General features: G+C 41.7%; 51 protein-coding genes, 1 tRNA gene, 2 pseudogenes and 1 riboswitch (1 of these 55 running past the window's edge). Of the genes and pseudogenes, 28 read left to right on the forward strand and 26 right to left on the reverse strand.

Translation table 11 applies throughout. The annotated features are described in order from the left end of the window. Positions 1–261: pseudogene (locus LIR34_RS13195) on the forward strand (relaxase/mobilization nuclease domain-containing protein); the annotation flags it as partial. Here LIR34_RS13195 and LIR34_RS13200 read toward each other — a convergent pair. The 12 genes and pseudogenes from LIR34_RS13200 to LIR34_RS13255 all read right to left on the reverse strand — a co-directional run. After that, positions 258–2057, reverse strand: a pseudogene (locus LIR34_RS13200) (SpaA isopeptide-forming pilin-related protein); the annotation flags it as partial. The pseudogenes LIR34_RS13195 and LIR34_RS13200 overlap by 4 nt on opposite strands. A gap of 189 nt (positions 2058–2246) precedes the next feature. Next, positions 2247–3194, reverse strand: coding sequence for a ParB/RepB/Spo0J family partition protein (locus LIR34_RS13205; RefSeq protein ID WP_173902988.1), 948 nt, complete (start codon positions 3192–3194; stop codon positions 2247–2249). Continuing rightward, positions 3148–3975, reverse strand: coding sequence for a ParA family protein (locus tag LIR34_RS13210; protein WP_173902989.1), 828 nt, complete (start codon positions 3973–3975; stop codon positions 3148–3150). The genes LIR34_RS13205 and LIR34_RS13210 overlap by 47 nt, the downstream gene beginning before the upstream one ends. A 125-nt stretch (positions 3976–4100) precedes the next feature. Next, positions 4101–4280: a hypothetical protein gene (locus LIR34_RS13215; RefSeq protein WP_117961104.1), complete on the reverse strand. Its 180-nt coding sequence runs from the start codon at positions 4278–4280 to the stop codon at positions 4101–4103. 376 nt (positions 4281–4656) lie between these two features. Beyond that, positions 4657–4733: transfer RNA gene (locus tag LIR34_RS13220), tRNA-Arg, on the reverse strand. Positions 4734–5748: 1015 nt separating this feature from the next. Further along, complete coding sequence (locus LIR34_RS13225) at positions 5749–6618, reverse strand: DUF3881 family protein (RefSeq protein ID WP_161285513.1); 870 nt, start codon at positions 6616–6618, stop codon at positions 5749–5751. Positions 6619–6636: 18 nt separating this feature from the next. Continuing rightward, positions 6637–7932 carry a serine--tRNA ligase gene (gene serS / locus LIR34_RS13230; RefSeq protein WP_161285512.1) on the reverse strand — a complete coding sequence of 432 codons (1296 nt, stop codon included), beginning with the start codon at positions 7930–7932 and terminating at the stop codon, positions 6637–6639. 63 nt (positions 7933–7995) lie between these two features. Then, a complete protein-coding gene (locus LIR34_RS13235) occupies positions 7996–8529 on the reverse strand; it encodes a DUF4446 family protein (protein ID WP_161285511.1) in 534 nt (177 codons plus the stop codon). Positions 8530–8541: 12 nt separating this feature from the next. Next, positions 8542–9480 carry a ParB/RepB/Spo0J family partition protein gene (locus LIR34_RS13240; RefSeq protein ID WP_161285510.1) on the reverse strand — a complete coding sequence of 313 codons (939 nt, stop codon included), beginning with the start codon at positions 9478–9480 and terminating at the stop codon, positions 8542–8544. After that, positions 9480–10247: a ParA family protein gene (locus tag LIR34_RS13245; RefSeq protein ID WP_161285509.1), complete on the reverse strand. Its 768-nt coding sequence runs from the start codon at positions 10245–10247 to the stop codon at positions 9480–9482. Before LIR34_RS13245 ends, LIR34_RS13240 begins: the two co-directional genes overlap by 1 nt. A 411-nt stretch (positions 10248–10658) precedes the next feature. Then, entirely contained in the window at positions 10659–11279 is a 621-nt protein-coding gene (locus LIR34_RS13250) for a response regulator (RefSeq protein ID WP_161285508.1), read from the reverse strand. A 27-nt stretch (positions 11280–11306) separates the two neighbouring features. Further along, on the reverse strand, positions 11307–12293 hold the full coding sequence (locus LIR34_RS13255) for a sensor histidine kinase (RefSeq protein WP_244092325.1): 987 nt from the start codon (positions 12291–12293) through the stop codon (positions 11307–11309). A 296-nt stretch (positions 12294–12589) separates the two neighbouring features. Between LIR34_RS13255 and LIR34_RS13260 the strand changes: the two genes are divergently transcribed. Genes LIR34_RS13260 through LIR34_RS13270 form a run of 3 tightly spaced genes read left to right on the forward strand, consistent with a single transcriptional unit; the run spans position 12590 to position 15824 of the window. Further along, the gene (locus tag LIR34_RS13260; protein ID WP_161285506.1) at positions 12590–13519 is read left to right on the forward strand and encodes an ABC transporter ATP-binding protein; all 930 of its coding nucleotides are present in this window, start codon (positions 12590–12592) and stop codon (positions 13517–13519) included. 48 nt (positions 13520–13567) lie between these two features. Beyond that, positions 13568–14689, forward strand: a complete 1122-nt coding sequence (locus tag LIR34_RS13265) for an ABC transporter permease (protein ID WP_161285505.1) — start codon at positions 13568–13570, stop codon at positions 14687–14689. Further along, the gene (locus LIR34_RS13270; protein ID WP_161285504.1) at positions 14676–15824 is read left to right on the forward strand and encodes an ABC transporter permease; all 1149 of its coding nucleotides are present in this window, start codon (positions 14676–14678) and stop codon (positions 15822–15824) included. Before LIR34_RS13265 ends, LIR34_RS13270 begins: the two co-directional genes overlap by 14 nt. An 82-nt stretch (positions 15825–15906) precedes the next feature. Here LIR34_RS13270 and LIR34_RS13275 read toward each other — a convergent pair whose 3' ends face one another. Further along, positions 15907–16860, reverse strand: a complete 954-nt coding sequence (locus LIR34_RS13275) for an alpha/beta fold hydrolase (protein ID WP_161285503.1) — start codon at positions 16858–16860, stop codon at positions 15907–15909. A gap of 63 nt (positions 16861–16923) precedes the next feature. Then, on the reverse strand, positions 16924–17949 hold the full coding sequence (locus LIR34_RS13280; RefSeq protein WP_161285502.1) for a threonine aldolase family protein: 1026 nt from the start codon (positions 17947–17949) through the stop codon (positions 16924–16926). Positions 17950–18093: 144 nt separating this feature from the next. Here LIR34_RS13280 and LIR34_RS13285 point away from each other — a divergent pair, with 144 nt between their 5' ends. Next, the gene (locus LIR34_RS13285; RefSeq protein ID WP_161285501.1) at positions 18094–18774 is read left to right on the forward strand and encodes a hypothetical protein; all 681 of its coding nucleotides are present in this window, start codon (positions 18094–18096) and stop codon (positions 18772–18774) included. Positions 18775–18855: 81 nt separating this feature from the next. Here the strand turns inward: LIR34_RS13285 and LIR34_RS13290 are convergent, their stop codons facing one another. The 12 genes from LIR34_RS13290 to rpmH form a co-directional block, all read right to left on the reverse strand. Then, a complete protein-coding gene (locus tag LIR34_RS13290; protein ID WP_161285500.1) occupies positions 18856–20406 on the reverse strand; it encodes a DUF4340 domain-containing protein in 1551 nt (516 codons plus the stop codon). Continuing rightward, positions 20406–21902: a GldG family protein gene (locus tag LIR34_RS13295; RefSeq protein ID WP_173902991.1), complete on the reverse strand. Its 1497-nt coding sequence runs from the start codon at positions 21900–21902 to the stop codon at positions 20406–20408. The genes LIR34_RS13290 and LIR34_RS13295 overlap by 1 nt, the downstream gene beginning before the upstream one ends. A gap of 12 nt (positions 21903–21914) precedes the next feature. After that, a complete protein-coding gene (locus LIR34_RS13300; RefSeq protein WP_161285498.1) occupies positions 21915–22778 on the reverse strand; it encodes an ABC transporter permease in 864 nt (287 codons plus the stop codon). Beyond that, a complete protein-coding gene (locus LIR34_RS13305; RefSeq protein ID WP_161285497.1) occupies positions 22775–23749 on the reverse strand; it encodes an ABC transporter ATP-binding protein in 975 nt (324 codons plus the stop codon). The genes LIR34_RS13300 and LIR34_RS13305 overlap by 4 nt, the downstream gene beginning before the upstream one ends. Before the next feature lie 194 nt (positions 23750–23943). Next, positions 23944–24666 carry a 16S rRNA (guanine(527)-N(7))-methyltransferase RsmG gene (rsmG, locus tag LIR34_RS13310; protein ID WP_161285496.1) on the reverse strand — a complete coding sequence of 241 codons (723 nt, stop codon included), beginning with the start codon at positions 24664–24666 and terminating at the stop codon, positions 23944–23946. A gap of 15 nt (positions 24667–24681) precedes the next feature. Then, positions 24682–26571, reverse strand: a complete 1890-nt coding sequence (gene mnmG, locus LIR34_RS13315; RefSeq protein WP_161285495.1) for a tRNA uridine-5-carboxymethylaminomethyl(34) synthesis enzyme MnmG — start codon at positions 26569–26571, stop codon at positions 24682–24684. A gap of 30 nt (positions 26572–26601) precedes the next feature. Next, positions 26602–27975, reverse strand: coding sequence for a tRNA uridine-5-carboxymethylaminomethyl(34) synthesis GTPase MnmE (gene mnmE / locus LIR34_RS13320; RefSeq protein ID WP_161285494.1), 1374 nt, complete (start codon positions 27973–27975; stop codon positions 26602–26604). Between the two features lie 131 nt (positions 27976–28106). Next, entirely contained in the window at positions 28107–29048 is a 942-nt protein-coding gene (gene jag / locus LIR34_RS13325; protein WP_173902992.1) for an RNA-binding cell elongation regulator Jag/EloR, read from the reverse strand. A 24-nt stretch (positions 29049–29072) separates the two neighbouring features. After that, positions 29073–30332, reverse strand: coding sequence for a YidC/Oxa1 family membrane protein insertase (locus tag LIR34_RS13330; RefSeq protein ID WP_173903003.1), 1260 nt, complete (start codon positions 30330–30332; stop codon positions 29073–29075). 66 nt (positions 30333–30398) lie between these two features. Then, positions 30399–30608 (reverse strand): membrane protein insertion efficiency factor YidD, encoded by a 210-nt coding sequence (yidD, locus tag LIR34_RS13335; protein ID WP_161285492.1) that lies wholly within the window; start codon positions 30606–30608, stop codon positions 30399–30401. Beyond that, positions 30589–30954 carry a ribonuclease P protein component gene (gene rnpA / locus LIR34_RS13340; protein WP_161285491.1) on the reverse strand — a complete coding sequence of 122 codons (366 nt, stop codon included), beginning with the start codon at positions 30952–30954 and terminating at the stop codon, positions 30589–30591. The genes yidD and rnpA overlap by 20 nt, the downstream gene beginning before the upstream one ends. A gap of 56 nt (positions 30955–31010) precedes the next feature. Further along, positions 31011–31145: a 50S ribosomal protein L34 gene (rpmH, locus tag LIR34_RS13345; RefSeq protein WP_005423866.1), complete on the reverse strand. Its 135-nt coding sequence runs from the start codon at positions 31143–31145 to the stop codon at positions 31011–31013. A 575-nt stretch (positions 31146–31720) separates the two neighbouring features. On the opposite strand from rpmH, the gene dnaA reads away from it, so the two are divergent. The 23 genes from dnaA to gyrA all read left to right on the forward strand — a co-directional run. After that, positions 31721–33094 (forward strand): chromosomal replication initiator protein DnaA, encoded by a 1374-nt coding sequence (dnaA, locus tag LIR34_RS13350; protein WP_173902993.1) that lies wholly within the window; start codon positions 31721–31723, stop codon positions 33092–33094. A 194-nt stretch (positions 33095–33288) separates the two neighbouring features. Then, positions 33289–34404 carry a DNA polymerase III subunit beta gene (gene dnaN, locus LIR34_RS13355; protein WP_161285489.1) on the forward strand — a complete coding sequence of 372 codons (1116 nt, stop codon included), beginning with the start codon at positions 33289–33291 and terminating at the stop codon, positions 34402–34404. A 32-nt stretch (positions 34405–34436) separates the two neighbouring features. Continuing rightward, positions 34437–34643, forward strand: coding sequence for an RNA-binding S4 domain-containing protein (locus LIR34_RS13360; RefSeq protein ID WP_192926006.1), 207 nt, complete (start codon positions 34437–34439; stop codon positions 34641–34643). Between the two features lie 2 nt (positions 34644–34645). Beyond that, positions 34646–35731 (forward strand): DNA replication/repair protein RecF, encoded by a 1086-nt coding sequence (recF, locus tag LIR34_RS13365; RefSeq protein ID WP_161285488.1) that lies wholly within the window; start codon positions 34646–34648, stop codon positions 35729–35731. A 75-nt stretch (positions 35732–35806) separates the two neighbouring features. Next, entirely contained in the window at positions 35807–38323 is a 2517-nt protein-coding gene (locus LIR34_RS13370) for a hypothetical protein (RefSeq protein WP_330659938.1), read from the forward strand. 14 nt (positions 38324–38337) lie between these two features. Continuing rightward, complete coding sequence (gene rsmA, locus LIR34_RS13375; RefSeq protein ID WP_161285487.1) at positions 38338–39213, forward strand: 16S rRNA (adenine(1518)-N(6)/adenine(1519)-N(6))-dimethyltransferase RsmA; 876 nt, start codon at positions 38338–38340, stop codon at positions 39211–39213. A 340-nt stretch (positions 39214–39553) separates the two neighbouring features. Continuing rightward, complete coding sequence (locus LIR34_RS13380; RefSeq protein WP_161285486.1) at positions 39554–40018, forward strand: DUF1002 domain-containing protein; 465 nt, start codon at positions 39554–39556, stop codon at positions 40016–40018. A gap of 534 nt (positions 40019–40552) precedes the next feature. Then, the gene (locus tag LIR34_RS13385) at positions 40553–41458 is read left to right on the forward strand and encodes a S1 RNA-binding domain-containing protein (protein WP_173902995.1); all 906 of its coding nucleotides are present in this window, start codon (positions 40553–40555) and stop codon (positions 41456–41458) included. Positions 41459–41472: 14 nt separating this feature from the next. Continuing rightward, a complete protein-coding gene (locus LIR34_RS13390; protein ID WP_161285484.1) occupies positions 41473–43140 on the forward strand; it encodes a putative manganese-dependent inorganic diphosphatase in 1668 nt (555 codons plus the stop codon). Between the two features lie 32 nt (positions 43141–43172). Then, a complete protein-coding gene (locus tag LIR34_RS13395) occupies positions 43173–43754 on the forward strand; it encodes a flavin reductase family protein (RefSeq protein ID WP_161285483.1) in 582 nt (193 codons plus the stop codon). A 93-nt stretch (positions 43755–43847) separates the two neighbouring features. Further along, positions 43848–44363 carry a shikimate kinase gene (locus LIR34_RS13400; protein ID WP_161285482.1) on the forward strand — a complete coding sequence of 172 codons (516 nt, stop codon included), beginning with the start codon at positions 43848–43850 and terminating at the stop codon, positions 44361–44363. A 187-nt stretch (positions 44364–44550) separates the two neighbouring features. After that, entirely contained in the window at positions 44551–45843 is a 1293-nt protein-coding gene (locus tag LIR34_RS13405) for a UDP-N-acetylglucosamine 1-carboxyvinyltransferase (protein WP_161285481.1), read from the forward strand. 79 nt (positions 45844–45922) lie between these two features. Further along, positions 45923–46024: riboswitch (SAM riboswitch) on the forward strand. Between the two features lie 96 nt (positions 46025–46120). Next, entirely contained in the window at positions 46121–47299 is a 1179-nt protein-coding gene (metK, locus tag LIR34_RS13410) for a methionine adenosyltransferase (RefSeq protein WP_173902996.1), read from the forward strand. Between the two features lie 148 nt (positions 47300–47447). Beyond that, the gene (locus LIR34_RS13415) at positions 47448–48608 is read left to right on the forward strand and encodes a sensor histidine kinase (protein ID WP_161285479.1); all 1161 of its coding nucleotides are present in this window, start codon (positions 47448–47450) and stop codon (positions 48606–48608) included. Next, on the forward strand, positions 48601–49290 hold the full coding sequence (locus LIR34_RS13420; protein ID WP_161285478.1) for a response regulator transcription factor: 690 nt from the start codon (positions 48601–48603) through the stop codon (positions 49288–49290). The genes LIR34_RS13415 and LIR34_RS13420 overlap by 8 nt, the downstream gene beginning before the upstream one ends. Before the next feature lie 5 nt (positions 49291–49295). Then, positions 49296–50750, forward strand: a complete 1455-nt coding sequence (locus tag LIR34_RS13425; RefSeq protein WP_173902997.1) for an aminotransferase class I/II-fold pyridoxal phosphate-dependent enzyme — start codon at positions 49296–49298, stop codon at positions 50748–50750. Between the two features lie 4 nt (positions 50751–50754). After that, positions 50755–51369 carry a guanylate kinase gene (locus LIR34_RS13430; RefSeq protein ID WP_173902998.1) on the forward strand — a complete coding sequence of 205 codons (615 nt, stop codon included), beginning with the start codon at positions 50755–50757 and terminating at the stop codon, positions 51367–51369. A gap of 72 nt (positions 51370–51441) precedes the next feature. Beyond that, entirely contained in the window at positions 51442–52431 is a 990-nt protein-coding gene (holB, locus tag LIR34_RS13435) for a DNA polymerase III subunit delta' (protein WP_173902999.1), read from the forward strand. 1 nt (position 52432) lies between these two features. Continuing rightward, on the forward strand, positions 52433–53347 hold the full coding sequence (locus LIR34_RS13440) for a PSP1 domain-containing protein (protein WP_161285474.1): 915 nt from the start codon (positions 52433–52435) through the stop codon (positions 53345–53347). Further along, positions 53325–54077 carry a tRNA1(Val) (adenine(37)-N6)-methyltransferase gene (locus LIR34_RS13445; RefSeq protein WP_161285473.1) on the forward strand — a complete coding sequence of 251 codons (753 nt, stop codon included), beginning with the start codon at positions 53325–53327 and terminating at the stop codon, positions 54075–54077. The genes LIR34_RS13440 and LIR34_RS13445 overlap by 23 nt, the downstream gene beginning before the upstream one ends. Before the next feature lie 36 nt (positions 54078–54113). Beyond that, positions 54114–54953: a 16S rRNA (cytidine(1402)-2'-O)-methyltransferase gene (gene rsmI, locus LIR34_RS13450; RefSeq protein WP_161285472.1), complete on the forward strand. Its 840-nt coding sequence runs from the start codon at positions 54114–54116 to the stop codon at positions 54951–54953. Positions 54954–55131: 178 nt separating this feature from the next. Continuing rightward, positions 55132–57057, forward strand: a complete 1926-nt coding sequence (gene gyrB, locus LIR34_RS13455; protein WP_173903000.1) for a DNA topoisomerase (ATP-hydrolyzing) subunit B — start codon at positions 55132–55134, stop codon at positions 57055–57057. 11 nt (positions 57058–57068) lie between these two features. After that, positions 57069–57671, forward strand: the 5' end (the start) of a protein-coding gene (gene gyrA, locus LIR34_RS13460; RefSeq protein WP_173903001.1) for a DNA gyrase subunit A. 1899 nt of this gene lie beyond the right edge of the window; only the first 603 of its 2502 coding nucleotides appear in the window; it begins with the start codon at positions 57069–57071; the stop codon falls past the right edge of the window.

Here is a 57671-nt window from a genome sequence, read left to right on the forward strand (position 1 = left end):
TCTTTTGACAAGGAATGTGAACTGACAAATGCTCATTTTCACAAAAATAAGAAACATGAAGATATCAAAAGTCACCACTACATTATCAGCTACGATCCAGCCGATGTTACAGAAAACGGTCTTACCGGAGAGAGAGCACAGGCAATCAGTTTGGACCTTGCAAAGCAGATGTTTCCCGGATATCAGGCACTGGTGGTTACGCATACTGATGGTCACAATGAATCCGGAAATATCCATACTCATATCGTCATCAACAGTGTATGCTTGATGACAGCGATATTTCCTTTGATGACCTGCTCATTCACATCATTCTTTGCAGAATTATACTCAATCGTATAAAGCTCTGGCTCCGCCCCTACATGGTGGATGGTTTCATCAAGCAGGTAGCCCTCGGACGGGCTGATTTCACGCACAGACCAGTCATTTCCGCATACATAATACTTGGTCGTGAACTGACCGTTTTCATCGGTGGTATAGGTGTCAATCAGTTCCTCGCCTTTGTAGATGCCGTAAATTGCACCTGCAAGGGAAGCATCGCCCTGCGGTGTGCTGCCTGTTTCCACATCGGTTTTAGTCACGGTCACGTTGAACTTTTTAAGGATGTTGGTGAAGCTGCGGTTTGTGACCTTGTTCCATTCAATCGGGGCGGTCTGGGAATCGGGAACGACATAGCGGACTGCCGTATCCACTTCCTCAAGCACATACGGGGTATCGCCGCTGATAAGGACATTCTCAAACTTTGCCACGCCCTTTGCATCGGTCACGGCATACTCATCCACCGCCAGACCGCTTAAAGATGTGCCGTAAAGGTGGAACTTCACGCCCTCCACCAGATTGTCCTCGGATGTTTTCACAACCTCAAGGCTGCCACGCTTCAAGGTGTTGCTGAACGTGACAGTAGAGGTCTTTCCACCGATAATCGTCACGGTCTGGGTCTGCTGCGGCTCATAGCGGTCAATACTCTGCTCTGTGACCGTATAAGTGCCAGGAAATAAGCCCTCCATGGTCAGATTACCATTGGCATCGGTTTTCACGGTCTTATTGAAGTTATCTCCTTTGATAGTGAACTGGATACCCTCAACCACACCGTCCTCGGAAGTCTTTTTAAGGGCAACCGTGCCTGTCGGCGTTTCGATGTTGATATACGCTGCCACGGTGTCGGCATTTTCCACGCCCGTCACAACATCCTGCAGGTTCGGGTCGCCATAGGCAATCATCTTTGCGCTGCTGCTGACTGTCGGCACGTTGTTCCTCGTTGCCGTGATACGGACAGAGCCGCTGACCGCCTTTTCCGATGTGATGGTCAGCTTGTTTCCAGACTTGGATACGGTCACGCTGCTGTCAGAGCTTGTAAAGGAATAGTCGGACAACACGCCGTTTGCATCGGTCAATGTGATGCTGTATTTCCCGTCTTTATAGGCAAGCTCTTTTGTAATTCCGTTCTTACTGCCCGACATAAAACTTGGGATGGTGTTATGCGCTGTCAGCAGGGAAACAATCTGGTCATAAGCCGCCCTTGCGCCGCTGTTCGCATAGTTGGAGCCAAAATGCAGGCTGTAAACCGTCGTACTTGTCTGCTTATAGGAGCCTGTGGCTTCACGGCAGCCTGTGACGAACTCCCATACAAGGGTCTGTGTGGCAAGCCACTTCTCATCGTCCGTGCCAGACAAGCCGCTGCTGTTTCCTTGATACCCATAGAGCAGGGCAAGCCCTACCGCCTTTTTCTGGTTAGAAGAAAGGGCGTTCCATGTGTCGGAAGATGCCTTTGCCAGAGTGTCACCTGTTTTCAAGGGGACACCGGGCTGGATACAGAACGCCGTTTCCCCGTCCACATACATACGGTACTTGTAATTTCCCGTGCCGCCCGAAGTATAACCGTTAATGACAGCACTGGAATTGTACCTCATGGCGTTCCCGTTGCTGTCATAGGTGTGGGTAAAGGAAATCGTACCAATATCTCCTGCTGCAAACGCTGTTGTCGCAGGCATTACGGACAATGCCGTGACCGCCGCCAACGCAAGGGCAGCGGCTTTCTTGAATAATTTACGAATTTTCATCGTTACCTCCTGTTATTGTTTTGTGTTGCTTTGCCTTACTGACCGAAAAAAGCTGCCCCTTACGGACAGCTTAAAGTGTTTCTTTTCTCGGATAGTTACTGGCAGTATCAAGGGGGAGAGGTGTGGAGAGGGGGAAGCCGAAAAAAATGGCTATCCCCCAGAGGACAGACTTCTCCCTCGGTGTGTGGCTTACCTTTCGTGAGCCTTATTCCGCTGTAAATGGCGGTTGTAAAACTCCAACGCCTTTACAACAAAATCCGTTTCCTGTCCTCTGGGGATTGACTTCGGGATGAGCTTGGTTATCCGTTCATCACGGAAAGCAGGCTTTTCCCTCTGGTTAGGCTTTTCCTCCTCCATGATAGAGCTGATAACCTCGTCCGTCAGCTTTCCCTCCTGCATAAACTTCTTCATTTTGATAGCCTGTGCAAGTGATGGTGTAGCATCGTTGTAGCTCATGGCTTCAAGCAGGGTGTATTGCTGTTCCTCGGAGAGATAGGAAATCTCCACCGCAGGACGGAAAGCAATCTGCCTGTCGTCAACCATCTGCAAAATTTCTGGTACAAGCTCGGTTAAGCGGATATAGCGGAAAATCTGGTTTTTACTTTCTCCAACTTTCTCGGCAAGTTCGTCACTTGAAGTCGCAAACTCTAAATTATTTCCCACTGGGGAATAATTATCTTTGACGGGTCTGCCTGCTTGCCTCTTCATAGCTTCAAGCCGCATCTTATACGCATAGGCTTTCTCACTCGGCAGAATAACGGAGCGTTGCAGGTTGCTTTCCACCATGACAATAACCGCTTCGTCACGGGTCAGCTCCTTGACCTCACATTTCAGCGTTTCAAGCCCCGCAAGCTCACACGCCTTTTTCCGCCTGTGACCGCTGATAAGCTCATACCGCCCGTCCTCTTTGAGCCGAACTGTCGCAGGGGTCATTACACCGTTTCTTTTGATACTGTCAACAAGCTGTTCCATATCTTCATCCATTAAAACCTTGAATGGATGGTCTGGAAACTCGTCAATCTCTGAAATGGGAATGTCCCTAAGCTTGCTTAATGCTGCTTCCGCACGGCTTTCGTCCGTTTCAAAGAGGTCATCGTATGCGGTCAGCTCGATTTTGCTTCCTTTGCTTCTCGCCAATCTCTGCCACCTCCTTTGCAAACTGGTCATAAGCTGCGGCTACCTTTCCGCTTTTGTCATAGGCAAAAATGCTCTTGCCCTCTGCGGTTGCTTCCACCGCACGGATGGAATGGGGTATCTCGGCATCAAAGACTTTGATTTTCTGTCCGTATGCACTCTTTACCGTTGCTGTGATTTCCTTAGAAATGTTCGTGCGGGGCATTACCATCGTCATTAAGATACCGTCAATCCGCAGTTTGGGATTGATTTGCCGCTTGACCTTTGATACGGAGCGAAGCAAAAGCTCCAGACCTTTCGCAGAAAGATAATGGGGCTGTGTCGGGATAACCACGCTGTCAGCCACCGCCAATGCGTTAATCGTAATCATACCGAGGGATGGCATACAGTCGATAAGCACATAATCGTAATTCTTTTTGACCTCATTCACATAGGTTTTCAGAACACTCTCACGGCTCATGGCATTGATAAGCCTTACCTCAAGACCCGACAGCTCGATATTGGACGGGAGCAGGTCAACGCCCTCGCTGTGGTGGATAATCCCACCAGAAGCATCAAAGGATTTATCATCCATGATGTCCTGCATCACAGTAGAGATTGTAATGGGTATATCATCTGGTCGGTTATAGCCCAGAGCCATTGTGAGATTTGCCTGTGCATCGGCATCAATCAACAACACCTTAGAGCCTTGCTTTGCCAGACCCACACCGAGATTGACCGCTGTGGTCGTTTTTCCGACACCGCCTTTCTGGTTTGTCAGAGCAATCACTTTGCAATTTGACATAGGTGCGTCCTCCTTTCGCATAGATTTAGCCACTTTGTCAAGGTGGCTATGTAACAGTACCAGAGAACGCAAAAAAGCCGCTTACTCTTAACAATCAATAAGAATAAGCGGCTTCGTAATCTGCCTTAGATATATTCAATTTTCATTCTCTTGGTCGGTGCATTTATGACCTTAAAAATAAGCTCGTCAACACAATCCGTATATCTGCCCTGTTGTATAAGCTGATTTTTCAGCTCCACAAGGCTATGTAATAACAGGTTTCTTTCTTGGCTATCCACATATAGATGATTGGTCTTTTCTCTCATAAACGCCACCTCCTTGTCTTTGGCTCTATTATATAAGGAAGTGGTATGACACTCAAATGTGTAACCAAACAAGATTAAATAATCGCAGAAAAACTCTCTTTGAACGGGTAACTATCGCCTTTTAAATTAGCACGGTTTTTAGCAGGATTTTTCGGAAAATTAGCAGGAAGCCCGTTTTAATTAGCAAAATCCGAAAATTTCTTGCTAATCATTAGCAGGCTAATAGGTGACATCAATTAACAGTCCGATTCTTTTACAGCCAAATCCAATTAGCAGAAATCGGTCTTGCTAATCGCACTTTGCTACGAGTTCAAATCCTCTCGGAAAATAAGAAACGCCGAAAACCTTGAAAAATCAACGTTTTCGGCGGAGTTTTTGGCGTCGCTAAGAGGATTTGAACCTCCGACCTACCGCTTAGGAGGCGGTCGCTCTATCCAGCTGAGCTATAGCGACATCTGAAAAATCTATTAAATTGTACTTGTAATCTGAACTCTTGTCAATCGCCTTTTTTGCTTAGGTGTATGTTATAACACTTTCTTAGGAGGCGAGTGCTCTATCCAGCTGAGCTATGACGACACATGCCGCAAACCCTTGATTTTACTGGGTTTCTGGGATTTTCCCTTCGGCCATATATAAGATTATCAACTCTTTTTCGAGTTGTCAATCTACAGATTTTTTCGAGTTGGTAACATTAGAACGTTCCCCAATTTGGGGAATGCTTTGTTGTCACCATTAGCATTTTTCAGAATAGATTCGAACTGAAAGTTGTTTTTCAGTTTTTCCCTTTGGGGAATGCCTCGGCTTTCTCTTAGGAGGCGAGTGCTCTATCCAGCTGAGCTATGACGACATATGCCGCAAACCCTTGATTTTACTGGGTTTCTGGAATTTTTCCCTTCGGCCATATATAAGATTATCAACTCTTTTTCAAGTTGTCAATCTACAGATTTTTTCGAGTTGGTAACATTAGAACATTCCCCAATTTGGGGAATGCCTCGGCTTTCTCTTAGGAGGCGCTTGTTTTATCCGTTAAACTAACAGAACCAATATCTCATGAATGAAATTGTACTATATCTTTGCTGAAAAAACAAGTCCTTTATTTCAGCAACTTATAAATAAATTCGAAGAGGATTTTCCCTGGAACTCATAAGTTTTAAGAACCATGCTCCGCTTCGTATCAGATATGATCTACTTTTTACAGTTCATATCTGATACCTGTTTACGGAACATTTATGTCTTGTTTCAACTCACAGTCGGTAATTTCACAGAGTCTGACATGTCAGCAAACATGCTGACTGTGATTTGCCTCATGTCAGTGGGGAATACCGATTTCTCTCCGCCCGCCACTGCCGTTCATTTTCTTGTTTGCAATTCATCTCACCACCTATAGAGGTGGGAGAATCCTTGTTATATCTTGTTAAAATAGTAATTGCTTAATATCCTTTTCAGGGTCTGGGATATCTTCCTTTTTCTAGAAATGCAGTTGTCCCTGAAGCCAGATGTTTCCGCGGAAGCGCCTTCCGACAGCCGGTTCACCCAGAAGATCTTTTTTATTCATGCAGATATCAAATTGCATGTTATTGCTCTCTACGGTCATCTGAATCAGTTCCTCATTTGTCATCTCATTGCGAGTATGATGTATTTCCCGGATTTCTCCCAGAATTCCATACTGGTCACACTGAATTCCGTGAGGCATAAAGTATGAATCTACAATTGTAAAAATATCTTCGTTTACAATTCTATGGGAGATCATGGAGTACGTGTCCATATCTTCCATTGTAAGACTTTCCATTGCTTCTTCATCGCCATTTCTGGCTGCCTCGATCAGGGAACTACGATTCTTGCTGGTCTCCTGTTCTACTTTTACTGCTTCTTTATCTTTCAAAACAGGAAGCAGAATTCGTCCCTCATCTGCCAGACCGGATAAGGTCAGTGGTTTATTCAAAACATTATCTTTATGCTTCTCCAGCATATATTTTGCACCGTTCTGTAAGTAAAAAATCAGGGTAATTCCTATTCTCAGATCATCACAGGCACCCGCAAAAGCTTCTTTATCTGCATATCTCTCTACTGTCACCGGTTCATTTGTCGTAATCCCATTTCCTCTGAAGAAGGGATAATAATATTCCACGTGAAACCTGTTATCATCGTCGTACTGACCACAAACAGTAATTCCGCAGTCGTATCCATAGCATTTGGAGAATTCAGCAAAAGTACCATCCGGATGATCTTCTACCAGATTTTTCTCATCGTAGTTGCGTATAACATCCAGAATGATTTCTTTCATCTCGGTACGTTTCTTTATCTTGGAAAAACCGACCGCCTTTAAATAACTGTGCAAAAGTATACCTCCATTCCTTTATGCGCGGGTCTTTTTTTCAATTTTCTTCATACCGCCCATATATGGCTGCAGTGCTTCCGGAATATTTACAGATCCGTCAGCGTTCAGGTTATTTTCCAGGAATGCGATCAGCATTCTCGGAGGAGCTACTACGGTATTGTTCAGTGTATGTGCAAGATATTTCTTCCCATCTTTTCCATTTACACGGATTCTCAGACGACGTGCCTGTGCATCACCAAGGTTGGAGCAGCTTCCTACTTCGAAGTATTTCTTCTGTCTTGGAGACCATGCTTCTACATCAAGGGATTTTACTTTAAGGTCTGCCAGGTCACCGGAGCAGCATTCCAGTGTACGAACCGGAATATCCAGGGAACGGAACAGATCAACTGTATTCTGCCACAGTTTTTCAAACCACATCGGGCTTTCTTCCGGTTTGCAGACAACGATCATTTCCTGTTTTTCAAACTGATGGATACGATAAACGCCTCTTTCTTCCAGTCCGTGTGCACCTTTTTCTTTACGGAAGCATGGAGAGTAGCTTGTCAGTGTCTTTGGAAGTTCTTCTTCCGGAACGATCTGATCGATGAATTTACCAATCATGGAATGCTCACTTGTTCCGATCAGATACAGATCTTCGCCTTCAATCTTGTACATCATTGCATCCATCTCAGCAAAACTCATTACGCCTGTTACAACGTTGCTTCTGATCATGAAAGGAGGTACACAATAAGTAAATCCACGGTTGATCATAAAGTCACGGGCATATGAAATAACTGCGGAATGAAGTCTTGCAATATCTCCCATCAGATAGTAGAAGCCATTACCTGCAACACGTCTTGCGCTGTCCAGATCAATTCCGTCAAAGTTTTCCATAATCTCTGTATGGTATGGGATTTCATAATCCGGAACTACCGGCTCGCCGAATCTCTCGATTTCTACGTTTTCGCTGTCATCTTTTCCAATCGGTACGGACGGATCGATAATGTTTGGAATAACCATCATGTTTTTGAGAAGTTCTTCTTCTACTTCTTTTTCTCTTGCAGAAAGTTCATCAATTCTTGCACCGGATGCAGCAACCTGTTTCTTAACTTCTTCTGCTTCTTCGCGTTTTCCCTGTCCCATCAGAGCACCAATCTGTTTGGAGATTTTATTTCTTTCTGCTCTGAGAGCTTCTACTTCCTGTTTGATTTCTCGATTTTCTTTGTCTAATTCGATAACTTTATCTACCAGCTCCAGTTTGCTATCCTGGAATTTATTTCTGATATTCTGTTTTACTACTTCCGGGTTTTCTCTCACAAATTTAATATCTAACATTTTTCTCCTCCTGAAAATAAATGATTGATTATTTGTAACTGTTCAGTACCCTCACAGTTACGATTATTTTTCTTTTTTCTTTTCATTGACTTCACCAAGTCCAAAGTTTACTGCCTTACGGAGTGCCTCTACTTCTTCCTGACTGAGCATCACATAGGATTCACCTTTTACGATTTCTTTTAAATAAAGGAAGCAGTTATCGCGGCTGTGGACAGCATTGAGGATCACTCCTGTATTTTCTCTGTCCAGTAATGCCAGTGCAAAACTCAGTTTACCTCCAACATCATCAAATGCATCGTATTTTTCGACGCCATATTTACTGTAAAGCAGTTTGAAATGTTTTGCCAGAGTGCGTATTGCCTGTTCATGTTCTTCTTTTGTTTCATACAGATGATCGATCTGTGCGAATTTTCGAACGAAGGTTTTCTCCAATGACTGTGCATCGCTTCCCTTCATAAACATTTTGTATTTTCGCTCCAGTCGGGTTAATCTCATGTTGCTGCTTATAGTTGTTCCGATCAGCACGAGAACTACAATAAGCAACACGATAATAACAATTCCAGGATCAATACCAATACTATCAAAAATTGTACTCATATAATACCCCTTTTATCTGATAGATTCAAATAAATCTATGATTCTGTCCAGGTCATCCCTTGAATAGTATTCAATTTCTATCTTTCCCTTATTGTTCTTCTTTCTGTGAATAAATACTCTCGTTCCTGTGATGTTCTTCATTTTTTCTTCGAGTTTCTCGTAGATTGCATCCTCTGCTGAATTACCTGTCCCGGTTTCTTTTTTCTTTGATGGATTCAGGATGGTTTTTACCAGTTTTTCTGTCTCTCTTACGCTGAGTTTTTCATCAAAGATCCGCATTGCCACAGAATACTGCTTTTCAGCATCTGAAATTCCAAGAAGTGCACGGGCATGTCCTGCTGAAATCATCTCATCTACCATCATCTGCTGTACTCTTGCATCCAGCTTCAAAAGGCGAAGAGAGTTTGTTACAGCGGTTCTGCTCCTGGATACTCTCTCTGCGATCTCATCCTGTTTCAGTTTAAATTCATCGATCAGGCGTCTGTATGCCATTGCCTCTTCAACAGGATTCAGGTCTTCTCTCTGAATGTTCTCTATCAGTGATATTTCTACGATTTCCTGAGCGGAAAATTCTTTGATCACTACTGGAATCTCTTTCAGACCTGCCATCTTCGCTGCCCGCCATCTTCTTTCACCGGCAACGATTTCATAATAATCTTTCTTGTCAGATACGAGCAGGGGCTGCAAAACTCCGTACAGCTTGATTGATTCAGACAGTTCAAGGAGTGCATCTTCGTCAAATTTCTTGCGTGGCTGTTCACGATTTGGCTCTACTTTTGAAATCTTGACAAGTGTTTCACCTTTTACGGTCGGTTCGGTTTCTGTTGTCTTTTCTCTTACGGTATTCGTCTTTGCTCTGGAGTTTCTTACCGTTTTGGGCTTTTCCTGTGAAGTCTTTTCCGGAAAGAAAGCATCCAGACCTCTTCCAAGTCCTGATTTTTTTCCTGCCATTATTTATCCTCCCTGTTGATCACTTCTTCAGCCAGAAGGCGATATGCTTCTGCTCCGGCTGATCTTGAATCGTACAGATTGATAGGTTGTCCGTAACTCGGAGCTTCTGCAAGTCTGACATTTCTTGGAATAATGGTTTTGTAAATATTCTGCTCGAGATTGTCCTTAACGTTTTCAACCACCTGCAATGACAGATTGGTTCTTGCATCGTACATAGTAAATACTACACCTTCCATCACAAGCTTCTTATTTAATCTGTCTTTTACAAGGTCGATTGTATGTATTAACTGTGAGAGTCCCTCCAGTGCATAGTATTCACACTGAATCGGTACAAGAACTGATGTTGCTGCTGTCAGAGCATTGATCGTCAGCATGTTTAATGACGGTGGGCAATCCATGATGATGTAATCGTATTTTCTTCTGAGCTTTTCTGTTATTTTTCTCAGAATATACTCTTTATCATCCATGTTGATCAGTTCAATTTCTGCACCGGATAAATTTATATTGGATGGAATTAAATCCAGGTTTTCTACCACATCTTTTACAATTGTTTTTTTGACATCGGCCTCTCCAAGAAGCAGTTCATACAGAGTATTTTCTACACCATTTTTGTCTACGCCCAATCCGCTGGTTGTATTTCCCTGTGGGTCAATATCAATTGCCAGAACCTTTTTCCCTTTTTCGGCAAGGCATGCAGAAAGATTGATTGCAGTTGTGGACTTTCCAACTCCGCCTTTCTGGTTGGCTACTGCTATAATTCTTCCCAAAGTTCATCCTCCTTTCAAAATCATTCGCGACTAATCAATTATAGCACTTTTATCATTATTGTTCCACACAATGTTTCACGTGAAACATTAAAAATTTAGGAAAATTTTTACAAGCATATATTTCTATAGCAGCTGTTCTGTCTTATAGCACTTATAAAATGTTTCACGTGAAACATAATGTGAAACACATTAATCGTTTTTAGTTTACATAATATATATTTGTCAGGAGATTCTCATTTTTTGTCTTTTCTACAAACACATTTGTTTTTTACTGTTCTTTTCTCTGATACCTGATATTCTCTTTTATCTTTCTATTTTTCCCTCTATCTGCTTCATCGCACTATTTTTTCCCTGTATTCGGACCCTGGCTGGCACTTTTTCCACATAATTGTATATTTTTTTTATAATTATTCACCTGTGTTGATAATAAAATACCGCTACCTGAGTTCTGTCCCTTAATTGCAGTTTATCCAATATGGTACTCAGATAATTTCTGATAGTTCCTTCACTCAAAAACAGCTCTGCCGCAATTTCTCTGTTGCTGTATCCATCTGCGATCAACCGGATAATCTCCTGTTCTCGTTCATTGATTCCATAACTGCTGTAATCGAACTTTTCTTCCTTCCTGATCAGCTCTGGTATCTTAGATACGATTTCTTTCCCAAAAACCGTCTGTCCGGAGTTTACTGCCTGCAGTGCTGGAAGAATACTGGCATAATCCTGCTTCAGAAGATATCCTTTTGCCCCTAATCGAAGTGCTCTTACTATATATTCATCATCCAGAAATGTCGTCAAAAGCAGGATTTTTGCCTCTGGACATTCCTGCAGGATGTGTTCAGAAGCCTCCAATCCATTCATTCCTTTCATCCGAATATCCATCAGCAGTACATCCGGGCAATACTGTCTGTACAGTCTGCACGCATCTTCTCCATCAATTCCAGTTGCAATCACCTCAACATCCCCATTGATCTGCAAGATCGTCTTCAACGCTTCTGTCACCAGACAATCATCATCTACAATTACTATCTTCATCTTAATTTTTCCCTCATTTTTACTGTTCTAGTCCTGTTGTTTTGGAATTGCGGCAAATATTCGAAATCCATTTTCCCCATTGATCTGCAAGGTTCCTCCAAGCGAGGTTACCCGTTCCTGCATGTTTTTTAATCCTATGCCTTCGCTGTCTGCTTCCTTTTCTGAATATCCTTTTCCATTATCTTCGATGCAAAGCTGATACAATGCCGGATGCTCTCTAAGTACTATTTTTACGGCTGTTGCATTACTATGTTTTATAACATTCGACAGTGCTTCTTTTATAATGGCCACAAAGCAGTATTTGATGTTATTGGGTATTATTTCGGACATATCATATTCCACCGTGCAATTTTCAAAGTCCTTTGTAAGTCCCTCTATTATCTCTCTGAGATTTTCAGATGTATCATGAAGATTATGTACGCTTGAGCGTATACTGTTCATAGCAGAATTAAGAGATGTATCCAGTCCTTCCAGCAGACTTTCCATATTTTTGTCCCGATTTACGGTCTTTGCCGCACCGGTTAATAAGATAGTCCTTGAAAGCAAATGTCCTACATTATCATGGATTTCGCGGGCAATTCGGTTTCTCTCACGAAGTGTTGCCGCATAAATTTCATAATTTTGTTTTTCCTGCAATGCTTTATTTTTTTCTGCAAGAAGCAGGGTACGTTCTTCGCTGTCATCTTTTATTCTTCTTATTTCAAAGTACATTTTATCGCACTTTATTGCATCAGTCGCTAATATCCACGCTAAAGCCTCTATAATCAGTAATATAGTTGTCATTATTGGCAAAGATGTATCATTTTTTATCAGTATTATTGTTCCCAGAACCCCTCCTGAAAGTGTCGTCACCGTCTCCTGTTCTCTTACGAGAATATAGATCAATACGGGACAGAACAATCTTATTTCCGGCATTACAAAAAATGATACCGCAAATATACTCCATAATAAGATTTTGGTGTATTTCCTGTCAAAGAAGTAACTGCCACATATTAATATCACTGTCTCCAACATTGCCAGTATCAGCCCTCTGTTCAGGCCGAGTGTACATAATGGCAGGATTCCTCCCAGAAAAAGTATTCCTGTATCTCGAAAATACCTCATCACTCAATTCCTCACTATTTTATTGATACTGCTGCAAACAATCACGTAAAAACATCTCTGTTCAGAATCATTATAATATATTCCCCTGCTACATACAAAGTGACAAATGTCACGTCTCTTTGGTGACATCACGCACTTGGTATTCTTTCTGATTTCTTTTATAATGATTTTATAACCTCAAATTATATGAAACCGGAGGAACTATTATGATTCATATAGAAAATCTTGTAAAACGCTATGGCGATCTGGTTGCTCTGAACCATCTCAGTCTGGATATCAAAGAAGGAGAGATCTTCGGTCTTCTTGGTCCGAACGGTTCCGGCAAAACAACTGCGATCAACTGTCTCCTTTCTCTGCTGAAATATGATAAGGGCGACATCGAGATCTTCGGACAGAAAATGACGCCTGACAACTACGAAGTCAAGCAGCAGATTGGTATCGTACTGCAGAATGTAGCGGTTTTTGATGAGCTGACTGTATCTGAAAATATCGATTATTTCTGCGGTCTGTACATACATGACAAAAATCGGCGAAAGGAACTTGTCGAAGAAGCCATCCGGTTTGTCGGACTGGAGGACTACCGCAAAACACGACCTCAAAAGCTTTCCGGCGGTCTTCTCAGAAGGCTCAATATTGCCTGTGGAATCGCTCACAAACCACGGCTTATCATCCTCGATGAGCCTACTGTCGCCGTAGATCCGCAAAGCCGCAATAAAATCCTGGAGGGCATTCAGGAATTAAACCGCCAGGGTTCCACGATCATCTACACTTCACACTATATGGAAGAGGTCGAACAGATCTGTACACGAATCGCGATCATGGATCACGGACGCGTCATCGCATCCGGAACCACTGAAGAATTAAAGAAAATGATCAAAACCGGCGAAACGATCACCGTCGAAGCTCTTCTTCTGACCGAAAAGCAACTTCAGGATATCCGAAATCTTCCCCATGTATTTGATGTACATTATGAAGATCAGATCCTCACTCTTCGCTGCACCGGTGCACAGCATAACCTGATCCGGATTCTGAATTACCTCCAGAGCCAGAATCTCACATTTGGCAGGGTTTTCTCTGAACTTCCTACACTGAATGATGTATTTCTTGAAATAACGGGAAAACAGCTTCGTGATTGATGTATAATTATGCATTATTATGTATATTTTTAAGAAAGGATCTTTTCTATGCTGCATTTAATAAAATATAATCTTCTGATCAAGCTGCGAAATTTTAATATGGTCTTCTGGCCGCTTGTTTTTCCGCTGATCATGGCTACTTTTTTCTTTTTTGCCTTTGGAAATCTGAATGATGCGGACTTTGAAACCGTGCAGGTCGCGCTTGTAAAAGAGTCTGCTAATCCTGTATTTGTTTTTTTCCTTGATCAGGTTCAAAGCGGAGATTCTGAACTGATCGCTCTTCATGAAATGAGTGAAAAGGATGCGCTTGACGCATTAAGTCAGAAAAAGATCTCCGGCATCTACTATGAACAGGCTATCCCAGGCCTTACACTCAATGGACAGGGAATTCCTGAGAGCATTCTACAATCCGTCCTGGAAAGTTATGAAAACAATCTGCATACGCTGCAGACCATCCTGAAAAAACATCCTTCCGGACTTCTCTCCGCTCTCCGGCAGATGTCAGATACAAAAGACCTTGTCCGGGAAGTCTCTCTCGGCGGCAAAACAATAGATGGGAATTCGCAGTTTTTTTACGCTCTGGTCGCAATGGGATGTCTTTATGGATGTTTTATCGGCTTTGGCTCTGCGATCACTTTACAGGCCAATTTAACGGCTCTGGCGGCACGTCGCTGCATCACGCCTACCCACAAGCTGAAACTGATCCTTTCAGAACAGATTGCCTCTTTTCTGCTGGGGTACGCAGATGTGATCGTTCTGCTTCTGTATCTGCGAAATATCCTGAACCTGGATTTTCAGGGACAGTTCGGCAAAATGTTGATTATTTCTCTGTTCGGAAGCCTGATCGGTGTATCTATAGGATTGTTTATCGGAAGTCTTAGCAGACTGAATGAAAGCATCAAGATCGGAATCATGCTCGCAATCTCCATGTCCTGCTGTTTTTTGTCAGGACTTATGAACGGCTCTATGAAAGACACTGTAGAAAAACACGCTCCGATCATCAACAGGTTCAATCCTGCTGCACTGATCTCCGATGCTCTTTACTGTATTAATGTATATGACGATGCCTCACGCTATTACAGAAATCTGATCACACTAATCGTCATGAGTGCCGCGCTCGTTCTTGCTTCATTCTTGCTTATCCGGAGGGAACGTTATGACAGTATTTAAAGGATACTTAAAAATTTTAAAGAAAAATCTCGGAATGCTTCTGATATATCTGGTGATCTTTTTTGCAATTGCCATCGCACTTCAGGCTTCTGCCCGCAAAGAGCATCTCGGTACTTTTGAAAAAACACGGATCAATGTTGCCGTCGCAGACAGGGATCAGAGCGAACTTTCCCGGGGTCTTATCAGATACCTCAGTACTATCCACAATGTATCTGAAATCTCCAGTGAACCATCCGTTATGCAGGAGGAGCTTTTTTACAGAAATACATCTTATATCGTGCAGATCCCGGAGAATTTTTACCAGACATGTATTGAAGAGGAAGAACCTCTCTCCGTCACCAAAGTCCCTGGTTCTTATACCTCTTTTTACGTAGATCAGCAGATCAGTACATGGATCAATTCCATACGTACTTATACAGCCGCAGGTTTTTCCCTTAAGGAAGCCATGGATGCATCCATGGAATTGCCTGCCTCGGAAGTAACTATGTACAAAGGTACGGAAAATAATCTTGAAACACCACCTTATATTTACTATTTCCGCTATGTTCCTTATCTGTTTCTTGCTGTGCTCAGTTATTCCATGGGGTATGTTCTCCTGGCTTTTCAGAAAGAAGATATCCTGAAACGAATGCGCGCCTCAGCAGTCTCGCTGCGTCGTCAAAATATGGAAGGACTGCTCGCAATGTTTATGCTCGGAGCTGTACTCTGGCTGATCTCAGTCGCAGGTGTCTGTGTCCTTTTTGGTAAGGAGTTCCTTACTTCTCCTCTGATTGGATACTATGTTCTGAATACGGCACTGATGCTTGGTATTGCCCTTTCACTCTCCTATCTTGTGGGGATTTTTGTCAAAAACAGCAATATGCTGAATGGAATCTCCAACCTGCTTTCACTGGGAATGTGCTTTCTGTGCGGAACATTTGTCCCGATGAGTATTATGAACAAAAGCGTCCTTAAGATTGCTCAGTTTCTGCCGGTCTACTGGTATGAATCTATAAATGAAACACTTGCACAATACAAAACCCTGCCCGTACCTGTTGCAGAAGAAATCTGGAAATCCATGGGAATCGAAGCTATGTTTATTGCTGCCTTTGTGTTTATGATTCTGGCGATTTCGAAGTATAAACAGCAGAGCTGATATTTTCTCCTCAATTGAAAGAAAGCCCCGTGGCCGGCTGAACTTGTTTATCAACTGTTCAGTCAGCTACAGGGCTTGTGCATTAAAAGAAAATTCCAACCTGTTCCAGAAAATGTTCCGGATCCTCTACCTGTGGAAAATGTTTTGTTTCGTTAAGAGTAACTGTTTCCACAGACGGGTTAATATTCTGATAAGCTTCTACTGTCGCTTCTCCATTGTTCTCTGCTTCACCCTCTACAATATAAAGACTGTTATCAATCTCTTTCAGTGCACGGGTGATATCGATATCCATGTATTTTGATATTTTGTTTGCATATACATTCTTTGCATAACATCCGCCTTTGTGGGCAGCCTCATAATAAGCGTCCTGAAGATCGCGAAGCGGGTGGAATGGATCAAAGGCAAAGTTCTCAATAAACTCGTTATTGATCGCGGCTCTGGACACAACCATATGGTAAACCAGAGTACCAAATACCGGAACTTCCAGACACTTGCGGAAAATTTTATCTTTCTTTGTCGGCATCTGTTTCAGGACTCCCGGACTGACCGGATTGATCATCATGATCTTGTTGAACAGTTTTTCTTCATTGCGGCATGCCATAATAACAAAGGATCCTGAATAACCGCTGACGATCACATCGGTTTTCTCTCCGATCACATTTTTGATGAAATCGCAGATGCTCTGAACATATACATAATTTGTGTAAGTCATACCTGGTTTCTCGGAACGTCCACATCCTGGAAGGTCTATATTATACACGGTATGCTCCAATGCAAGATCATCCTCTATCCTGCTCCATTCATATCCGGAACCGCCTGGAAGCATATCATGGATCAGAAGGATCGGGCTTCCTTTGCCTTTTCTTGTATAATAGATATCACCAAAACGCCAATGGTAATAATTTTTGCCATTTGTATCAAGCATTTCCTTCAGACCTGCTGATGCCGCAACCACTTTGTTTGCAATGTGGATGATAGCTGTTGTCGTTGTTGCCAGTGCTGCGAGAGTTATCAGTCGTTTACCGTGTCTATTCATGTTTTACCTCCCTTTTCATGTCTGAGTAGCCTTATTATACGACAAACAAAAAGGTTTTACAATCTATAACAGACAAAGAAGTTTCTGTACATCTTCCATTCTGGTTGCCCAGCTTGTGGCAAATCTGACTGCTGTATGAGAAGCATCTGTTTTTTCCCAGAAGCTGAACTGCACATCCTTTCGAAGTTCCTCCAACCGTGTATCCTCAAGGATAATAAACTGCTGATTTGTTGGAGACTCCAAAAGAAATCTATATCCTTTTTCCTGTAGACCTTTTTTCAGAACTGCTGCCGTTTCGATCGCGTTTCTGCCGATTTCTTTATAAAGCTCATCGGTAAAAAGTGCATCAAACTGCACTCCCACAAGCCTTCCTTTGGCAAGCAGTGCTCCATGCTGCTTTACTCTTGTAAGAAAATGCTTCGGCATGCTGTCTCCCGTGAATACAACTGCCTCACCGCAGAGTGCGCCTGCCTTGGTCCCACCAATATAAAATACATCGCAGAGTTCTGCAATATCCTGTAATGTCACATCTGTTTCTGCCGCGGCAATTCCATAGATCAGTCTTGCACCGTCAAGGTACAGGGGCATTTTGTATTCTCTGCATACGGCTGACAACTCTTCCAGTTCTTTTCTGGAATACAGAGTTCCATACTCTGTCGGATGAGAAATATAGACCATCCCCGGGAAAACCATATGCTCGTGATTCTCATCTCCATAAAATCTCTCTGCCAGTTTCTGAAGATCTGCTGCACAGATCTTGCCATCCTTCTGTGGAAGCTCCAGAACTTTATGTCCGGTAAATTCGATTGCACCGGCCTCATGTGTACTGACATGTCCTGTCTGAGCCGCTACAACGCCCTCATATGGCTGCAGAAGTGTGTCAATGACAATCTGATTGGTCTGTGTTCCTCCTGTCAGCAGAAAGACTTCTGCGTCCTCACAGCCGCAGGCCTTCTTAATCTTCTCCTTGGCTGACTCGCAGTAGTGATCCATGCCATAACCGGCAAGCTGCTCCATATTGGTGTCAATCAGGTGCTGAAGAACTTTTTCGTGGGCACCCTCTGAATAATCATTTATAAAATATAACATTTCCTGTTCCTTTCTTATGTAGACTCAAGTTTATTTTATCACTGCACACGCTTTTATGCTACCAGTAAACACAATATTCTCTATTGTATAATCATGAAAAAAAAGATACAATACAGTTATCAATATCAAGGAGGAATAAAATCTATGAAAAAGAAATTTTCCAGAAAATTATTTGCAGTTCTTATTGCAGTCTGTATGATGGTTCTTTGTATTCCGGTCACTTCACAGGCTGCAGTCAGGGTTTCTGCTCCCCGGTTAAAGAGTGCCCAAAATACCAGCAGCGGAATATCTCTCAACTGGACACGGATTTCAAATGCTTCTGGCTATGTAATCTATCGAAACAATAAATATATTGCCGGTGTAAAGGGAAACAAAAGTCTCGCTTACCGGGACAAAAAAGCCAAAGCAGGTGCCCGCTATACCTATTCTGTGAAGGCTTTTCGTCAGTATGGTAAAAAACGGATTTACAGCAAAGCCAGCAATTGCCTTAACTGTGTCAGAAGAGCAGTTTCCAACAATGGTCTAAAGGCACCAGTTCAGACAGGCGTACGTTTCTGGAAAAATCTCAGTGCCACCGGAGCGAATGGAGTAACTTACGGAACCACCTGGAACAAAATCAGAGGAGCTCACGGATATCAGGTGCAGATTCGCGGATATGAATATGGAAATGTCCTTACCTATTCAAAATTTACAAAGCAGACAAAATTTGGTGAAAGTTTTTCTTCTTTTGATAAAATCGGAATGAGAATAAGAGCCTACAAACTGGTAGGCAAAAAGAAAGTATATGGTCCTTTCAGTAAATGGTCCTTTAGTAAAGTTTATTAAGCACCCACGCAAAACCAGCCCGGATCGATAAATTGCTATCGATCCGGGCTGGTTTTTATTCGTTACTGTGAACAGTTCCTTTTATTCTTCTGAGGCTGTTTCTTTATCTTTTCCCATCACATCCTGATATGCCTCATCCATATCACGGACATTCATTTTATTTACCAGATAGACCTTATCTCCGACAACTGCTGCATAGAAGTTGGTATCGTATTCGTAGTATTCTGCGGTTATTTCATTATCGTCTGTATCTTTAAATACGAAGGTATATGCAGGATCATCTTCCGGAGTATAGTCTTCGGTAAGACGCTGCTGGGCAGTCATATTGATGAGTTTATTGTAGAAGGTCGTAAATGTTGTTTCATCCAGATCTGCGTCATCCAGTTTATAGGTAACGGTTGTGGTTTCCTCTGCATCTTCATCATCGCTGTCTTTGGTCGTTTCTCTTGTTACTGTTACTTTATGATCACCGTCCGGAGTTTTTATTTCCAGGGAATCCAGATTGTTTACAGAAAGATAATTCACAGATAAACTGTAAAAATCAGAGGCTGTGCTGTCCAGGATATCTGTCAGGGAATCTTCTGTGATCGTGTATACTTCTTTGCTGTCATCTACTTTTACGTAACGGTCACTTCCAGTCTCATTACCCACACAGATGGTGATTTCTTTCTCAACAGTCTTAGTCTCTGCTTCCTCGGAATCATCCTCTGTGTCAGAAGAATCTTTCTTTGCATCGCTGTCTGCTGAGCTTTCATCTTCGGAATCTGTATTGGTTTCATTTGTAGTTTCTGATGTATCTTCAGAATCATCTTCTACGGTTTCTTCTTCCGTATATTTCGCTGTGATCACTGCATACGGATCATCAAATCCATATTTGGAATCATCTGTGCAGTTATAATCCACAAAGCTGTCATATGCCAGTGAACCGATTGCTGATGTCACCGTTCCGGCCTTATCGGTATCTGCTTTTTCGGATGTCTTTCCGTCTGACACATTCCAGAAGAGATTATCCGGATCCTGGGTCAGTTCATAGCCATCTTCTTTATCAACTTTAACCTCTGTGATCGTTGAGGAAGTTACAGATGGGAATGTTCCGCTCTCTGCAAAGTCATACAGAGTTCCCATGAACGGCCCTACTGCGGAACTGTCTACCAGATATACCTTCTTATCGTCATCGCTTTTCCTGACATAATACTGGCTGGTAGATTCGTTTTCCATACCTATTTGAAGTACGGTATCTCCATCGTCTGTCGTAAGTGTAATCTCATTCTGCGGAGAATCCAGATCATATTCACTTAAATCTTCTACATCTGAGATTTCCTGTGCAGCAGAGAGGGATGCAACCCCTCCCACTGCAGTGTTTAACGTATCCTGATCTACCGGAAAATCAGCATCCCCTTTTTCTGACCAGGTGTCGTCTTTTTTGTCAAATTCCACCTTATCCTGTCCCGCTGTAAATGCAACGGAAGTTATGTTATCCGTATCCAGACTGGTCAGTTCAACACTTGTATCCTCTGCCTCGGATTCTTTTTTCTCCTGAGAGGAAACATAGGAATTCACTCCCACATAAGCACCGGATACCACACCAAGTACAACCACGGCAGAGACAAGTTTTACTGTTTTTTTCTTCATTATGCCTTTCTCCTTTTCAGCCATACTCCAAAGCCAATTACCAGGAATGCAAGTGGGATCAGTCCCATGATAACAATCTTCCAGAAGCTTGTATCATATGCTGTAAGGGTCAGATAGGAAACCTGGAGATCCTTTGCCGGAACAGAGATCGTAGAAGTCTCATCGGAACTGCACATCCAGCTTAAGGATTCCATGATCATCTGCTCATTTCCACCGGATACCATCTGATTGATCTGGCTGTCCATCAGGCTGGAAGAAGAATAATAAACAATCTGTGTTTCTTTATCATCATCCAGAGTTTCTGTGATGCTTACACCAAGATCAAATGGTCCCTCGATATCATCATCTGTTTTTTCAATGCTTCCACTGTTTACATCTACCTTGGAATATGCACTGTCTGATGTAGTAAGAAGGCTCTCTATCGTTACCGTATCTCTCACATCATCTGTTTTCTGGATACCCTGTGCTGTAGGCATCAGCACATAATATCCCTTGGAAGCAAAATCTGTAATCGCATCTGTACTGTTGACTGTAGGAACCAGGTAATATGGCATCTGTGCATAATGCTGTGAATCGCCCTCTACCACGACTCCCTCTGTTCTCTGTACTCCGTAATTTGCAAGTATGGCATCAAAGTTTGTCATGCCTTCTTCTGTATAATCAGAGAAGATCATTGCCTTTCCGCCATTCTCCAGATACTCAATGACCGCATCTTTTTCTGTTTCGGAAATATCGCTTGTCGGAGCATTGATCAGAAGGCAGGCCGCATCCTCCGGTACTTTCTCTTCTGTCAGAAGGTTCAGCGACTGAATATCGATGTTTGCCTTCTCGATATCTTCTTTTAATGTAGAATCAAGTTCTTTCTCACCGTGTCCGTCAAGCGTATACAGGATCGGAAGGTTTTCGGAGGTTACATAGGAGATCGCACTGTCAATCTGTCCTTCACCGTCAAATCCTGTTGTTGTATAGCTGTAGGTATTATAGTCCATGGAAGACTGATAAATAGTGTCGTAAGATACTACCTTGCTTCTGTCACCACATACAACGATCAGACTGTTTGCGGACACTTCATCATTCGTATACTGAGATGTAAACTTCGGATTTACAACCGGGTCTTTGGTCTCAACCTTGATGTGTGAAGATTCCTCTGCATATTTCTCCAGAAGCTTCTTTAAGGTTTCGTCCTCGGAACCACTCTGGACAACCTGATAGATCGTGATGTCCTTATCCAGTTTCTTAAGGTATGATTTCGTCTCATCACCGATGCTGTACAGCTTCTGTGAACTTACATCAAATTCTGTGTATTTGGATGGCAGAGATCCTACGATCATGTTGATCACGATCACGATCACAATAAAAATCGCACTGATCATAACGCTGTAGGAACCGTTTCTGAGATATTTTCCATTCGTGGATTCTCGGATCCTCTGTTTTAACGGCTTCTTTTCTTTCTTGTTCTGCCCGTCTTTTTTGTTAAACTTTTCCTTCAGTTTCATCTTCCAGCCTCCTTAATTCCAACGTCTTTTCGCAACAGACTGTACAGTCAGGAAAAGACAAACTGCGATCACAGACAGGAAATATAAAATTCCCTTTATGTCAAAGATTGAATTGGCAAAATTATCAAAATGGCTGCTAAGATTGACAATATTCAGTACCTTCTGAATTCCTCCCGAGAAAAAGGAAGAATTTACGATATACACAACTGCAAGAATGATCTCTCCGACCACACACACAACTGCGGAAATCAGAAGGTTCTTGATCATTGTGTATATGATAAGTGCTGCTGCAAAAATCAGAAGTCCAAATGTAATACACGTAGACAATGCTCCCTCTGAAAAGAATGAGGAGATTCCATTCATCATATAAAATGCAAACAAAAATACAAAGGTAAGAACTGCCGCAATTACCTGGCTCTCAGTCAGAGAAGATACAAACACACCAAGTGCAAGGTTTGCACAGCCCAGAAGGAAAAATCCCAGAATACCTGTGTATGCTCCTGCAAAAGATACAGTTCCGAATTTTGACATCAACAGTGGGTAAAAACACATAATAAGCATCGGAATCGCAAAGATTGTTACCAGTGCAAGATATTTGCCAAAAACAATCTGTCCAACGGAAACCGGCGCTGTCAGAAGCAGCTGATCTGTTTTCTGTTTCCTTTCTTCTGCCAGAACTCTCATTGTCAGGATCGGAACACTGATCAGAAATACAAAGGTCAGTGCACTCAGTGTATATTCAAATTTGGGATATGCTGCCCCTAACTGATATGCTGAAAAATAAATACCTGTAAGAAGCAGGATAAAAAAGATAAATAAATATCCTACCATAGATGTGAGATAACTTCTCAGTTCTCTCTTATATACTGCTGTCATTTATCTTCCCCCTCTTTCTCTGTAGCCTCAGGCTTCTTCGTATCTTCGGTCAGCTCCAGGAAAATCTCTTCCAGTGATACTTTTCTGGACTGCATTTCCAGAATTGGATAATGGTTCTCTGCCATCTTAAAGAAAACATCTTCACGGATATCTGTATTTTCTTCTGTGGAGAGTTTCACTGCCCAGCCATCCTGATCCTTGTCGGCAGTAATGGAAATTTCTTTAACTCCCGGAATTTCTCCAAGAAGAATACGGATTTTGTCCCGGTCTCCTCTTACAAGAAGTGAAAGATTGTTGGAACCCTGTGCAAGTTTTCCAAGGTTGTCCGGTGTATCACTTGCAACCAGCCTGCCGTGAGAAATAATCAGCACGTAATCGCAGACCGCACTTACTTCTGAAAGAATATGCGAACTCAGGATGACTGTATGTTTCTTCTTGAGGCTTTTGATCAGATCACGGATTTCTATGATCTGTTTCGGATCAAGTCCTACTGTCGGTTCATCAAGAATGATGACTTCCGGATATCCAAGGATTGCCTGTGCAAGTCCTACTCTCTGTCTGTAACCTTTGGACAGATTTTTGATCAGACGATTTCTCATATCTGAAATTTTGACCATTTCCATGACTTCTTCAACCATGGATTTCTTTTTGTCTTTTGGAATTTTTTTGAGATCAGCGACGAAATTCATATATTCCAGCACTGTCATATCGAAATAAAGAGGTGGCATTTCCGGCAGATAACCAATACACTTCTTTGCCTGTTCCGGCTCTTCCAGTATATCATGACCATCGATGGTCACTGTTCCTTCCGTAGATGCTATATAACCGGTGATCATATTCATAGTCGTTGATTTACCGGCTCCGTTCGGCCCGAGAAAGCCGTAGATTTTTCCCTTCTCTATCTTAAAAGAAAGGTGGTCGACTGCCGTATGGTCTCCATAGCGTTTGACCAGATTGTTTACTTCAATCACAAAATTCTCCTCCTTTTCATCATAAACAGAAAATGTTTCCGGGTGAAACAGAGATAGGGGGTACCCGGAAACATCTTTTATCTGAGGAACGATTCTTATGTCCGTTCCTTGGAATATTCTATGAGAAAGTTGTGATAAAAATAGGATAAATGTGTGATGATTTTGTGAAAATAGCTGCGATAAATTGCGATAAATTATGACAGGGGTTCTTTCAGCGGAGTCCCTGCTTTGCGCGGATAACGACCTGGTGTTGCTTTGATCTTCTCTATTACCACAAGAGAACGCTGGATTTCTGAATCAGGAAGCTGGAAATACACAACATCCTGAATCTTTCCTCCGAGGATTTTGACTGCTTTCTGTGCCTGTTCTACTTCTTCCTGTACAGTGCCTGATTTATAGGAAATAAAATAACCGCCTGTCTTTACATACGGAAGGCAATATTCTGACAGAGTTGCCAGATTTGAAACCGCACGGGACACACAGAGATCATATGTCTCTCTGTACTGTTTGTTCTTCGCATATTCTTCGGCTCTGCCGTGAATTGCTGTAATATTTTCCAGCTTCAGCATCTGAAAAGTTTCTTCGAGAAAGTTGACTCTTTTTTTGAGAGAATCCAGAAGGCAGGCCTCCAGATGTGGAAATGCGATTTTGAGAGGAACACCAGGGAATCCTGCACCAGTTCCAATATCCATGATTCTTTTTATCCGGCTCATGTCTACAGCCTTCACGCAGGCAAGACTGTCCAGGAAGTGCTTTATCAGCACTTCCTGAAATTCTGTGATTCCGGTCAGGTTCATGACTTTATTTTTTTCTACAAGATATTCATAAAAATCTGTAAACTGTTTTTTCTGGTTCTCATCAAGAGTGATTCCCAGTTCCTTACAGCCTTCTTCCAATATGGTTAAATCATATGCCATTGATCTGCTCCTTCTTTATACATTTCGTCTGTACTGTTCCAGATATACCAGAAGCACAGAGATATCCGCAGGTGATACTCCGGAGATTCTGGATGCCTGTCCTATTGATACCGGACGGTATTCTTCCAGTTTCTGCCTTGCCTCAATGCGAAGACTTCCGACCTTCTCATAATCCAGATCTTCCGGAATCTTCTTTGCTTCCAGTTTCTTGAACTGTTCCACCTGCTTCATCTGACGCTTGATGTAGCCTTCATACTTCAGGTTGATCTCAACCTGTTCTTTTACATCCCATGGAAGGAACGGCCGCTCCTTGTCAATTGGTGCAAGATCTTCATAATTAAGCTCCGGTCTTCGGATCAGCTCTGCAATTGTCGTTCCGGATTTCAAAAGAGTACTTCCTTTTTCCTCCAGAAGCTTCTGCACTTCAGGGGTGCCTCCGATCGTCGCATGCTCTGTTCTTTCGATTTCTCTTGCAATCGCAGCTTCCTTTTCCAGAAGTTTCTGGTAAGTCTCCTCATCGATCAGACCGACCTGATAACCTTTCTTGCGGAGACGTAAATCTGCATTATCCTGTCTGAGAAGCAGACGGTACTCTGCACGGCTGGTCATCATACGATATGGTTCATGGTTTTCCTTGGTAACAAGGTCATCGATCAGAACACCAATGTATGCCTCCGAACGGTCAAGGACCAGCTGTTCCTGTCCTTTTACTTCCATAGCCGCATTGATTCCAGCGATCAATCCCTGTGCTGCTGCCTCCTCATATCCTGAACTTCCATTAAACTGTCCTCCGCTGAAGAGTCCTTTGATCTTCTTGAATTCCAGTGTTGGATAAAGCTGTCTTGGATTGATGCAGTCATACTCGATCGCATAAGCGTTCTTGACAATTCTTGCATTCTCAAGTCCCGGTACAGAATGGTACATCTCATCCTGTACATCCTCCGGGAGAGAGCTGGACATTCCACCAATATACATCTCATTTGTATAAAGGCCTTCCGGTTCAATAAATACCTGATGCCTTTTTTTGTCTGAAAATCTTACAACCTTGTCCTCAATAGATGGACAGTATCTTGGTCCGGTTCCCTCGATCATTCCGGAATACAATGGCGATCTGTCAAGGTTTGCCCGGATGATCTCATGTGTTCTTTCATTTGTATAAGTAAGCCAGCAGGATTTCTGCTCGATCTGCACACTTTCCGGATCTGTAGAAAAAGAAAACGGTACGACTCTCTTATCTCCAAACTGCTCTTCCATCTTGGAATAATCGATTGAATTTCCTGCAATTCGTGCCGGTGTTCCGGTCTTGAATCGAAACATTTCAATTCCAAGTTTTTTGAGAGAGTCTGTCAGATAATTTGCCGCCTGCAGACCATTCGGGCCTGTATAATTGCTGACATCGCCATAAATACAGCGCGCCTTAAGATAAGTTCCCGTACAGAGTACCACTGCCTGACAATGATAGATTGCTCCTGAATACAGTTTTACACCTGTGATCTTTCCTTCCTCTGCCAGAAGCTCTGTCACTTCTCCCTGTTTGATCGTAAGATTTGGCTGATTTTCCAGAGTCTTACGCATTTCTGTGCTGTATGCCTGTTTGTCTGCCTGTGCCCTGAGTGAATGTACCGCAGGTCCCTTGGACTGGTTTAACATTTTGGACTGAATAAAAGTCTTATCAATGTTCTTACCCATCTCTCCACCAAGTGCATCCAGTTCTCTTACCAGATGTCCCTTGGAGCTGCCTCCTATATTCGGATTACACGGCATCAGCGCAATACTGTCCACACTGACGGTAAACATGACGGTATCAAGTCCCAGCCTTGCACAGGCAAGAGCTGCCTCACATCCTGCATGACCGGCCCCAACTACAACAATATCACAGTTTTTTTCCAGTCTTCTGTCCTCCATTTTTATCTTCCCTTCTTCTATCAATTGCTTTTATTTTCCTGTACAGAATTTGCTGAAAATCTCATTTACCAGATCTTCGCCTACGGATTCTCCCACGATCCGGCCAAGACTTTCATAGGCGTTCATAAGATCAATGGAAAAGAAATCCTCTGCCATTCCCATATCAATGCTGTTTTTGACAAGCTTCAGGCTTTCCCTGGCCTCTTCCAGCGCAGCTTTATGTCTTGCATTTGTGATATATACTTCATCATTAAAGGAGAGTTCTCCCTTAAAAAACATATTTTTGATCTCTTCTTCCAGTTTGCGGATTCCTTTTTCTTCTACTATCGAAACAGGAATTACCGGATTTCCCGTTCTTTCCTGGAGTTTTGCCATATTTACCACTGGTTCCAGATCTGTCTTGTTATAGATCACGATGCTTTTTCTTCCGGAAAGCAGTTCTATGATATCTTCATCGTTATCATCAAGTGGTCTGGAGGAATCCACAACATACAAAATGAGATCTGCATCCTCTGCCATCTGTTTTGCTTTTCCTACACCAATTTTTTCTACTATATCTTCTGTCTCTCGGATTCCGGCTGTATCGATCACGCGAAGCGTGATACCATTCAGAGAAATATATTCTTCCAGGATATCTCTGGTCGTACCTTCAATCTCTGTGACGATCGCACGGTCCTCTCCTACCAGAAAGTTCAAAAGAGAAGATTTTCCTGCATTCGGTTTACCAAGGATAACCGTCTTGATACCCTCCTGGATCATTCTTCCGTCATCCGCAGTTTTCAACAGATCTGTGATTTCTCCGGCCTCTTTATCCACAATCTTCGCAAGCTCCTGTGGATAGCCTTCCAGATCATAATGCTCCGGATCATCCAGTGCTGATTCTATATATGCGATCTGGTAAAGCAGTCTGCTTCTGATTTCTTTGACAGCCCTCTGTACGGAACCCTTAAGCTGCTCTACAGAACTCTTAAGAGCCATGGAATTTCTGGCCTGAATGACATCCATGACAGCCTCTGCCTGTGACAGATCCAGCCTTCCGTTTAAGAAAGCTCTCTTTGTAAATTCTCCCGGTTCTGCGATTACTGCCCCGTTTTTGAGCACTGTTTCCAGAACCTTTTTCATGGCATAGACTCCACCATGACAATCTATTTCTACGGTATCCTCACCTGTATAAGTATGAGGACCTCTCATGATCATAACCAGAACTTCATCTACTACATCCTCCCCATCATAGATAAATCCATAATGAATGGTATGACTCTGCACTTCCCTGATATTTTTCTTTCCGTTTTTGGAACGATAAATCCGGGAAATCACGTCCATTGCCTCATCTCCACTGATACGAACAATTCCTATTCCGGAAGCACTCATAGCTGTTGAGATCGCAGCGATTGTTTTTTCCATATTGTCTCCTTGTAATTAAAGTAAAAAAAATGTTATCCCAGAGAAAGCACACGTCTATCGCGTGTTATTCATGCTTTCACCTAGAATAACATTTTCTATTTCAGTTGTGAACTGTTTTCATTGCTGATTTATTATCTTTTTAATTTGACAACTACATGACGGTATGGTTCTTCACCTTCACTTACTGTCTCTACGAATTTATTACCCTGAAGTGCAGAATGGATAATTCTTCTCTCATAAGGATTCATTGGTTCAAGAACTACAGGTTTTCTTGTTTTCTTAACCTTATAGGCAATTCCTCTTGCCAGATTTTCCAGAGTTTCTTTTCTGCGTCTTCTGTAATCTTCCGTGTCAAGCTTCACTCTGATGTAGTCAGCTTTTCCTTTATTTACAACAAGGCTGGTAAGATACTGGAGAGAATCCAGTGTCTGTCCTCTCTTGCCGATAAGAATTCCCATATCCTGACCTTCAAAATCGACTTCCAGACATCCATCCGTTGTATTATACCTGGATGTGATCTCAACCTCACCAAGATCCATAGATGCGAATACATCATGAAGGAACACAGAAGCTCTCTCTTCGATTTCCTTAATCTCCTCCGGATCTGTAATGACCTCGATCGGTCTTGATACTTTCACTGGTTTTTCTTTTGCCGGTTTTGTTTCTCTGACAGGTTTTTCCTTGTGGATTTTTTCTTTAGACTGTTTCTCTCTGGCCGGTTTGGAGTGTTTTTCTTCTTTGGAGTTCTCTGTCTTTGCTTCTGGTTTATTGTGAGAAGCCTTAACAGATGCCCGCGGTGCTGGTTTTGGTGAAGCCTTTTTCACCTCCGGCTCGTCCTTAAAAGCATCCAGCTTTACAGAATCTACGATTTCCTCAAGTTCTTTTTCTTCTGAATGATCTTCTACTTTACGAGCTTTTATGATCGCAGGCTTGCTTCCAATTCCGAAAAATCCAGAACTGCCTTCACTGATTACCTGAATGTCAAGCTGATCACTGGAAACACCCAGTTCAATACATGCTTTTGTAATTGCTTCATTTTTGTTTTTTGCTGAAAACTGCATATATTCATTCATGATAAAACCCCGACCTTCCCTCTCTTATTTCTTTTTGTTTTTCTCATCAAAAGCTCTGACCATGTTTGCTTTTGCGGTAATGCTGCCTTCTTTTGCATGAGCAGCATTCTGATAAGCTTCTTCTACTTTCTTCGCACGTTTCGCTTCATCAGAACCACTCATACCCTTGTCGATCTTGTTGATATTCTTAACACTCTGATGTGCCTGATTTGTAATCTTCTGCGGCGGAAGTCCTTCTTTTGCTCTTTTGGCTTCCATCTTCTTCATGTTTTCATTTACAAGGTCATCAATGTTCATCTTGTTCAGATGGCGATTGATAAGAATCTGCTGAATACTTCTTACTACCGCACTTGCGATCCAGTAAATACCAAGACCCACAGGGAATGTGAAACAGAAAAATGCTGACATAAGCGGCATTACTGTATTCATAGTCTTCATGGAGCTTGCCATTGCATTATTCTCATCACCGCCCTGTGTTGCTGCCTGTGGCATAAGCTTCAGGTTGAGCATCTGTGTTGCCCATGACAGAACCGGAATTGCAAGAGCTGCAATGATCAGAAGCAGAGACCCTGTTTTGATGTAACTCAGCGGCTGATCTGCAATGTTCAGAACACCGAAGGTCTGCATCTTCTGGATTTCAGAAGCAGTTTTGCTGATCTGATCTGAGAATCCGGAGAACTGGCTGATCTCCTGTAAGGATTTCCACTGAGACGGAGACAGAGCATACAGAAAATCTACGATAGAATCTGCGTTGTCTGTGACCTGTCTTACCCGGGTCATTTTGTTATCTGTAATAAACTGATTAATGATATCTGCAAATCCGTTTACAGAAAGGATCTGGGTGCAAACACCATTGAATACATTATATACACTGCTTACATATGCAGGAATATTCTGAATTACCTGATACAGAGCGTACAGAATTGGGAGCTGGATTGCAAGCTGCACACAGCTTCCTGTAGGAGATACCCCGTATTTCTGATATACAGCCTGGGTTTCCTCCTGCATCTTCATCATTGAATCCTGATCTTTTTTACCCTGATATTTCTTCTGGATTTTCTGGATCTCCGGCTGCATGATCGCACTCAGCTTAGAGAATTTCTGCTGTTTGATCTGCAGAGGAGTCATAAAAAGATAGATCAGAATACTGAAAATAATAATACAAAGGCCAAGGTTCTGAATTCCAACCATATCCAGCACTTTGTAGATACCGTTCATGATCCAGCCCATCACGATTGCGACCTGGCCGATGATCGGGGTACCACTTTTAGTAGCCAAAATCATACTTTCCAATTTCTAGTTCCTCCTGGATGATCTTACGGAACATCATAATGATTGTCCCATTTACCTTTATGGTACGGGATCATATCCTCCATGAGAAAAAGGATTACACCGTAATATTCTCCATATTGCCAGTAATCCTCCCCTGAACGCACCATATTTTTCGATTGCTTCCAAACCATATTGAGAACATGTGGGAATATAAGGACACTTTGTTCTCTTCATCGGTGATATATATTTCTGGTAAAGACGGATCATTTTAATAAGAAGTTTCTTCATCCGCACAAACCTCATTTATGATCTGATGTTTCCCTGCCAGATGCATAAAAGCACTTTCTATCTCATGATAGCTTCTGCCCTTTGCTGCCGGCCTTGCAATCACAACAATATCAAGATTTCTGTTAAAACGTTCTTCATTCAGACGATAACTTTCCCTTACCAGTCTGGTGAGTCTGTGGCGAACCACACTATTCCCTACTTTTTTACTTACTGATATTCCCAGACGATTCTTCATGTACTGATTATCCAGTACGTACATCACCAGATACCGATTTGCTTTTGATGTTCCATGTCTGTATACCTGCTGAAAATCTTTGTTTTTCTTTAAGGACTCTGAATATTTCATCGAATCCCCTTTCTTTTATTATAGAAGAAAAGACCACATAACTGCGGTCTTATATCTTAGGCTGATAACTGCTTTCTTCCTTTTAATCTTCTGGCTGCTAATACTTTACGGCCGCCTTTTGTGCTCATACGAGCTCTGAAACCATGAACTTTCGCTCTAGATCTTTTCTTTGGCTGAAATGTCATTTTCATAGGTAAAGCACCTCCTTTATCTATTATCCCTATTCATACTATTATCATAGAACATCGTTTTAATTATATGCATTATCACGCTGTTCGTCAAGCAAAAATTCACAAAAAATCCAATAAAATTACGTATTTCCGACACTTTCAAAATAACCCACATTGCATTGTGTAAACATCTGGTTTACGTAAAGTTATCCACTTTTTGTGGATAACTTGTGGATAACTCACATTTTTATCACCTTTTTATCCTCATGAATGTCTTGATTTTACATATTTTATCAAAAAAATCCTTTATTCCACTCTATTCTGCCTGTGGATAAACTTATACACATATCCGGAGCATAATTTTCATCTTTATCAGATGTTATGTAAACCCTTAGGAGTTTATCCACACTTTCCCATTTATGCACATGTGGATAAAGTGGATAACCTGTGGACAAACTCCACTTTTACCTCTGTTGCAAAGGATAATTTTCCACAAATAATGATTGATTAACCACAAAATTTATTATAATATATAAACGGATATTTATGTCCATTTAACATTTTATATACATTCAAAGGAACCAGGAGATTGAAACATGGATAAAGTTATAGAAAAATGGGATGAAATTCTTCAGACAGTCAAACGTGACTACAACATAAGTGATGTTGCCTTCAATACATGGCTCAAACCACTTGAAGTCTATGATGTAACTGACAATATCATCACGATTCTTGTCCCATCTGAACAGGTAGTATTAATAAATCTTCTCAATAAAAAATATAAGCTTCTTCTCCAGGTTACCATCTGTGAACTGACAGGTATAAGTGAATGCGATGTCAAATTTATCTCTCCTGATGAGGCACCACAGAAGGATATTCCTTCTTATGATAATGCAGCACCTGCAATGTCAGATATTGAGCGCCGCTGCGAAGATGCGCATTTAAATCCAAAATATATTTTTGACACTTTTATTGTCGGAAATAATAACAAATTTGCTCAGGCCGCAGCTCTGGCAGTTGCCGAATCTCCGGGAGATACCTACAACCCGCTCTTTATTTATGGCGGTGCCGGACTTGGAAAAACACATTTGATGCATTCCATCGCTCATTATATTATTGAACACGATGAAAACAGCAAAGTTTTGTATGTAACCAGCGAAGAATTCACCAATGAACTGATCGAAACCATCCGAAACGGAAATAACTCTGCTATGTCCAAATTCCGTGAAAAATACAGAAATATTGATGTTCTTCTGGTCGATGACATTCAGTTTATTATAGGAAAAGAATCTACACAGGAAGAATTTTTCCATACATTTAACAGTCTTCACAGTGCCAAAAAACAGATCATCATTTCTTCTGATAAGCCACCGAAAGATATGGAAATCCTGGAAGAACGCTTCCGTTCACGATTTGAATGGGGGCTGATTGCAGATATTACTCTGCCTGATTACGAGACACGAATGGCAATTCTTCACAAAAAAGAAGAACTTGAGGGCTATAATATCAGCGAAGAAGTCATTAATTATATTGCAACTAACATAAAATCCAACATCCGTGAGCTGGAGGGTGCCTTCAACAAAGTAATGGCAAGCTCCAAACTGGAGAAAAAAGAAGTAACTCTTGAACTTGCTGAACAGGCACTGAAAGATATCATTTCTCCTAATGAACAGAAAGTGATCACTCCGGATTATATTATTTCCGTTGTTGCAGAACATTATCATGTAACGGTTACAGAACTCTGCGGTAATAAGCGAAGCTCCAAAATCGTTATGCCAAGACAGATCGCCATGTACCTCTGTCGCGAAATTCTTGATACTTCACTGAAGACCATCGGCAAAAATCTTGGAAACAGAGATCATACAACTGTTATGCACGGAATCGAAAAAATTGAAAACGAATTAAAGACAAATGAGAACCTCAAAAATTCCATTGACATCTTAAAGAAAAAAATTAATCCACAGGGTTAAGAGACTTATCCACACCTACTTTCAAAGTTGTACAGTGGTTTTACACGAAGTTATACAGTCGATAAATCCTTTATTTTCAAGGTTTCAAAGACTTTTTCACACAATCAACATCCCCTAAGGCGGCTACGGCGGATATCTATATATTTATATATTTATAAAGCCAATTTTCAAACATGAAGGGAGTTATACACACTATGAAAATTATCTGCTCAAAAAACAATCTATTAAAAAGCGTAAATATATCTTTGAAAGCTGTTCCTTCCAAAACAACAATGCCTATTCTGGAATGTATCCTTATGGACGCAACCACAAATCAGATCAAGTTTACAACTAATGATATGGAACTTGGCATTGAAACTATTGTTGATGGACAGATTGAAGAAAAAGGCATGGTTGCACTGGATGCCAAAATCTTTTATGAAATCATCAGAAGACTTCCGGACAGTAATATAACTATCAAAACTGACAGCAATTATGTAGCTACAATCACCTGTGAGAAAGCAAAATTTACGATTCCTGGAAAAGCAGGTGAAGATTTTGCTTATCTTCCTGTTATTGAAAAGGATGAAGCGCTCTCTCTTTCTCAGTTTACTTTGAAAGAAATGATTCGCCAGACAATTTTTTCTATTGCAGTCAATGAAAATAACCGTTTAATGACAGGGGAATTGTTTGAAATCAAAGACAATTGTCTGAAAGTTGTTTCCCTGGACGGACACCGTATTTCTATTAGAAAAATGCCGCTCAAGAAAGATTATGCAGATCGCAAGATTGTCGTTCCAGGAAAGACACTGAGCGAAATCAGCAAAATCCTCTCCGGAGAAATTGATGATCAAGTTAGTCTTTATTTCACAAAAAACCATATTTTATTTGAATTTGATCAGACAATTGTGGTATCAAGACTGATTGAGGGAGAATATTTCCGTATTGATCAGATGCTTTCCAGTGATTATGATACGAAGATAAGCGTTAACAAAAAAGAATTTTTGAACTGTATTGACAGAGCAACTCTTCTTGTAAGAGAAGGAGATAAAAAACCAATCGTAATTGAGATCAGTGATCATAAGATGGAACTGAAGATAGATTCTTCCATGGGATCTATGAATGAAGAAATTGATATTGACAAAGAAGGTAAAGATATTCTTATCGGATTTAACCCTAAGTTTCTGATAGATGCTTTGAAAGTTATTGATGATGAGACAATCCATCTTTATCTGATGAATCCAAAAGCACCATGCTTCATCAGAGATGACGATGAAACCTATACCTATCTGATTTTACCGGTTAATATCAGTCAGAATCAGACCCGATAACAGGAGTATGTCAGAATAAGAGGAGGATTATTTTGGAAATTACAATAAAAGATGAATTTATTAAACTTGGACAGGCACTGAAGCTTGCAGGAGTTGTGGAAGATGGTGTCCAGGCAAAATATGAAATTCAGGATGGAAATGTAAAAGTAAATGGTGAGGTAGATCAGCGACGTGGACGTAAAGTATACGTAGGTGATGTGATCACTTTTGACGGTCAGGAAATTAAAGTTATAAAATAATTATGTATATTGAATCTGTACAACTTCAAAATTTTAGAAATTATCGGGAACTTCACCTGAACTTTGATAAGGGTACGAATATTTTTTATGGAGATAATGCACAGGGTAAAACCAATATTCTGGAGTCTGTCTATATCTGTGGGACGACAAAGTCCCACAAAGGCAGCAAAGATAAGGATTTGATCCGGTTTGGAAAGGAAGAATCCCATATTCGGATGCTTATAAAAAAAGATGGACTTTCCTACAAGATTGATATGCACCTCCGTAAAAATAAGGCAAAAGGAGTTGCGATCAATGGTCTTCCGATAAAAAAGGCAAGAGAACTGTTTGGAATTGTAAATCTTGTCTTTTTTTCTCCGGAAGATCTGAATATTATAAAAAATGGCCCGGGAGAAAGACGCAGGTTCATGGATCTGGAGCTTTGTCAGCTGGATCAGATATATCTTACGGATCTGGCAGGATATAATCATATTGTAAATCAGAGAAACAAACTCCTCAAAGATATGTATCATAATCCGGCACTTCGCGATACTCTTGAAATCTGGGACATGCAGATGCTCCAGTACGGGCAGAAAGTTATAAGCAAAAGAAAAGAGTTTGTAAAAGATCTGAATACAGTCATTCAGGAGATACACAGCAACCTGACTGGAGGAGAGGAAAAGCTTGAAGTCCTTTATGAGCCCAGTACGGAGGCTGAATTTTTTGAAGAAACTCTGAAAAAAAACAGAGACAGAGATATCCGGATGAAGATGACTTCTTCCGGGCCTCACAGAGATGACCTCTGTTTTATGGTAAACGGAGTGGATATTCGAAAGTTTGGCTCGCAGGGGCAGCAGAGAACAGCAGCATTGTCTTTGAAACTTTCAGAAATTTATCTTGTAAAAGAAAAAATTAAAGATACGCCGGTGCTTTTGCTGGATGATGTACTTTCAGAGTTGGACAGCAACCGCCAGACCTATCTTCTGGATTGTATTCATGACATACAGACACTGATAACCTGTACGGGACTGGATGATTTTGTGAGTCATCAGTTTCATCTGAATAAAGTTTTCAAAGTTGTAAAAGGTGAGGTTTTTGAACCTTCCTAAACAGTAACAAAGAGTTTTGACAAGCATATTAGTGTATGTTACACTGTTCATAATCTGGGAAAGTTGGTGAATATATTGGACAAAGAGGAATTTCGGATCAAACTTGAAGAAATTAATCGCCTTGTAGAACAGAAAAACTACAAGGATGCCATGGAAGTTGTAGACAGTATTGACTGGCGTCGTGTAAAGAATGTTCATACTCTGTGTGTTGTAGGTGAGATATATGCGGCAAACAAGCGGTATGATGACAGCCGGGAGATTTTCCTTCTGGCTTATCACAGAGCTCCTATCGGCAGAAATATTTTGTATCGGTTGATTGAAGTATCCCTCAAAATGAAGGATATTGATGAGGCAATGGAATACTATGATGAATTTCTGGAAGTTGCCCCTAATGACAGTACACAGTACGTTTTAAAATATAAAATACGTAAGGCAGAGCAGGCTCCGCTCGAAGAGCAGATCAGAATTCTTGAGGACTACAAAGAAAAGGAATTCACGGAAAGATGGTCATATGAGCTGGCAAAATTATATTATCAGAATGGAGATACCAAGAAGTGTCTGGATCTCTGTGATGAGATGGTTCTCTGGTTCAGTGACGGTAAATATGTCATGAAAGCTCTGGATCTGAAGAGTCGTATGGGAATGCTGACTGGCAGCGAGAAAGAGAAATATGACAGGCAGTTTATTCCGAAACTCAAGACTGTAGAGGAATCAGAAGAACTTAAAGCAGAGTCTCCGTCTGAAGAAAACACGGAATCTGCTGCAGTATCGGAGGATGATGCACCTGTTATTGAAAGCGTAGATATTGATGAACGTGATGTCAATGGAGCGGAGAGTCTTCAGGAAAAAATATCCAAGGGCATTCGTGATATTTTTACAGGAAAGAAAAAAGAAGCTGATAATGATTTAACGAAGGAAGAAGAGGAGACTCCGGCAGAGGCTGTACAGGAAGAGATGATAAAGGATATTTCTTCAGAAGCGGAGCCGACAAATGTGCCGGAGCTTGAACCGGAAGATGCAATCATTCCGCCTCCAAAAACTTCGGGAACTTCTGTTTTCAGTACCATCGAAGAGAAAATTGAAAATGTTACAGAACAGGAGATTCAAAAAGAAGAGCAGGGAAATCCTGAAGAAGCAGCAGAAGACGAGCTTCCGGATGTAGTGATCGAAAACGTTGAGGAAGAAGAGGACGTTCCGGCAGTCGAGGAAGAGACAGTCGAGGCTGAAGAAATTCCGGCCGTTGAGGAGGTCTCAGAGCCGGAAGAAATCGAAGAAACTGTACAGGAAAAAGAAACCAAGCTTCCTGAACTTGAGATTCCGGAGGCAATGAAGAACGTTGGAATGGAGAATCCATTACATACGGAAATTCCGAAGGCTCCGAATATCTGTCTGCCTGGAGCAGAGGACGATGATACACAGGATTTTGAATTTAATCTGGAAGATATGATTCTTGAAGCGGCCACTGCACAGGGAATTGAAATTCCAAAAGAGCCGATCGTCGAGGAAAAAACTCCGGTACAGGAAGTAACTGAAGAAGAGTCTGAGGATTATATGACAGAAGAAGATCTTCGCAGCGCAGAGGAAGAATTTCTGAATGGGCCGGTTAAGAAAGAAAAACCGGAAGAAGACGGTTATGAAGATGAAGATATCACAGAACTGGAGGATGAAGATTTCTTTACGGATCAGTATGAAGAAACCATAAAACCTTCCAGAAGCTCTGGAAAGAAATCTGAATCCAGGAAAGCAAGAAAAGCGGAGAAAGCTGAGCTGGAAGAGGAGGATATGGAGCAGCTGCTCTATACAGTGGAACCGAAACGCAAAGAAAGAGATATCATTCCGAGAGAGAAAAAGATGACTTCAGAAGAAGAGAAGCTTTTTACTTATTTTGCGAAGGTACCCGGACTGAGAGAACAGATCGTAGATGCACTTTATGATGCACAGATCTGTGCTTCTGATAAGACTTCCAGAACCGGAAACATCATTGTTATGGGTGGACGTGAAACTGGAAAAACAAGACTGATCTCAGGTCTGATTCCTGCAATCTGTAAACAGCTGAATCTGGAGGCTTCAAAGGTCGCATATGTGTTTGCTGATCAGATCAACGGAAAAAATATCGCAGACATTGTCCGCAAGATGTCAGGTGGATTCCTGGTTATCGAGAATGCAAATCAGCTGACGAAAGAAACGGTGAACCAGCTGAATAAAGCTATGGAATTCAGAACAGATGGACTGATCGTGATCATTGAGGATGAGAAGATCGGAATGCGTAAACTGATCGCAAGATTCCCGAAATTTACCTCTAAATTTACATCTATGATTAATATTCCGGTATTTACGAATGATGAGCTTGTTAATTTTGCAAAGATTTATACAAGAGAAAACGGCTATACGATCGATCAGATGGCAATGTTATCTCTGTACAATCTGATAAGCACAAATCAGAAAGAAGACCAGCCGATGAATATCGGTGCAGTTAAGGACATCATTGATGGAGCAATTTCCAAGTCCAGAGGCGGTCTTCGTAAACTGATCTCCAAGAAAAAAGTAAATCAGGATGGATATCTGGTACTTTACGAGAAAGATTTTAATTAGTGAGAGGAGAAAATATGACCACACCTTATCTTGGAAATCCTAAATATACCATTGAAGTCCTTCAAAAGTACGGTTTTGTATTCCAGAAAAGGTTTGGTCAGAATTTTCTGATCGATACACACGTTCTGGATCGTATTATTTCTGCTTCTGAAATTACAAAAGATGATTTTGTATTGGAAATTGGTCCGGGAATCGGAACCATGACCCAGTATCTTGCAGAGGCAGCGAGAGAAGTCACAGCAGTTGAGATTGATGATGCGCTGATTCCAATTCTGAAGGATACGCTGAAGGAGTGGGATAATGTAACCGTTCTTCACGGGGATATCCTTAAGACTGATATCTGCAAAATTGCAGAGGAGAAGAATCAGGGACGTCCGATCAAGGTCGTTGCCAATCTGCCGTATTATATTACAACACCGATTATCATGGGATTATTTGAGAGCCATGTTCCGGTAAGTTCTATTACTGTAATGGTACAGAAAGAAGTTGCAGACAGAATGCAGACGGGCCCGGGCTCTAAGGAATACGGAGCACTTTCTCTGGCAGTTCAGTATTATGCGGAGCCAAAGATTGTTGCAAATGTACCGCCGAATTGTTTTATGCCAAGACCAAAGGTGGGAAGTGCAGTGATCTGTCTGACAAGACATCAGAATCCGCCGGTAACGACGCTGGATGAAAAGCTGATGTTCCGTCTGATCCGAGCATCCTTTAATCAGAGAAGAAAGACATTATCAAACAGTCTTAAGAATTCACAGGAACTGCCGTATTCCAGGGAAGAGGTAGAGGCTGCAATTACAGAATGTGGACTTCCGTTGAATATCAGAGGAGAAGCACTGACATTGGAACAGTTTGCCAGATTGTCAGACTGCTTTGTAAAATTAAATAAATAAACAATAAAAAGCATCCGGTGGCTGGTCGGATGCTTTTTACTATTTATTAAATTTAAAAGGAAGGAGAGTTGATAGCCATTTCAGGTTATCAACATATGAAAAAGAAAATTATAAAAATAATGTTGGCTGTATTATTTTTATGGCATTAGTATATCCAGAAAATATGATGGAATCGTGTTGAAGTTATGAAAAAACAGTGAACAAAGGTCAAAAGTTTTATGAATAGAACAAGGATAAAAAAGTTTACAACACAGCCTGAAAAGTATGCTATAATAGGCTCGCCTGAATGGAAAATGTTTGGGCGATTACATGGAAATAATAGCTTCAGGAGGTAATTACAATGAAAATAAACAAAAAATTCAGCGCACTGGTACTGGCAGCAACTCTGGCATGTACAACACCGGTAATGGTATATGCACAGGACAGCAGTTCAGAGATGGTTGATCAGGCAGTAGAGATTCTTAAGGATAATGGAGTAGATGATCTGCTCTCCAATCCAGACAAAGTGGTTGACCTGATCATGCAGACAAAAGAGATTCTGGGACAAGTAGATGTGACAGACGAGGAGATCGGATCTGCACTTGATGTAGCTGCGGAGAGTGTGGGCGTTACTCTGACGGACTCTGATAAAACAACTTTGATCCAGTTATATAATAAATTCAAAAATACAGATCTGGACGAGGAGCAGTTAAGAAGCCAGGTGAATAAGGTATATAATAAGCTGGAGGAGCTTGGAATTACAAAAGAGGATGTTAAGGGAATTCTCGGTAAATTAGTGGATTTGGCCAGAAGTATTTTAAACTGACCTTGTGTGACAGACAGGAGTGCGTTTGTGAAAAACAAACATGAAAAAATATAAAGAAAATAAAATAGTATAGTATAATTGAATAAAAAAAACGAATAAACACAAAATAAATTGTGCAAATACACGGAAACTTTACTATTTGTTCATATAAAGTTCATAATTAATTGTTATTATAAACACAGTTCGAAGAGAACTTCACTAACAGACGTTGTAATGTTCTTCATTACACATAAATTTTTTCATAATAATCGCCCCGGTAAACCACTACCGGGGCACTCCTCGTTTATAAGGGCTTTTGTCGGAAGGCCTTTTTATTTTGTCTAAAACTACCAGATAATAAGACTTCCCCCAAAAAACTCTGTGAGGAAGTGGCTTTTTCCACTATAAAAAATATGTTATACTAAGTTTGATATAACTTTTCAGGAGATTTATAGTTACAATTTATCTAAAATATTTGATATATCAGGAAAATGATTGTAATTGTTTGCAGGAAAGGTGAACAGCTGCAATTTATGAGAGGAGATAATACAGATCATGACTGAGTCAATGAAAGATTATGAAAAAGAACTGGAAGCTTCTATGAAGACAATAGAGGAAGGAGATATTCTTACCGGAAGTGTGATCAGCGTAGATGAAAAAGAGGTAATTCTTGATCTGAAATACTATGCAGAAGGTGTGATTCCGGCAGAGTATTTCAGCAGAGAACCAGGATTTAGTCTTAAGGAAAACGTACAGGAAGGTGATGAGATTTCTGCCACAGTAATCCGAAAAGATGATGGAAACGGAAATATTCTGCTTTCAAGAGTAGAGGCAGTGGATGTTCTTGCATGGGATAAACTGAAAGAACTGAAAGAAACAGGAGCAGTTCTGGATGTTGTAGTTAAGGGGATCACCAAGGCAGGTGTGATCGCATATGTGGAGGATGTCAGAGGATTTATCCCGGCATCCAAGCTTTCTCTTGAATATGTTGAAGATACAGAAGAATATCTGAATAAGCCAATTCAGGTACAGGTAATAGATGTAGACAAAGAAAGTAAGAAACTTATTCTTTCTGCCAAAGAGATCCTTCGTGAAAAGGCAGAAGAAGAACGCAGAAATAAAGTATCAAATCTTGAAATCGGCCTGATCACAGAGGGAACTGTTGAGAGTCTGCAGACATATGGGGCATTTGTAAATCTTGGAAACGGTCTTTCCGGTCTGGTTCATATCTCTCAGATCTGTGAGAAGAGGATCAAGAAGCCATCTGAAGTTCTTTCAGTGGGAGATAAGGTGAAGGTGAAAGTCACAGCGATCAAGGATGGAAAACTCAGTCTCAGTATCAAAGAGGCATCTGATATGATGGCAAAAGAAATCGAAGAAGAAGTTTATGAAGTTCCGGATGCAGGAGAACAGGCAACCACTTCACTGGGCTCTCTTTTTGCAAATATTAAACTGGATTGAAAGGATAGCGATCAATGAGAAATCAGGAGAAAATTTTTGTTATAGGACATAAAAATCCAGATACGGATTCTATATGTTCAGCAATTGCATACTGCGATATTAAAAACAGGACAAGTCAGAAGCAGAGATTTGTTCCGAAGCGTGCAGGTCAGATCAATGAGGAGACGGAATATGTACTGAGTCGCTTTGGTGTGCAGCCACCGGGATATTTAAGCAATATCGGAACACAGGTAAAGGATATGGATATCCGTATGAGTCCGGATGCAGACAAAAGTATGTCATTGAAGGCTGCATGGGATATCATGCAGGAAAACAGCATTGTTTCACTTCCGATCAGAGATAAGGAAGGTGCTCTTGAGGGTCTGATCACGATCGGTGATATTGCAAAGACTTATATGGATACTACGGACAGTTATCTTTTATCCAGAGCGAGAACACAGTATCAGAAGATTGCAGAAACTATCCATGGAGAGATCATTGAAGGAAATCCTCATGGATATTTTATCAAGGGACGAGTTATGGTGGGAACCGCGAACCCGGATAAAATGAAAGAGTACATTGAGGAAGATGACATGATCATCATGGGAGACCGTGAAGAAGATCATCTTCAGGCAATTGCCCAGAATGTGAGCTGTATTATTGTGGGACTTGGAATCCAGGTTACAGAAAATGTTGTGAAACTGGCTCATGAAAAGGATATTATCATCATCGCCTCACCATATGATACCTTTACAATTGCAAGACTGATCAACCAGAGTATTCCTGTCAGATATATCATGAAAACAGATAATCTGGTAACTTTTAATACCGAAGATTTTACAGATGACATACAGGATGTTATGATCAAGCATCGTCATCGGGCCTTTCCGGTCATCAACAAGAAAGGAAAATGTATCGGTACGATATCCAGACGTAATTTCCTGGGTATGCACAAGAAACAGGTAGTGCTTGTAGACCACAATGAAGTGGACCAGGCAGTTGATAATATTGAAAAAGCAGATATCCTTGAGATCATCGATCACCATAAACTCGGAACGCTGCAGACGGTTCAGCCGATCAGTTTCCGTAACCAGCCGGTAGGATGTACCGGGACGATCATGTATCAGATTTATGGCGAACAGAAGCTTGAAATCCCGCCTAAGATTGCAGGACTTCTGTGTGCTGCAATTATTTCAGATACGCTGATGTTCCGTTCTCCGACTTGTACACTGCAGGATAAGATGGCAGCAGGAGCACTGGCGCTGATCGCAGATATTTCTATTGAACAGTTTGCAAAAGAGATGTTCCGGGCAGGAAGCAATCTGAAGGATAAATCTCCGGAAGAGATTTTTTATCAGGATTACAAGAAGTTTATTGCAGAGGGAGACATCTGTTTTGGTGTTGGTCAGATCAGTTCTATGGATTCAGAGGAGCTTAAGGAAATTAAGGCAAGACTGCTTCCGTTCATGGTAAGTGAGTGTGGACGTCACGGAGTCACAAGAGTTTACTTTATGCTTACGGATATCATCACTCAGTCAACAGAGCTTCTGTTCTATGGAGAGGGAAGTCGGGAAATGGCGGAAAATGCATTCAAGATGGAACCGCAGGATGATGCATTTTATCTTGAAGGCGTAGTTTCCCGTAAGAAACAGCTGATTCCTCCGCTTATGGAAGCTGCACAGATGTCAGGCGAATATGCATGAACAAAAAGAACAGACAGGAGAATTTTGGAATAATGGCAAAACAGACCTGGAAGGCAGGAAATATGCTGTATCCGATTCCGGCAGTAATGGTGAGCGTTACAGATGGAGCAGGACAAGATGATATTATAACAGTAGCCTGGACCGGTACGATCTGTACAAATCCCCCGATGGTTTATATATCTGTCCGGCCAAGCCGCTTTTCACATCATATGTTGATGGAAACGGGAGAGTTTGTTATTAATCTGACGACAGAAAAACTTACTAGGGCTACTGATTACTGTGGTGTGCGTTCCGGCAGAGATGTCGATAAATTTAAAGAAACAGGACTCACAAGAGAAAAGGCTGAATTTGTAAAGGCACCTATGATCAGGGAATCACCGGTATCTATAGAGTGCCGCGTCACAGAAGTTAAGAAACTGGGATCTCATGATATGTTTCTCGCGGAAGTACTTGCGGTACATGCGGATGAAGAATATATGGATGAGAATAATCGCTTTGATCTCAACCGTGCACGTCCACTGGTATATTCCCACGGAGAATATCTTGGCACAGGAAAGAAACTGGGCACTTTTGGTTACAGTGTCAAAAAGCGGAGAAAAAGTGCGAAAAAATGAGGGTTATCAAAGAGGGATTGCAGAAACAGGGCATTTATGATAAAATGGGCGTTAAGCAATTTGTAAGAAATGGAACAGGAGAACGGACATTTTATGAATAACATAACATTGATAGGAATGCCTGGAGTTGGTAAGAGCACGATAGGCGTTGTCCTGGCAAAGGTATTGGGCTATCAGTTTCTTGATTCGGACCTTCTGATCCAGAAACAGGAAAGAAGACGCCTGCGTGAGATCATTGAAGAAGAAGGTTATACAGGATTCAAGGAAATTGAAAACAGGGTTAATGCTTCAATCGATGTAAATCATACAGTGATTGCGACCGGTGGAAGTGTCGTGTACTGTGAAGAGGCTATGAATCATCTGAAGTCTGTTGGAACAGTTGTATATTTGAAATTGTCTTTGGATTCCCTTTCAAAGCGTCTTGGCAATCTGCAGTGCAGAGGCGTTCTGCTTAAAGAAGGACAGACTCTTAAGGATCTGTACGAAGAACGTACTCCGCTTTATGAGAAATATGCAGATGTTGTACTGGAGGAAGAGGGGAAAGATTTGGAAGAAAGTCTTCATGACCTTTTGGAAATACTAAAAGAGAATTCAATTCAAAGTAACTAACAGGTAACTGTTCACAGGTACTGTCAGGAGTAAAGTGAACAGTCAGACTAACAATGGAGCGAAGGGGAACAGAGTAAATTTTTATTTACAAATGCTAAATCTGTGCTATAATACAGATTTTGAGAATGAGATTTATATCTGGCATTCGCTTCGACTTTCGGAGTGAAAATAATTATAGAGGTGCTTTATGGAACAGTATGTAATCAAAGGTGGCAATCCGTTAGTAGGAGAGGTTGAGATCGGTGGCGCAAAGAACGCAGCGCTGGCTATTCTTTCTGCTGCAATTATGACGGATGAAACTATTCTTATCGAAAATCTGCCTGACGTAAGAGACATTAATGTTTTGCTGGAAGCAATTGCCGGGATAGGAGCTCAGGTTGAGCGAATTGACAGATCCACAGTTAAGATTAACGGATCTACAATTGATGATATCAGTGTAGATTATGAATATATTAAGAAAATCCGTGCGTCTTATTATCTTCTCGGCGCATTACTTGGCAAGTATAAACATGCAGAGGTTCCGCTTCCTGGCGGATGCAACATCGGCAGCAGACCAATTGACCAGCACTTAAAGGGATTTCGTGCATTAGGAGCAGAGGTAAACATCCTTCATGGTGCAATTGTAGCAAAGACAGAGAACCTTCACGGAAGCCATATTTTCCTGGATGTTGTATCTGTTGGTGCAACGATCAATATTATGATGGCTGCTTCTCTGGCATCCGGACGTACTACGATCGAGAATGCGGCGAGAGAGCCACATGTCGTAGACGTGGCCAACTTTCTGAACAGTATGGGAGCAAACATCAAGGGTGCAGGAACAGATGTTATCCGTATCAAAGGAGTTGAGAAACTTCATCGTACAGAATACTCTATCATTCCGGATCAGATTGAAGCGGGAACGTTTATGTTTGCTGCTGCTGCAACCGGTGGAGATGTTACAGTAAAGAATGTTATCCCGAAGCATCTTGAAGCAACAACTGCAAAGCTTGAAGAGATCGGATGTGAGGTTGAAGAATTTGATGATGCGGTACGTGTACGTGCCGGAAAGAGACTTCACCGCACTCATGTCAAAACCCTTCCGTATCCGGGATATCCGACAGATATGCAGCCGCAGATCGCTGTTACACTTGCTCTTGCAGAGGGAACAAGTATCGTGACAGAGAGTATTTTTGAAAATCGTTTCAAATATGCGGACGAGCTTTCCAGAATGGGAGCAAATATTAAAGTCGAGGGAAATTCAGCAATTATTGATGGTGTTCGTAAACTGACAGGAGCAAGAGTCAGTGCACCGGATCTTCGTGCAGGTGCTGCACTGGTCATTGCAGGTCTGGCAGCAGATGGAATCACGGTTGTGGATGATATCGTTTATATCCAGAGAGGTTATGAGAACTTTGAGGAGAAACTGAGAAGTCTTGGAGCTGAGATCGAAAGAGTTTCCAGCGAGAAGGAAATCCAGAAATTCCGTCTTCGTGTAGGTTGATAAAAATTGTCGATCTGAACACTTGACAAGTATATAAAATAAGTTTATTGTATGTACGATGATAACTTTATAAAGCGGCCTTTTATTCAGAGTGGTGGAGATACAAAGGATCTGTGAAGCCACGGCAACCCCTCCCATAAGAGGAAGGTGCCAACCTGAGCGAGTGATCGAACAATAAGAGGATTGAGATGAAATTCAAGACAGTCCTATTGTTGGGGCTGTCTTATTTTGTTATACAGAAGACACTGGTAAATGAGTTGTAAGAAAGGAACAAATCATGGAGAAAATTTTATTTACATCTGAATCAGTAACTGAAGGCCATCCGGATAAAATGTGCGATGCCATTTCCGATGCCATTCTTGATGCAATCATGAAAGAAGATCCAATGGGTCGTGTAGCATGTGAAACAGCTACAACAACAGGTCTTGTACTTGTTATGGGTGAGATCACCACAAGTGCTTATGTTGACATCCAGAAGATCGTAAGAGATACCGTAAGAGAAATTGGCTATACCCGTGGAAAATACGGATTTGATGCTGAGACCTGTGCAGTTATCACTGCAATTGATGAGCAGTCCGTAGATATCGCACTTGGTGTTGATAAGGCTCTGGAGGCAAAGATGGGCGAAGACGAGATCGATGCGATCGGAGCCGGAGACCAGGGTATGATGTTTGGATATGCTTCCAATGAGACAGAAGAATATATGCCATATGCGATCAACATGGCACATAAGCTTGCACGTCAGCTGACAAAGGTTCGTAAAGACGGAACCCTGTCATACTTAAGACCAGACGGAAAAACCCAGGTAACTGTTGAATACAGCGAAGATGGAAAACCGATCCGTATCGATGCAGTTGTATGCTCAACACAGCACGATCCGGAAGTTACCCAGGAACAGATCCACGAAGATATCAGGAAATATGTCTTTGATGAGATTATTCCGGCGGATATGGTCGATGAGGATACGAAATATTTCATTAATCCTACAGGACGTTTTGTAATCGGCGGACCTCACGGCGACAGTGGACTTACAGGCCGTAAGATCATTGTTGATACTTATGGTGGAGCAGGCCGTCACGGCGGCGGTGCTTTCTCTGGTAAGGACTGCACAAAGGTTGACCGTTCAGCAGCATACGCAGCACGTTATGTGGCAAAGAATATTGTTGCAGCAGGACTGGCTGACAAATGTGAAATTCAGCTCTCTTATGCAATTGGTGTTGCAAAACCAACTTCTGTTAATGTTAATACATTTGGAACAGGAAAACTTTCTGATGGCAAGCTTGTTGAGATCATTCGTGAGAATTTTGATCTTCGTCCGGCAGGAATCATCCGTATGCTTGACTTAAGAAGACCAATCTACAAACAGACTGCTGCCTACGGACATTTTGGACGTACAGATGTAGATCTTCCATGGGAAAAACTGGATAAGGTTGATGATCTGAAGAAATATCTGTAAGACATGTTTTTTTCACTGTTTTTATAGAAAATTTAGAGATAGGAATATCTTGATATGATATAATGAACGCATATATAGCGAATACAGATTCGACATATATGCGTTCGTTTTTTCTATACTTTACTAATGTAAGAGGCGAGGATGCGTTATGAAATTAAAACAGAGGATCATACTTGGATTTCTGATGATCATACTTGTTCCGATGCTGCTGTTAGCCGCTGCCTTATATGGATTCAGCGAAGCTCAGCACAGGAATTCTGCCAGGAATGATACGATTCAGGAAGCAGGATATGACATTACGATCGGAGAAACAGATGGCAGTGATCTGGGAGTTCGGATCATGACGAAGGATCTGTTTTTTACGGCACTGATCATTCTGATATTTACCAGTGTGTCTGTAGGACTCTGGATATACAGAAGTGTAGCCACTCCACTGGTAAAACTGCGGAAAGCCACGCAGAATATCAAGGATGGCAATCTTGATTTTGTTCTTTCTGTGGAGGGAACAGATGAGTTTTCGGAACTTTGCAGGGACTTCGAAGAAATGAGAAGAAGGCTCAAGGAATCGGCAGAAGAAAAAATTGTTCTGGATAAAGAAAATAAGGAACTGATCAGCAATATCTCACATGATCTCAAAACACCGATCACAGCTGTAAAGGGATATGTTGAGGGTATTATGGACGGTGTGGCAGACACACCGGAAAAGATGGACCGTTATGTCCGTACAATCTATAATAAAACGGTTGAGATGGATCATCTGATCAACGAGCTTACTTTTTATTCCAAGATCGATACAAACCGTATTCCATATACTTTCAGTAAACTGAATGTAGAAGATTATTTTTCGGACTGTGCAGAGGAAGTTGGTCTGGAACTGGAGACAAGAGGAATTCAGCTCTGTTATGCCAATTATGTAGACAGTGATGTACAGGTCATTGCCGATGGAGAACAGATTCGAAGAGTGATCCATAATATTATCAGTAATGCCATTAAATATATGGATAAGGCAAAAGGAATGAAGGGCATCATACAGATCCGGGTAAAAGATGTCGGAGATTTTGTGCAGGTCGAGATTGAAGATAACGGAAAGGGGATTGCAGCCAAAGATCTTCCGTATATTTTCGATCGTTTTTACCGGACAGATGTTTCGCGTAATTCTGCAAAAGGAGGAAGTGGAATCGGCCTTTCAATCGTGCGAAAGATACTGGAGGATCATGGCGGTAAGGTATGGGCCACCAGCCGGGAGGATATTGGCACGATTATGTACTTTGTTTTGAGAAAATACCAGGAGGTACCTGTAAATGAGTAAGATACTGATTATTGAGGATGAAGAAGCAATCGCAGATCTGGAGAAAGATTATCTGGAATTATCTGGATTTGAGGTCGAGATTGCGACAAGAGGTGATATGGGCCTTGAAAAGGCTCTGAAGGAAGAGTATGATCTGATCATTCTTGATCTTATGCTTCCGGAAGTTGACGGATTTGATATCTGCCGTCAGGTACGTCAGGAAAAGAATATTCCGATCATTATGGTTTCAGCAAAGAAAGATGATATTGATAAAATCCGGGGGCTGGGACTTGGGGCAGATGACTATATGACGAAACCATTCAGCCCAAGTGAGCTGGTTGCAAGAGTAAAGGCCCATATGGAAAGATATAACAGACTTGTAGGCTCCAATGTGGCAAAGAATGATATTATAGAGATTCGTGGAATCAAGATTGACAAGACTGCCCGAAGAGTATGGATAAATGGTGAAGAGAAAACATTTACAACCAAGGAATTTGATCTTCTTACCTTTCTTGCAGAGAATCCAAATCGTGTATTTACCAAGGCAGAACTGTTTCGCCAGATCTGGGATATGGAATCTGTGGGAGACATTGCAACGGTCACTGTTCACATTAAAAAAATCCGTGAAAAGATTGAATTTAATACAGCAAAACCTCAGTATATCGAAACCATCTGGGGTGTAGGCTACAGGTTTAAGGTATAAAATTTATGGAAAGATTATATAGAGCATTAGAAAATTACAGCAGGGAAGATTATTATCCGTTTCATATGCCGGGTCACAAAAGAAATCCAGGAACCGTCGATACGAAACTGCCATTTGACCGGGATATCACGGAAATAGAAGGATTTGATAATCTGCACCATCCGGAGGGAATTCTGAAAGAATCTCAGGAAGCAGCGGCAGAGGTATATGGCACAAGAGAATGTTATTACAGCATCAATGGAAGTACAGCAGCACTCCTTGCAGCCGTTTCAGCAGCAGTGCCAGGAAACGGACAGATACTTGTTGCAAGAAACTGTCATAAAGCTGTTTATCATGCTCTGTATCTTAGAAATCTGACACCAACTTATGTTTATCCGCAGATGGACAAAAAGTGGTGGATAAACGGCGGAATTTCACCGGATAAGGTGGAAAGAGCACTGGCCGCGAATCCGGAGATCAAAGCAGTGCTGATCACTTCCCCCACTTATGACGGCGTAGTATCTGATATTGGGAAGATCGCAGAAATCGTGCACAGACATGAAATTCCACTGATCGTGGATGAGGCACATGGAGCACATTTCCATTTTTCAAATTATTTCCCGGTATCAGCGGCAGATCTGGGAGCAGATCTGGTTATCCAGAGTTTTCATAAGACACTTCCGGCAATGACACAGACAGCAGTTCTTCATAACTGCAGTGAGCGTGTGGACAGCAGACTGATTCGAAGATTTATGGGGATTTATCAGAGTAGCAGTCCGTCCTATATCCTGATGGCAAGTATAGATGCCTGTATGGATAAGATGGTTACGGATGGGAAAGAAATGTTCAGGGAATTTACCAAAATTCTTGAGAAGGCAAGACGAAGACTCTCAGAATGTAAGTATATCCGTCTGGTTTCTCCGGAAATCGGTTCAGCAGGAGTATTTGATTATGACCGGTCCAAGTTGATCTTTTCTACACGATATACTTCGATGACAGGAACAGAACTGGCACAGCTTCTTCTTGAGAAATATCACATTCAGGTAGAGATGCAAACGGAGCATTATGTACTTGCACTGGCAGCAGTTGGTGACAGCGAGGAAGGGTTTGAGAGACTGTGCCGGGCAATAGAAGAAATTGATCAGGAAGAATCACAGAAAAAGAGAAAAACAGAAGGACAGATTGCTGAAAGAGTTGCATATACATCTATGAATCAGCTTATGTCTGTCACTGAGGCGATGGAAGCGGAGAGTGAGGTTTGCAGACTGGAAGAAAGCGTTGGCAGGATATCTGCGGAATTTGGATATCTGTATCCGCCGGGAATCCCATTGATCGTTCCGGGAGAACAGATTACTGGACAATTTATCCGTAATATGAGAATATACATGGAAGAGGGATTATATCTGCAGGGACTGGAGGATTATACCAATGATACCATCCGTGTAATATCCCAGAATATTACGAAGGAGCAGCTAGGCTGATTTCATGGGAAAAATTTTTTATATTATGGGAAAAAGTGCCAGCGGTAAGGACAGGATATATTCACTGCTGGTGGAAAATAAAGAACTGAATCTTAAGAAGCTTATATTGTATACGACAAGACCTATCCGTGCAGGTGAGGCGGAAGGTGTACAGTATTATTTTACAGATGACAGCAGGCTTCAGGCGTTTGAGGCAGCCGGAAAGCTGATCGAAGCCAGAGCTTATCATACAGTTCATGGTATTTGGACATATTTTACTGCGGATGACGGACAGGTAGATCTTTCGGAGGGAAATTATCTGGGAATCGGTACACTGGAATCTTATGAGAAACTAAAAGCATATTATGGAGCAGAGTATGTAATACCAATCTATATTCAGGTAGAGGATGGGGAGAGATTACAGAGAGCACTGCTAAGAGAAAGAGAACAGGACAATCCAAAGTACGAAGAACTGTGCAGGCGCTTTCTGGCAGATCAGAAAGATTTTTCAGAGGAAAATATCCAGAAAACAGGAATTAAATTAAGATTTACCAATGATAATTTAGAATTATGTGTCAAAAATATTATAAATTATATAAATTCCTTTTCGCAGACAAAAATAGTTTTGAATGGGCAATAAAGTATGCTATAATGTAGAAATAGCGAACAAAGATTCGTATATAGAAACTATAAACGAGAGAGGTGATTCTGAATGGTTAGTTTCAACAATATTATCGGACATGAAGAAATCATCAGGCATCTGAAGAATGCTATGACGACAGGAAAGATATCTCATTCCTATATCTTTACCGGAAGACCAGGATCGGGAAAGAAGCTTCTTGCAACGACTTATGCAATGACTCTTCAGTGCGAGGCTGGGGGAACGGAGCCATGTCAGAAGTGTGATTCCTGCAAGAAAGCCATGGGTAAGAACCATCCGGATATTATTATGGTGAATCATGAGAAACCGGGAACTATTACCATCGATGAGGTGCGTGATCAGGTGATCCATGATGTAGCGATCAAGCCATACTGTAGCCAGCACAAGATATATATCATTCCGGATGCGGAGATGATGACAGTGCAGGCGCAGAATGCTCTTCTTAAAACAATTGAGGAACCGCCGGAATACGCTGTGATCATGCTGTTGACCAGCAATGTGGATGCTCTGCTTCCTACGATTCAGTCACGATGTGTAAGACTTGATCTGAAGGTAGTAGATGACAATCTGGTTAAGAAATATCTTATGGAGCGTCTTCATGTGCCGGATTATCAGGCAGAGATCGATGCATCTTTTGCACAGGGAAGCATTGGAAAGGCTCAGGAAGCGGCAACATCCGAAGAATTCAGTAAGATGACGGAGAATGCACTGAAGATACTGAAGTATGTAAACACTATGCAGACGTATGAGCTTACAGATGTGCTTCGTGCGCTTTCAGATAAGAAGCAGCATATAAGTGATTATCTGGATATTTTCCAGTTCTGGTTCCGTGATGTTCTGATGTTCAAGGCTACCAGAGAGATAGACAATCTGGTGTTCAAGCAGGAAATTAATTATATAAAGGAACAGGCGAGCCAGCGTTCATATGAAAATCTCGAAAAGATACTGGAGGCACTGGAAAAAACAAAGGTACGTCTGCGTGCAAATGTAAATTTCGAGCTTGCTCTTGAACTTCTGTTCCTGACGATCAGGGAGAGTTAGAATGACAAAGATAGTTGGAATCAGATTCAGAAATGTCGGTAAAATATATTATTTTGACCCGAAGAATTATAAGATGCAGGTGGGCGATCATGTGATCGTAGAAACTGCCCGCGGAGTAGAGTTTGGAAGAGTTGTACTTGGACCGAAGGAAGTCGGAGAGGACGAGGTGGTTCATCCGCTCAAAGAAGTATTAAGAGTGGCAACTCAGGCAGATGAAGACAGAGAGAAACAGAATCGTCTTAAAGAAAAAGACGCTTTTAAGATCTGCCAGAAGAAGATCCGTGAGCATGGCCTGGAGATGAAGCTGATCGATGCAGAATATACATTTGATAACAACAAAGTGTTGTTTTATTTTACAGCAGACGGAAGAATCGATTTCCGTCAGTTAGTCAAAGATCTAGCTGCGATCTTCAAGACAAGAATTGAATTGCGGCAGATCGGAGTCCGGGATGAGACCAAGATTCTGGGAGGAATTGGAATCTGCGGCAGATGTCTCTGCTGCCATACTTATCTCTCAGAGTTTGCACCGGTATCCATCAAGATGGCGAAGGAGCAGAATCTTTCGCTGAACCAGACCAAGATCTCCGGTGTATGTGGAAGATTGATGTGCTGTCTCAAGAATGAGCAGGAGACATATGAGGAACTGAATAAGAAGCTTCCGGGAATCGGAGATACTGTTACACTTCCGGATGGCATTCAGGGAACGGTTCAGAGTGTGAATGTACTTCGTCAGAGAGTCAAGGTTGTTGTTGAAGTAAACGACGAAAAAGAAATTCAGGAATTTCCGGTAGATGAACTGAAGTTTCGGGCGCGCAGAAAAAAGATTAAGATATCTGACAAGGAAATGAAGGAACTGGAAAAACTTGAGGATAAAGAAGGAGATATAAAATCTCATGGAAAGAAATCCGCAGACTGATCTGGTACATTTGGGAGAGCGGGTCGATGACCTGCAGAATGGATTTTATGTAATTCAGAATCCTGAGAAATTCTGTTTTGGAATGGATGCAGTTCTTTTGTCCGGTTTTGCAAAGATCAGAAATAATGCAAGAGTTCTGGATATGGGAACCGGTACAGGAATTATTCCGATCCTGCTTAAGAGCAGGGAGAAGGGAACACATTTTACAGGACTTGAGATACAAAAAGAATGTGCAGATATGGCGTCACGCAGTGTTGCGTATAATGGACTGGAATCTGCAATTGATATTGTATGCGGAGACATCAAAGAGGCTGCTGAAATTTTTGGAGCAGCTTCTTTTGATGTAGTGACAAGCAATCCTCCATATATGATAGGAGAGCATGGATTACGTAATCCGTATATGGCAAAGGCGATCGCAAGGCATGAGGTGCTTTGTACGCTGGAAGATGTAGTAAGTCAGGCCTCCAGAGTGCTCAAAGACAGGGGACATTTTTTCATGGTGCATCGTCCGTTTCGTCTTGCTGAGATTTTTCAGGTGATGATGAAATATAAGCTGGAGCCGAAGCGCATGCAGCTGGTATATCCATACATAGACAGAGAACCGAATATGGTGCTGATAGAAGCCTGTAAGGGAGGAAATTCAAGAATTACGGTAGAACGTCCTCTGATCGTTTACGAGAAGCCGGGAGAGTACACAAAGTCTATCCTGGAAATATATGGGATGGTATGATGCTATGGATAAGAACTTAAGAAGGAGAGCTGATTTATGAGCGGAAAATTATATCTTTGTGCAACGCCGATTGGAAATCTGGAAGATATCACTCTGCGTGTTCTGCGTACACTCAAAGAAGTAGATCTGATCGCAGCAGAGGATACCCGGAACAGTATTAAGCTGCTCAATCATTTTGAGATAAAAACGCCCATGACCAGTTATCATGAATATAATAAGATCGACAAGGCCTATACATTGATTGAAAAGATGCAGAGTGGGATGAATATTGCTCTGATCACAGATGCGGGAACACCGGGAATTTCAGATCCTGGAGAAGAACTGGCGGCAATGTGTTATGACGCAGGGATTGAGGTGACCTCTCTTCCGGGACCGGCAGCCTGCATTACAGCATTGACATTGTCCGGACTTGCAACCAGAAGATTTGCTTTTGAAGCATTTCTTCCGATGGACAAAAAGGAACGCAGGGAAATTCTGGATGAACTGGTGAACGAGACCAGAACGATCATAATGTATGAGGCACCGCATAAACTGGTCCGTACACTTAAGGATCTGAAAGAGACACTTGGTAATCGCAGAATGACACTTTGCAGAGAACTGACCAAAAAGCATGAAACGGCTTTTCACACAACAATTGATGAACTTATTATCCGTTATGAGAATGAGAAGCCGCTGGGAGAATGTGTCCTTGTGATAGAGGGTAAAAGCCGTCAGGAACTGAAAGAAGAAGAGATGGCTTCCTGGGAGGAAATTTCTATCGAAGAACATATGGAGATTTACGAAAAACAGGGATTCTCAAGAAAAGATGCGATGAAGAAGGTTGCAAAGGACAGAGGCGTATCCAAAAGAGAAATTTATCAATATCTTGTTCAGTAAAAGTAGGGACTGTGTTTCTGATTTTATGAGAAATACAGTTCTTTTTTTTGTACATTGATTTTGCGGTTTTAATGGAAAGAATGTAGTTTTTGTGCTATAATAAATTAGTATACGTATGTCCAATAGAGGACATGACAGGTGTTTTAATATAAATTGATTGAATGACAGGAGGCAGCACATGGGCGGAGAAAATACGGAGTACGGAGCGGACCAGATTCAGATTTTGGAAGGGCTGGAAGCGGTTCGTAAAAGACCGGGTATGTATATTGGAAGCACATCCAGCCGGGGTCTGCATCATCTTGTATACGAAATCGTAGATAATGCGGTGGATGAAGCGTTGGCCGGATATTGTACAGAGATTCAGGTAATCATCAACCCGGACAATTCCATTACTGTTGTCGATAACGGACGAGGAATTCCGGTAGGGCTCAACCACAAGGCAGGGATTCCGGCGGTAGAGGTTGTATTTACCATTCTTCATGCCGGTGGAAAATTCGGCGGTGGAGGATATAAGGTATCAGGAGGACTTCATGGTGTAGGCGCATCTGTTGTAAATGCTCTGTCCGAGTGGCTGGAGGTCACCATATATCGTGAGGGCAGAGAATATAAACAGCGCTATGAGAGAGGACATACAATGTATCCTCTTAAAAATATAGGCGAATGCGAACCGGAAAGAACAGGAACGACGGTTACCTTTTTGCCGGATAAAGAAATCTTTGAGGAAACTGTTTACGATTATGATATCCTGAAACAGCGCCTTCGCGAGATGGCATTTCTGACCAAAGGGCTTCGCATTGTCCTTAAAGATGAGAGAGAAGATTCCAAAAAAGAGAAAGTTTTTCACTATGAAGGTGGAATCAGAGAATTTGTAACATATCTGAACAAGAGTAAAGAGCCTCTGTATCCAGAGGTTATTTACTGTGAGGGAGAGAAAGATGGCGTTGCCGTAGAAGTGGCAATGCAGCATAATGATTCCTATACAGAGAACAGTTATGGATTTGTAAATAATATCAATACACCGGAAGGCGGTACGCATATCGTCGGTTTCCGTAATGCACTTACCAAGACCTTTAATGATTATGCGAGAAAGAATAAACTTCTTAAGGACAGTGAGCCGAACTTAAGTGGAGATGATATCCGTGAAGGGCTGACTGCGATCGTAAGTGTTAAGATTGAAGAACCTCAGTTTGAGGGTCAGACAAAACAGAAGCTTGGAAACAGTGAGGCACGAGGAGCAGTAGATTCTGTCGTAAGTAAGCAGCTTGAGATCTTTCTTGAGCAGAATCCATCTGTAGCAAAGGCTACTGTGGAGAAATCTGTTCTGGCACAGAGGGCAAGGGAGGCAGCACGTAAAGCACGAGACCTTACCAGAAGAAAATCAGCACTTGACGGAATGTCGCTTCCGGGTAAGCTTGCAGACTGTTCGGACAAAGATCCTAAGAATTGTGAGATTTATATCGTAGAGGGAGATTCAGCCGGTGGTTCTGCGAAGACCGCAAGAAACCGTGCGACACAGGCAATCCTTCCGCTTCGTGGAAAAATCCTTAATGTAGAGAAGGCACGTCTGGACAGAATTTATGGAAATGCAGAGATCAAGGCAATGATCACAGCATTTGGTACCGGTATCCATGAGGATTTTGATATCAGCAAACTGCGTTATCACAAGATCATCATCATGACAGATGCCGATGTTGACGGAGCACATATTGCAACACTTCTGCTGACATTTCTTTACAGATTCATGCCAGAGCTTATCAAGCAGGGATATGTATATCTGGCACAGCCGCCACTGTACAAGGTAGAAAAGAATAAAAAAGTCTGGTATGCCTATGATGATGCACAGCTGAACAGCATCCTTGAGGAAATCGGACGTGACAACAATAACAAGATCCAGCGTTACAAAGGTCTTGGTGAGATGGATGCAGAGCAGCTTTGGGAAACAACCATGGATCCGGAGAGACGAATTCTTCTCAAGGTCACTATGGATGAATCTGCTGCCTCTGAGATCGATCTGACTTTTACCACTCTTATGGGTGATAAAGTTGATCCAAGACGTGAATTTATCGAAGAAAATGCACGCTTTGTAGAAAATCTGGATATCTAGGAGAATAAAAAATGGAAGACAATATTTTTGACAAAATCCATGAGGTGGATCTACAGAAGACGATGGAGAAATCTTATATAGATTATGCCATGAGTGTTATTGCCTCACGTGCTCTTCCGGACGTAAGAGATGGACTGAAGCCGGTTCAGAGAAGAGTTCTGTATTCCATGATCGAATTGAATAACGGTCCGGACAAGCCACATCGTAAATGTGCCCGTATCGTTGGTGATACTATGGGTAAGTATCATCCTCATGGAGACAGTTCTATTTACGGAGCACTTGTAAATATGGCACAGGACTGGTCAACCAGATATCCTCTGGTAGATGGTCACGGAAACTTTGGGTCTGTGGATGGTGACGGTGCAGCTGCCATGCGATATACAGAGGCACGCTTAAGCAAGATTTCCATGGAGATGCTTGCAGATATTAATAAAAACACAGTTGATTTTCAGCCAAACTTTGATGAGACAGAGAGAGAGCCTGTCGTACTTCCGTCACGTTATCCGAATCTTCTTGTAAATGGTACTTCCGGTATTGCAGTTGGTATGGCAACCAATATTCCGCCTCACAACTTAAGAGAAGTAATCCAGGCAGTTGTTAAGATTATAGATAAT

This window comes from Blautia sp. MSK17_66 (genome assembly GCF_020538025.1).
Classification (GTDB): domain Bacteria; phylum Bacillota; class Clostridia; order Lachnospirales; family Lachnospiraceae; genus Blautia_A.

Bases quoted from the DNA above. Each gene is read 5' to 3' on its own strand.
- LIR34_RS13210 (WP_173902989.1), bottom strand. From the start codon at position 3,975: ATGTCAAATTGCAAAGTGATTGCTCTGACAAACCAGAAAGGCGGTGTC.
- LIR34_RS13215 (WP_117961104.1), bottom strand. From the start codon at position 4,280: ATGAGAGAAAAGACCAATCATCTATATGTGGATAGCCAAGAAAGAAAC.
- serS (WP_161285512.1), bottom strand. From the start codon at position 7,932: ATGTTAGATATTAAATTTGTGAGAGAAAACCCGGAAGTAGTAAAACAG.
- LIR34_RS13235 (WP_161285511.1), bottom strand. From the start codon at position 8,529: ATGAGTACAATTTTTGATAGTATTGGTATTGATCCTGGAATTGTTATT.
- LIR34_RS13240 (WP_161285510.1), bottom strand. From the start codon at position 9,480: ATGGCAGGAAAAAAATCAGGACTTGGAAGAGGTCTGGATGCTTTCTTT.
- LIR34_RS13250 (WP_161285508.1), bottom strand. From the start codon at position 11,279: ATGAAGATAGTAATTGTAGATGATGATTGTCTGGTGACAGAAGCGTTG.
- LIR34_RS13255 (WP_244092325.1), bottom strand. From the start codon at position 12,293: ATGTTGGAGACAGTGATATTAATATGTGGCAGTTACTTCTTTGACAGG.
- LIR34_RS13260 (WP_161285506.1), top strand. From the start codon at position 12,590: ATGATTCATATAGAAAATCTTGTAAAACGCTATGGCGATCTGGTTGCT.
- LIR34_RS13265 (WP_161285505.1), top strand. From the start codon at position 13,568: ATGCTGCATTTAATAAAATATAATCTTCTGATCAAGCTGCGAAATTTT.
- LIR34_RS13270 (WP_161285504.1), top strand. From the start codon at position 14,676: ATGACAGTATTTAAAGGATACTTAAAAATTTTAAAGAAAAATCTCGGA.
- LIR34_RS13275 (WP_161285503.1), bottom strand. From the start codon at position 16,860: ATGAATAGACACGGTAAACGACTGATAACTCTCGCAGCACTGGCAACA.
- LIR34_RS13280 (WP_161285502.1), bottom strand. From the start codon at position 17,949: ATGTTATATTTTATAAATGATTATTCAGAGGGTGCCCACGAAAAAGTT.
- LIR34_RS13285 (WP_161285501.1), top strand. From the start codon at position 18,094: ATGAAAAAGAAATTTTCCAGAAAATTATTTGCAGTTCTTATTGCAGTC.
- LIR34_RS13290 (WP_161285500.1), bottom strand. From the start codon at position 20,406: ATGAAGAAAAAAACAGTAAAACTTGTCTCTGCCGTGGTTGTACTTGGT.
- LIR34_RS13295 (WP_173902991.1), bottom strand. From the start codon at position 21,902: ATGAAACTGAAGGAAAAGTTTAACAAAAAAGACGGGCAGAACAAGAAA.
- LIR34_RS13300 (WP_161285498.1), bottom strand. From the start codon at position 22,778: ATGACAGCAGTATATAAGAGAGAACTGAGAAGTTATCTCACATCTATG.
- rsmG (WP_161285496.1), bottom strand. From the start codon at position 24,666: ATGGCATATGATTTAACCATATTGGAAGAAGGCTGTAAGGAACTGGGA.
- mnmG (WP_161285495.1), bottom strand. From the start codon at position 26,571: ATGGAGGACAGAAGACTGGAAAAAAACTGTGATATTGTTGTAGTTGGG.
- mnmE (WP_161285494.1), bottom strand. From the start codon at position 27,975: ATGGAAAAAACAATCGCTGCGATCTCAACAGCTATGAGTGCTTCCGGA.
- jag (WP_173902992.1), bottom strand. From the start codon at position 29,048: ATGAATGAATATATGCAGTTTTCAGCAAAAAACAAAAATGAAGCAATT.
- LIR34_RS13330 (WP_173903003.1), bottom strand. From the start codon at position 30,332: ATGATTTTGGCTACTAAAAGTGGTACCCCGATCATCGGCCAGGTCGCA.
- yidD (WP_161285492.1), bottom strand. From the start codon at position 30,608: ATGAAGAAACTTCTTATTAAAATGATCCGTCTTTACCAGAAATATATA.
- rnpA (WP_161285491.1), bottom strand. From the start codon at position 30,954: ATGAAATATTCAGAGTCCTTAAAGAAAAACAAAGATTTTCAGCAGGTA.
- rpmH (WP_005423866.1), bottom strand. From the start codon at position 31,145: ATGAAAATGACATTTCAGCCAAAGAAAAGATCTAGAGCGAAAGTTCAT.
- dnaA (WP_173902993.1), top strand. From the start codon at position 31,721: ATGGATAAAGTTATAGAAAAATGGGATGAAATTCTTCAGACAGTCAAA.
- dnaN (WP_161285489.1), top strand. From the start codon at position 33,289: ATGAAAATTATCTGCTCAAAAAACAATCTATTAAAAAGCGTAAATATA.
- recF (WP_161285488.1), top strand. From the start codon at position 34,646: ATGTATATTGAATCTGTACAACTTCAAAATTTTAGAAATTATCGGGAA.
- rsmA (WP_161285487.1), top strand. From the start codon at position 38,338: ATGACCACACCTTATCTTGGAAATCCTAAATATACCATTGAAGTCCTT.
- LIR34_RS13380 (WP_161285486.1), top strand. From the start codon at position 39,554: ATGAAAATAAACAAAAAATTCAGCGCACTGGTACTGGCAGCAACTCTG.
- LIR34_RS13385 (WP_173902995.1), top strand. From the start codon at position 40,553: ATGACTGAGTCAATGAAAGATTATGAAAAAGAACTGGAAGCTTCTATG.
- LIR34_RS13390 (WP_161285484.1), top strand. From the start codon at position 41,473: ATGAGAAATCAGGAGAAAATTTTTGTTATAGGACATAAAAATCCAGAT.
- LIR34_RS13395 (WP_161285483.1), top strand. From the start codon at position 43,173: ATGGCAAAACAGACCTGGAAGGCAGGAAATATGCTGTATCCGATTCCG.
- LIR34_RS13400 (WP_161285482.1), top strand. From the start codon at position 43,848: ATGAATAACATAACATTGATAGGAATGCCTGGAGTTGGTAAGAGCACG.
- LIR34_RS13405 (WP_161285481.1), top strand. From the start codon at position 44,551: ATGGAACAGTATGTAATCAAAGGTGGCAATCCGTTAGTAGGAGAGGTT.
- metK (WP_173902996.1), top strand. From the start codon at position 46,121: ATGGAGAAAATTTTATTTACATCTGAATCAGTAACTGAAGGCCATCCG.
- LIR34_RS13415 (WP_161285479.1), top strand. From the start codon at position 47,448: ATGAAATTAAAACAGAGGATCATACTTGGATTTCTGATGATCATACTT.
- LIR34_RS13420 (WP_161285478.1), top strand. From the start codon at position 48,601: ATGAGTAAGATACTGATTATTGAGGATGAAGAAGCAATCGCAGATCTG.
- LIR34_RS13425 (WP_173902997.1), top strand. From the start codon at position 49,296: ATGGAAAGATTATATAGAGCATTAGAAAATTACAGCAGGGAAGATTAT.
- LIR34_RS13430 (WP_173902998.1), top strand. From the start codon at position 50,755: ATGGGAAAAATTTTTTATATTATGGGAAAAAGTGCCAGCGGTAAGGAC.
- holB (WP_173902999.1), top strand. From the start codon at position 51,442: ATGGTTAGTTTCAACAATATTATCGGACATGAAGAAATCATCAGGCAT.
- LIR34_RS13440 (WP_161285474.1), top strand. From the start codon at position 52,433: ATGACAAAGATAGTTGGAATCAGATTCAGAAATGTCGGTAAAATATAT.
- LIR34_RS13445 (WP_161285473.1), top strand. From the start codon at position 53,325: ATGGAAAGAAATCCGCAGACTGATCTGGTACATTTGGGAGAGCGGGTC.
- rsmI (WP_161285472.1), top strand. From the start codon at position 54,114: ATGAGCGGAAAATTATATCTTTGTGCAACGCCGATTGGAAATCTGGAA.
- gyrB (WP_173903000.1), top strand. From the start codon at position 55,132: ATGGGCGGAGAAAATACGGAGTACGGAGCGGACCAGATTCAGATTTTG.